General features: G+C 67.9%; 57 protein-coding genes (1 of these 57 cut by a window edge). 22 read left to right on the top strand and 35 right to left on the bottom strand.

Translation table 11 applies throughout. From position 1 onward, the window contains the following. Nucleotides 1–184 precede the first annotated feature (184 nt). Nucleotides 185–1036 carry an amidohydrolase family protein gene (locus ACWGCN_RS29110; protein ID WP_452460411.1) on the top strand — a complete coding sequence of 284 codons (852 nt, stop codon included), beginning with the start codon at nt 185–187 and terminating at the stop codon, nt 1034–1036. On the opposite strand, the gene ACWGCN_RS29115 is transcribed toward ACWGCN_RS29110, so the two are convergent. Beyond that, nucleotides 1037–1519 (bottom strand): DUF456 domain-containing protein, encoded by a 483-nt coding sequence (locus ACWGCN_RS29115; protein ID WP_379314021.1) that lies wholly within the window; start codon nt 1517–1519, stop codon nt 1037–1039. 128 nt (nt 1520–1647) lie between these two features. On the opposite strand from ACWGCN_RS29115, the gene ACWGCN_RS29120 reads away from it, so the two are divergent. Both ACWGCN_RS29120 and ACWGCN_RS29125 read left to right on the top strand, forming a co-directional pair. Beyond that, nucleotides 1648–2745 carry a CaiB/BaiF CoA transferase family protein gene (locus ACWGCN_RS29120; protein ID WP_379314017.1) on the top strand — a complete coding sequence of 366 codons (1098 nt, stop codon included), beginning with the start codon at nt 1648–1650 and terminating at the stop codon, nt 2743–2745. A 77-nt stretch (nt 2746–2822) separates the two neighbouring features. Beyond that, nucleotides 2823–3194, top strand: a complete 372-nt coding sequence (locus ACWGCN_RS29125) for a hypothetical protein (RefSeq protein ID WP_378655860.1) — start codon at nt 2823–2825, stop codon at nt 3192–3194. Here the strand turns inward: ACWGCN_RS29125 and yczR are convergent. Then, nucleotides 3181–4680 carry a MocR-like transcription factor YczR gene (gene yczR, locus ACWGCN_RS29130; RefSeq protein WP_378995908.1) on the bottom strand — a complete coding sequence of 500 codons (1500 nt, stop codon included), beginning with the start codon at nt 4678–4680 and terminating at the stop codon, nt 3181–3183. The two genes, ACWGCN_RS29125 and yczR, sit on opposite strands and share 14 nt — an antisense overlap. 62 nt (nt 4681–4742) lie before the next feature. Here yczR and ACWGCN_RS29135 point away from each other — a divergent pair, with 62 nt between their 5' ends. The 3 genes from ACWGCN_RS29135 to ACWGCN_RS29145 all read left to right on the top strand — a co-directional run bounded on the left by ACWGCN_RS29135 (nt 4743) and on the right by ACWGCN_RS29145 (nt 6604). Continuing rightward, complete coding sequence (locus ACWGCN_RS29135; protein ID WP_452460410.1) at nt 4743–5006, top strand: hypothetical protein; 264 nt, start codon at nt 4743–4745, stop codon at nt 5004–5006. Between the two features lie 37 nt (nt 5007–5043). Beyond that, nucleotides 5044–5607, top strand: a complete 564-nt coding sequence (locus ACWGCN_RS29140; protein ID WP_378995904.1) for a methylated-DNA--[protein]-cysteine S-methyltransferase — start codon at nt 5044–5046, stop codon at nt 5605–5607. A gap of 178 nt (nt 5608–5785) precedes the next feature. Continuing rightward, on the top strand, nt 5786–6604 hold the full coding sequence (locus ACWGCN_RS29145; protein WP_452460409.1) for an alpha/beta fold hydrolase: 819 nt from the start codon (nt 5786–5788) through the stop codon (nt 6602–6604). On the opposite strand, the gene ACWGCN_RS29150 is transcribed toward ACWGCN_RS29145, so the two are convergent. The 3 genes from ACWGCN_RS29150 to ACWGCN_RS29160 all read right to left on the bottom strand — a co-directional run bounded on the left by ACWGCN_RS29150 (nt 6605) and on the right by ACWGCN_RS29160 (nt 9495). Continuing rightward, nucleotides 6605–6898: a hypothetical protein gene (locus ACWGCN_RS29150; protein ID WP_387445469.1), complete on the bottom strand. Its 294-nt coding sequence runs from the start codon at nt 6896–6898 to the stop codon at nt 6605–6607. It lies immediately after the preceding gene. 192 nt (nt 6899–7090) lie between these two features. Further along, entirely contained in the window at nt 7091–7972 is an 882-nt protein-coding gene (locus tag ACWGCN_RS29155; protein WP_452529143.1) for a hypothetical protein, read from the bottom strand. A gap of 233 nt (nt 7973–8205) precedes the next feature. Then, complete coding sequence (locus ACWGCN_RS29160) at nt 8206–9495, bottom strand: adenylosuccinate synthase (protein WP_378633609.1); 1290 nt, start codon at nt 9493–9495, stop codon at nt 8206–8208. A gap of 247 nt (nt 9496–9742) precedes the next feature. Between ACWGCN_RS29160 and ACWGCN_RS29165 the strand changes: the two genes are divergently transcribed. Genes ACWGCN_RS29165 through ACWGCN_RS29175 form a run of 3 tightly spaced genes read left to right on the top strand, consistent with a single transcriptional unit; the run spans nt 9743 to nt 12049 of the window. Beyond that, nucleotides 9743–10372, top strand: coding sequence for a hypothetical protein (locus ACWGCN_RS29165; RefSeq protein ID WP_378633606.1), 630 nt, complete (start codon nt 9743–9745; stop codon nt 10370–10372). Next, a complete protein-coding gene (locus ACWGCN_RS29170) occupies nt 10369–11157 on the top strand; it encodes a site-2 protease family protein (protein ID WP_378655872.1) in 789 nt (262 codons plus the stop codon). The genes ACWGCN_RS29165 and ACWGCN_RS29170 overlap by 4 nt, the downstream gene beginning before the upstream one ends. A gap of 37 nt (nt 11158–11194) precedes the next feature. After that, on the top strand, nt 11195–12049 hold the full coding sequence (locus ACWGCN_RS29175) for a glycosyltransferase family 2 protein (RefSeq protein WP_378995893.1): 855 nt from the start codon (nt 11195–11197) through the stop codon (nt 12047–12049). Nucleotides 12050–12051: 2 nt separating this feature from the next. Here ACWGCN_RS29175 and ACWGCN_RS29180 read toward each other — a convergent pair whose 3' ends face one another. From ACWGCN_RS29180 to ACWGCN_RS29190, 3 genes are all read right to left on the bottom strand, one after another. Then, nucleotides 12052–13218 carry an FUSC family protein gene (locus ACWGCN_RS29180; protein ID WP_378995891.1) on the bottom strand — a complete coding sequence of 389 codons (1167 nt, stop codon included), beginning with the start codon at nt 13216–13218 and terminating at the stop codon, nt 12052–12054. A 25-nt stretch (nt 13219–13243) separates the two neighbouring features. After that, the gene (locus ACWGCN_RS29185; protein ID WP_378633595.1) at nt 13244–13678 is read right to left on the bottom strand and encodes a DUF3151 domain-containing protein; all 435 of its coding nucleotides are present in this window, start codon (nt 13676–13678) and stop codon (nt 13244–13246) included. A gap of 1819 nt (nt 13679–15497) precedes the next feature. Beyond that, entirely contained in the window at nt 15498–15974 is a 477-nt protein-coding gene (locus ACWGCN_RS29190; protein WP_452458329.1) for a hypothetical protein, read from the bottom strand. A gap of 223 nt (nt 15975–16197) precedes the next feature. Between ACWGCN_RS29190 and ACWGCN_RS29195 the strand changes: the two genes are divergently transcribed. Together ACWGCN_RS29195 and ACWGCN_RS29200 are read left to right on the top strand one after the other, a co-directional pair. After that, a complete protein-coding gene (locus tag ACWGCN_RS29195) occupies nt 16198–17472 on the top strand; it encodes an Rv0361 family membrane protein (protein WP_452458328.1) in 1275 nt (424 codons plus the stop codon). Nucleotides 17473–17570: 98 nt separating this feature from the next. Then, the gene (locus ACWGCN_RS29200; RefSeq protein ID WP_387445458.1) at nt 17571–18629 is read left to right on the top strand and encodes a fused (3R)-hydroxyacyl-ACP dehydratase subunits HadA/HadB; all 1059 of its coding nucleotides are present in this window, start codon (nt 17571–17573) and stop codon (nt 18627–18629) included. A gap of 104 nt (nt 18630–18733) precedes the next feature. Here the strand turns inward: ACWGCN_RS29200 and ACWGCN_RS29205 are convergent, their stop codons facing one another. Beyond that, a complete protein-coding gene (locus ACWGCN_RS29205) occupies nt 18734–19411 on the bottom strand; it encodes an alpha/beta fold hydrolase (protein ID WP_452458327.1) in 678 nt (225 codons plus the stop codon). 89 nt (nt 19412–19500) lie between these two features. On the opposite strand from ACWGCN_RS29205, the gene ACWGCN_RS29210 reads away from it, so the two are divergent. Then, nucleotides 19501–20316 (top strand): AraC family transcriptional regulator, encoded by an 816-nt coding sequence (locus ACWGCN_RS29210; RefSeq protein ID WP_387445453.1) that lies wholly within the window; start codon nt 19501–19503, stop codon nt 20314–20316. A 66-nt stretch (nt 20317–20382) separates the two neighbouring features. Here ACWGCN_RS29210 and ACWGCN_RS29215 read toward each other — a convergent pair whose 3' ends face one another. Next, entirely contained in the window at nt 20383–21501 is a 1119-nt protein-coding gene (locus ACWGCN_RS29215) for a BTAD domain-containing putative transcriptional regulator (RefSeq protein WP_378995878.1), read from the bottom strand. 30 nt (nt 21502–21531) lie between these two features. Beyond that, a complete protein-coding gene (gene fbaA, locus ACWGCN_RS29220) occupies nt 21532–22569 on the bottom strand; it encodes a class II fructose-bisphosphate aldolase (protein WP_378633585.1) in 1038 nt (345 codons plus the stop codon). Between the two features lie 212 nt (nt 22570–22781). Between fbaA and ACWGCN_RS29225 the strand changes: the two genes are divergently transcribed. Next, nucleotides 22782–23438 carry a DedA family protein gene (locus ACWGCN_RS29225; protein ID WP_378995918.1) on the top strand — a complete coding sequence of 219 codons (657 nt, stop codon included), beginning with the start codon at nt 22782–22784 and terminating at the stop codon, nt 23436–23438. Between the two features lie 32 nt (nt 23439–23470). Continuing rightward, complete coding sequence (locus tag ACWGCN_RS29230) at nt 23471–24136, top strand: DedA family protein (RefSeq protein ID WP_378995916.1); 666 nt, start codon at nt 23471–23473, stop codon at nt 24134–24136. Between the two features lies 1 nt (nt 24137). On the opposite strand, the gene ACWGCN_RS29235 is transcribed toward ACWGCN_RS29230, so the two are convergent. The 3 genes from ACWGCN_RS29235 to ACWGCN_RS29245 all read right to left on the bottom strand — a co-directional run bounded on the left by ACWGCN_RS29235 (nt 24138) and on the right by ACWGCN_RS29245 (nt 26389). Beyond that, the gene (locus ACWGCN_RS29235; protein ID WP_378995914.1) at nt 24138–25229 is read right to left on the bottom strand and encodes a glycoside hydrolase family 76 protein; all 1092 of its coding nucleotides are present in this window, start codon (nt 25227–25229) and stop codon (nt 24138–24140) included. Between the two features lie 131 nt (nt 25230–25360). Beyond that, nucleotides 25361–26026, bottom strand: a complete 666-nt coding sequence (locus ACWGCN_RS29240; RefSeq protein ID WP_378995876.1) for a TrmH family RNA methyltransferase — start codon at nt 26024–26026, stop codon at nt 25361–25363. A 24-nt stretch (nt 26027–26050) separates the two neighbouring features. After that, nucleotides 26051–26389, bottom strand: a complete 339-nt coding sequence (locus tag ACWGCN_RS29245) for a DUF4190 domain-containing protein (RefSeq protein ID WP_379313161.1) — start codon at nt 26387–26389, stop codon at nt 26051–26053. Between the two features lie 75 nt (nt 26390–26464). Between ACWGCN_RS29245 and ACWGCN_RS29250 the strand changes: the two genes are divergently transcribed. After that, nucleotides 26465–26911, top strand: coding sequence for a hypothetical protein (locus tag ACWGCN_RS29250; RefSeq protein ID WP_379313160.1), 447 nt, complete (start codon nt 26465–26467; stop codon nt 26909–26911). On the opposite strand, the gene ACWGCN_RS29255 is transcribed toward ACWGCN_RS29250, so the two are convergent. The 8 genes from ACWGCN_RS29255 to clpB form a co-directional block, all read right to left on the bottom strand. Next, nucleotides 26895–27893, bottom strand: a complete 999-nt coding sequence (locus ACWGCN_RS29255; protein WP_379313159.1) for an alpha/beta fold hydrolase — start codon at nt 27891–27893, stop codon at nt 26895–26897. The genes ACWGCN_RS29250 and ACWGCN_RS29255 overlap by 17 nt on opposite strands. Before the next feature lie 118 nt (nt 27894–28011). Further along, the gene (locus tag ACWGCN_RS29260) at nt 28012–28707 is read right to left on the bottom strand and encodes a lysoplasmalogenase family protein (RefSeq protein ID WP_452458326.1); all 696 of its coding nucleotides are present in this window, start codon (nt 28705–28707) and stop codon (nt 28012–28014) included. Between the two features lies 1 nt (nt 28708). Further along, the gene (locus tag ACWGCN_RS29265) at nt 28709–29767 is read right to left on the bottom strand and encodes a beta-ketoacyl-ACP synthase 3 (RefSeq protein ID WP_378633570.1); all 1059 of its coding nucleotides are present in this window, start codon (nt 29765–29767) and stop codon (nt 28709–28711) included. A gap of 69 nt (nt 29768–29836) precedes the next feature. Further along, on the bottom strand, nt 29837–30400 hold the full coding sequence (gene pyrE / locus ACWGCN_RS29270) for an orotate phosphoribosyltransferase (RefSeq protein WP_358061648.1): 564 nt from the start codon (nt 30398–30400) through the stop codon (nt 29837–29839). A 5-nt stretch (nt 30401–30405) separates the two neighbouring features. Then, entirely contained in the window at nt 30406–31212 is an 807-nt protein-coding gene (locus tag ACWGCN_RS29275) for an SDR family NAD(P)-dependent oxidoreductase (RefSeq protein ID WP_452458325.1), read from the bottom strand. 53 nt (nt 31213–31265) lie between these two features. Beyond that, nucleotides 31266–32432, bottom strand: coding sequence for a hypothetical protein (locus ACWGCN_RS29280; RefSeq protein WP_452458324.1), 1167 nt, complete (start codon nt 32430–32432; stop codon nt 31266–31268). A gap of 68 nt (nt 32433–32500) precedes the next feature. Continuing rightward, nucleotides 32501–33316, bottom strand: coding sequence for a DUF5666 domain-containing protein (locus ACWGCN_RS29285; RefSeq protein ID WP_378995862.1), 816 nt, complete (start codon nt 33314–33316; stop codon nt 32501–32503). A gap of 63 nt (nt 33317–33379) precedes the next feature. Beyond that, entirely contained in the window at nt 33380–35956 is a 2577-nt protein-coding gene (clpB, locus tag ACWGCN_RS29290; protein WP_452451827.1) for an ATP-dependent chaperone ClpB, read from the bottom strand. A 211-nt stretch (nt 35957–36167) separates the two neighbouring features. Here clpB and ACWGCN_RS29295 point away from each other — a divergent pair, with 211 nt between their 5' ends. After that, complete coding sequence (locus ACWGCN_RS29295; protein ID WP_452458323.1) at nt 36168–37157, top strand: NADP-dependent oxidoreductase; 990 nt, start codon at nt 36168–36170, stop codon at nt 37155–37157. A 104-nt stretch (nt 37158–37261) separates the two neighbouring features. On the opposite strand, the gene ACWGCN_RS29300 is transcribed toward ACWGCN_RS29295, so the two are convergent. The 4 genes from ACWGCN_RS29300 to ACWGCN_RS29315 are packed head-to-tail and all read right to left on the bottom strand — an operon-like array spanning nt 37262 to nt 40270. Next, a complete protein-coding gene (locus ACWGCN_RS29300) occupies nt 37262–38020 on the bottom strand; it encodes an ESX secretion-associated protein EspG (RefSeq protein WP_378995856.1) in 759 nt (252 codons plus the stop codon). Nucleotides 38021–38053: 33 nt separating this feature from the next. Continuing rightward, the gene (locus ACWGCN_RS29305; protein ID WP_452458322.1) at nt 38054–39355 is read right to left on the bottom strand and encodes a hypothetical protein; all 1302 of its coding nucleotides are present in this window, start codon (nt 39353–39355) and stop codon (nt 38054–38056) included. Beyond that, nucleotides 39356–39733, bottom strand: a complete 378-nt coding sequence (locus tag ACWGCN_RS29310) for a hypothetical protein (protein WP_449967917.1) — start codon at nt 39731–39733, stop codon at nt 39356–39358. It abuts the gene before it with no gap. A 9-nt stretch (nt 39734–39742) separates the two neighbouring features. After that, nucleotides 39743–40270 (bottom strand): DUF3558 domain-containing protein, encoded by a 528-nt coding sequence (locus tag ACWGCN_RS29315; RefSeq protein WP_452458321.1) that lies wholly within the window; start codon nt 40268–40270, stop codon nt 39743–39745. Nucleotides 40271–40358: 88 nt separating this feature from the next. Between ACWGCN_RS29315 and ACWGCN_RS29320 the strand changes: the two genes are divergently transcribed. Continuing rightward, nucleotides 40359–40724, top strand: coding sequence for a hypothetical protein (locus tag ACWGCN_RS29320; RefSeq protein ID WP_378995847.1), 366 nt, complete (start codon nt 40359–40361; stop codon nt 40722–40724). A gap of 44 nt (nt 40725–40768) precedes the next feature. On the opposite strand, the gene ACWGCN_RS29325 is transcribed toward ACWGCN_RS29320, so the two are convergent. After that, nucleotides 40769–41347, bottom strand: coding sequence for a DapH/DapD/GlmU-related protein (locus tag ACWGCN_RS29325; protein ID WP_379313340.1), 579 nt, complete (start codon nt 41345–41347; stop codon nt 40769–40771). 226 nt (nt 41348–41573) lie between these two features. On the opposite strand from ACWGCN_RS29325, the gene ACWGCN_RS29330 reads away from it, so the two are divergent. Beyond that, the gene (locus ACWGCN_RS29330) at nt 41574–42731 is read left to right on the top strand and encodes an FAD-binding oxidoreductase (RefSeq protein WP_378995843.1); all 1158 of its coding nucleotides are present in this window, start codon (nt 41574–41576) and stop codon (nt 42729–42731) included. A gap of 29 nt (nt 42732–42760) precedes the next feature. Next, entirely contained in the window at nt 42761–43519 is a 759-nt protein-coding gene (locus ACWGCN_RS29335) for an FAD-binding oxidoreductase (RefSeq protein ID WP_378995840.1), read from the top strand. Nucleotides 43520–43548: 29 nt separating this feature from the next. Here the strand turns inward: ACWGCN_RS29335 and ACWGCN_RS29340 are convergent, their stop codons facing one another. The 6 genes from ACWGCN_RS29340 to ACWGCN_RS29365 form a co-directional block, all read right to left on the bottom strand. Then, complete coding sequence (locus ACWGCN_RS29340; RefSeq protein WP_378995838.1) at nt 43549–44718, bottom strand: FAD-binding oxidoreductase; 1170 nt, start codon at nt 44716–44718, stop codon at nt 43549–43551. Between the two features lie 616 nt (nt 44719–45334). Continuing rightward, on the bottom strand, nt 45335–45736 hold the full coding sequence (locus ACWGCN_RS29345) for a heat shock protein transcriptional repressor HspR (RefSeq protein ID WP_378633530.1): 402 nt from the start codon (nt 45734–45736) through the stop codon (nt 45335–45337). A 2-nt stretch (nt 45737–45738) separates the two neighbouring features. Beyond that, entirely contained in the window at nt 45739–46932 is a 1194-nt protein-coding gene (gene dnaJ / locus ACWGCN_RS29350) for a molecular chaperone DnaJ (protein WP_378995836.1), read from the bottom strand. Nucleotides 46933–46956: 24 nt separating this feature from the next. Beyond that, complete coding sequence (gene grpE, locus ACWGCN_RS29355) at nt 46957–47529, bottom strand: nucleotide exchange factor GrpE (RefSeq protein WP_449967927.1); 573 nt, start codon at nt 47527–47529, stop codon at nt 46957–46959. Further along, nucleotides 47526–49391, bottom strand: coding sequence for a molecular chaperone DnaK (dnaK, locus tag ACWGCN_RS29360; RefSeq protein ID WP_378995832.1), 1866 nt, complete (start codon nt 49389–49391; stop codon nt 47526–47528). Before dnaK ends, grpE begins: the two co-directional genes overlap by 4 nt. A 257-nt stretch (nt 49392–49648) precedes the next feature. Beyond that, the gene (locus tag ACWGCN_RS29365; RefSeq protein ID WP_378995830.1) at nt 49649–50113 is read right to left on the bottom strand and encodes a MarR family winged helix-turn-helix transcriptional regulator; all 465 of its coding nucleotides are present in this window, start codon (nt 50111–50113) and stop codon (nt 49649–49651) included. Between the two features lie 105 nt (nt 50114–50218). Between ACWGCN_RS29365 and ACWGCN_RS29370 the strand changes: the two genes are divergently transcribed. From ACWGCN_RS29370 to ACWGCN_RS29380, 3 genes are all read left to right on the top strand, one after another. Further along, nucleotides 50219–51907 (top strand): MFS transporter, encoded by a 1689-nt coding sequence (locus ACWGCN_RS29370; protein WP_452458320.1) that lies wholly within the window; start codon nt 50219–50221, stop codon nt 51905–51907. A 20-nt stretch (nt 51908–51927) separates the two neighbouring features. Next, entirely contained in the window at nt 51928–52230 is a 303-nt protein-coding gene (locus ACWGCN_RS29375) for a hypothetical protein (RefSeq protein ID WP_387445403.1), read from the top strand. 76 nt (nt 52231–52306) lie between these two features. Beyond that, entirely contained in the window at nt 52307–52582 is a 276-nt protein-coding gene (locus ACWGCN_RS29380; RefSeq protein ID WP_378995824.1) for a hypothetical protein, read from the top strand. A 4-nt stretch (nt 52583–52586) separates the two neighbouring features. Here ACWGCN_RS29380 and ACWGCN_RS29385 read toward each other — a convergent pair whose 3' ends face one another. Together ACWGCN_RS29385 and ACWGCN_RS29390 are read right to left on the bottom strand one after the other, a co-directional pair. Continuing rightward, nucleotides 52587–54155 (bottom strand): dynamin family protein, encoded by a 1569-nt coding sequence (locus tag ACWGCN_RS29385; protein WP_387445401.1) that lies wholly within the window; start codon nt 54153–54155, stop codon nt 52587–52589. After that, on the bottom strand, nt 54152–55492 hold the 3' portion of the coding sequence (locus ACWGCN_RS29390; RefSeq protein ID WP_452451803.1) for a dynamin family protein. It continues 498 nt past the right edge of the window; 1341 of the gene's 1839 nt are visible here — the last part of the coding sequence; the start codon falls outside the window, past its right edge; it ends in the stop codon at nt 54152–54154. Before ACWGCN_RS29390 ends, ACWGCN_RS29385 begins: the two co-directional genes overlap by 4 nt.

The following is a 55492-nucleotide window of genomic DNA, read 5'->3' on the forward strand; positions in this document are numbered from 1 at the left end:
CAACGGCGCCTGATCGGCGGGCCGGCCGCGAATCGGCGGCTTCGCCGCCGATCCCTCCTCGGGGTCGGGATGTGCGGGGGTTGGGTGTGCTGTCATGGCAGAACTCGGGGTTTCAGTGGTCCCGTCCTAGTCGGGGCGCGACGTTGAGCGCGCTCGCGCCGCAGAGATAAGGCATTCTGTACTGGTGTTCGATGCCCACGTCCACATCATCGATCCGCGGTTTCCGCTGATCGAGAACGAAGGCTATCTCCCCGAGCCCTACGTGATCGATGACTATCGAAAGCGTATGGCGCACTTCAATGTTCGCGGCGGTGCTGTCGTCAGCGCGTCTTTCCAAGGCGCTGATCAGACGTACCTGAAGGCAGCACTGGCCGCGCTCGGTCCCGACTGGGTCGGCGTGACCCGGCTCGATCTCGACGCCACCGACGACGAGATCCTCGCGCTGAACCGGGCAGGCGTACGCGCCCTGCGGTTCAACCTCAAGCGCGCCGCCGCCGACATCACCGAGATGACATTGCAGGCGTTGCGCGCCCACGAACTGGCGGGCTGGCACGTGGAGCTCTACATCGACGGTCAGATGCTGGCCTCGCTGCAACCGGTGATCTCGAAGCTGCCCGCGCTCTCGATCGACCATCTCGGCATGTCCGACGAGGGTCTGCCGTACCTGCTCGACCTGGTGGACCGCGGCGCCAGGGTGAAGGCGACCGGGTTCGGCCGGGTCGAGATGGATGTGGCCGAGACGCTGCGACGCATCCACACCGTCAACCCGGGTGCGCTGATGTTCGGCAGCGATCTGCCCGGCACGCGCGCAGGCAGGCCGTTCGAGGAGCGCGATGTGGACCTGATCTCGCAGGTGGTCGGCTCCGATATCCACGCGGTGCTCGAGGACAATGCCCGCGAGTTCTACCGGCTGCCCGCGGTGCGTCGCCCGAAATCCGAGCCGCTACCCCGCACCGAGAATCCGACTATCCCGATTCCGCGCAATCAGCTCCCCGGCGCGGACGACCACACCCGCCCGCTGCCGATCATCGAGTAGTCAGCTGATGATCGCGCCGGTGAGCCACACACCGGACGCGATCAGCGCGCCGAACAACTCGACCAGCATCGACAAGCCGACGCCCTTGAGCGCGTGCACGGTCGCGGGCCAGGCCAGGTCGTTGGTCTTCAAGCGGTACAGCTCGGCCAGGTACACACCGAGCACGAAGCCGATGAACAGGCCGACGATCGGGATCACGAAGAAGCCGGCGATGCCGAGCACCGCACCGGCCAGCAGCGCACGGTTCGACACCCCGGCTTCGCGCATCCGCTTGCCCGGCCAGGTGTACTTCACGATGCCGGAGAGCGCCAGCGCGACGGTGGCGATCGCCAGCACCGTCCAGGCCGTCGTACCGCCGGTCATGAACGCCCACACCGCGATTGCCGCGAAGATGAGGATCACGCCCGGCAGAATCGGTACGATCACGCCGACGATGCCGACCAGAATGACAAGGCCGACAACGACCTCACCCCACACGCCCACTACCGGGTCCTCCCGTTGCCACGCCGAGTCGCGCTCGTGCGAATTCTCGCCCATGCTCTACCCGAGCCGCCACCCCAGCGCTATTGTCGGAGTGTCAATACCGTTCGACGACGAACTGAGGTCACCGCGTGAGCACGGAGTCCACCGCCAAGCAGGGGCCCCTTGCGGGCATCAAGGTCATCGAGTTGGCAGGCATCGGGCCAGGTCCGCACGCCGCGCTGCTGCTGGCCGACCTCGGCGCCGACGTGGTGCGCGTGCAGCGCCCGAACCAGCTGCCCGGCTTCATGGAACGCCCGCAGTGGCGTGGGCGAACGATCGTCGAGGCGAATCTGAAGGACCCCGCCGACGTCGCCAAGATCCTCGACCTGGTCGAGAAGGCCGACGTGCTGCTCGAGGGTTTCCGCCCCGGCGTCACCGAGCGCATGGGCCTCGGGCCAGACGACGCGCTGGCCCGCAATCCGCGCCTGGTGTACGGCCGGATGACAGGCTGGGGCCAGCACGGCCCGCTCGCCGATCGCGCGGGACACGACATCAACTACATCTCGCTCACCGGTGTGCTCAATGCCATCGGACGCAAGGGCGAGCGGCCGGTGCCGCCGCTGAACATGGTCGGCGACTTCGGTGGCGGCTCGATGTTCCTGGTGTTCGGCGTGCTCGCCGCGCTGGTGGAGCGGCAGAATTCCGGCAAGGGCCAGGTGATCGACGCCGCGATGATCGATGGCGCGCTTGCCCTTTCGCACATGATCTGGGGCATGCGCGGGGTCGGCCTGTGGTCCGACGAGCGCGGCACCAACCTGCTCGATACCGGCATGGCCTTCTACGACACCTATGAGACCTCCGACGGCAAGTACATGGCCGTCGGCGCGATCGAGCCGCAGTTCTACGCCGAACTGCTGGCCGGGCTGGAGATCGACCCGGAAGGTCTGCCGATGCAGATCGACCCGAACGGTCAGGAACAGCTGCGCAAGCTGTTCACCGACAAGTTCCTGACGAAGACCCGCGACGAGTGGGCCGCGATCTTCGACGGCACCGATGCCTGCACCACACCGGTGCTGACCTTCACCGAGGCCACCGAGAACCCGCACATCGTGGCCCGTACCGGCCTGATCGACATCGACGGTGTGGTCCAGCACGCGCCCGCACCGCGCTTCTCGCGCACACCGGGCGGCACCCCCACTCCCCCGCCGAACGTCGCGACACCGATCGAAACGGTCTGGGCTGACTGATTTGGCGGCCTGTCGTCGGTAAAGTTTCCACTATCGACGACAGGCCGAGGTTCCGAACCGTCAGAACCCCACCGAAGGTGCTCGCCGCCCTCATCGCGGTCACCACCTTCGGCGCGGCAGTGCTGTGCTTCATCCTGGCCGAGGGATTGTTCGACACCCGTACCGCGCAGATCGCCGAAAACCATTGCCACAGTGCGGCACCGGTGCCGGTGATGGTGAGCGTGCTGAACGGGCTGGCGACCGGGATGCTGCTGGCCGCCGCCGTTTCGCTGCTGTGCCTGCTGGTGCTGCTGTTCCGCTATCCGTCCGAACGCGGCGCCGTCGCGGTGCCGCTGACCGCGGTGGGGTTGGTGGCCTCGGTGCTGTTCATGTTCGGGGCGGGGTACGAAACCGTGCGCCCCGAACCGGCTTCCACCGGGCACAACCCGTGCGCGTTCAGTAGCAGGTGAGTGGCTGGAGCGGATCGGCGGCGCGGGGCGTGAGGGCGTCGTAGGCCGCGGCGATGGATTTGACGGCGATGCGCAGCTCGGCTTCGGGGTGGGTGTACGGCAGCCGGACGAAACGCTCAAACGCGCCCTGGACGCCGAAACGTGGTCCGGCGGCCAGCAATACGCCGTGATTGGGCGCGGTGGCGGCGAGCGCGGTGGAGACCGGGCTCGGCAGCTGGGCCCACACCGACATACCGCCCGCGCCGACCGTGATGTGCCAGCCGGGGAGGTCTTCGGCGACGGCGTCGAGCAGGGCGGTGCGCTGGGCGCGCAGCTGTTCGCGACGACGCTCGAGAATGGGTTCGGCGTTCTCGAGCAGGTGGACGGTGGCCAGCTGATCCATCACCGGGGTGCCGAGGTCGACCGTGGAGCGGATGCCGAGCAGTTTGGTGATCAGCGGCTGACTGGTACGGATCCAGCCGACCCGCAGGCCACCCCAGAACGACTTCGACGCCGAACCGATGGTGACGATCTCCGAGCCCTTCGCGAACGCGGCGACCGGCGGGGGCATGGTCCCGTCCGACAGGTTCAGTTCGCCCATCGACTCGTCGACGACGACGGTCATCCTGGTGTCGCGGGCGATGGCGGCCAGTTCGGCGCGGCCCTCGGCGCCGAGCAGCAGTCCGGTGGGGTTGTTGAAGTCGGGAACCAGATAGGCCAGGGTGGCCGCGGTCTGCCGCGCCGTACTGCGCAGACCTTCGAGATCCCAACCGGCATCGGGGAATTCGGGTCGTAGTGGAATCGGAATGGGGCGGGCGCCGACGTCGCGGATGGCTTCGATGGCGTTCGGGTAGGACGGGTGCTCGATCAGGACCCGGGCGCCGGGCGAGGCGAGCACGTTGAGGAGCAGCCGAAGTCCGTGCTGCGCACCGAGGGTCACCAGGATCTGGTCCGGTTCCGTCGGCAGACCGCGCGCGGTGTAGCGGCGGGCCAGTGCTTCGCGCAGCGCGAGAATGCCGACCGGGTCCATCCCGTGGGTGCCGAGGTAGGACGGGATTCCTTGCAGCGCTGTCGAATACGCGTCGTGGAGTTCGGGGGACGCGGGCATCGCGGCATAGGTCATGTCGATGGTCGGCAGTTCCGGCTGCGCCATCAGAGCCATGATGCCGCGGCTGGGCTTGGCGCCGTCGTGCTGGATCGCGGGCGGCAGCGCGACAGTGCTGCGAGAACCCTGGCGGCTGATCAGGTAGCCGTGTTCGCGCAGCAGCGAATAGGTGGAGGTGATGGTGGTGCGGCTGACGCCGAGAGTCCCCGCCAGATCGCGCTCGCTGGGCAGGGCCACGCCGAGTGGGGCGCGGCCGTCGTGGATCAGCAGGCGGATGGCTTCGGCCAGGGCCAGGTAGGCGGGCCGGTGCGGGCGGCGTTCGGCCTCACCGCCGGTTTCGGGGTCACGCCACCGGCCGAGGTCGCGAGCCAAGCCTGCCGCACCGATCACTCTTGTCGCCATAAAGTCCAGTATTCCCTAAGTGGATATTTCGAAGCAAGGCCAGTGGGTGGATTCTTACTGGCATGACCACTTTCCTAGCCCTCACCGTTGCCGTTGCCTTCGGGTTGGCGGTCTACCACTTTTCGCCCAAGAAGGGCGAACTACCCTTCTGGCCGTTCCAATATCTGCCCCATGACCGGGCATTCGGCACCTACGACGAGCAACGCCTCTACCGGGATCTCGATGCGATGCGTTCCTACGAGATAGGCGACGATGCAGTCCAGTCGCCCGAAACTGGCCTTGAAGTCCAGTCGACAGACACGCAGCGAGGGTCGCTCGCCGCGTGAGTGTGTCTTTGTCGGTGGGTCGGCGCACACTGTGATCATGAGTGACTCGACGCAGACCGAGACGGTGGTCTCGGCACTGTTCGACACCGCTATCGGGCTGTGCGCGATCGCCTGGCACGGTGACGCCGTTGTCCGGTTCCAGCTGCCCGAAGCCAGCGAGGAGGAAACCCTCGCCCGGATCACCCGGCCGTTCGCCGGGTCACCGGTGCCGGAGAGCGCGCCGGGGCCCGTGATCGTCGAGGCGATCGCGGGAATTCGCGCCCACCTCGATGGAGCGGTCGACGCACTGCGCTGGATCGAGGTGGACCTGCGGGGTGCACCGGAATTCCATCGCGCGGTGTACGCGGTGACGCGCGAGATCGACCCGGGTCACACGCTCAGCTACGGCGATATCGCCGGCCGGATCGGGGCTCCCGGCTCCGCGCAGGCCGTCGGACAAGCGTTGGGGCGCAACCCGGTGCCGCTCATCATTCCCTGCCATCGGGTGCTCGCGGCCGATCACGCGCTGCACGGATTCTCGGCGCCGGGCGGGATCGGCACCAAGGCGCGGCTGCTGGAGATCGAACGGACGCCGGGCTTCGGTGAACCGATGCTGTTCTGATCGGCAACCCGTTCGGCAGCGCACCGATGAATTCTCGCGACGCGCCCCGTCTCAACGAACAAGATCGGACTCGCCCGGCTCGTACCAGCTGCCGGGTCCGCGAAACCCACGCGGACCTGCGGTCGAGGTGATCGCGTACCGTCGAGCGAGGCGGCCCGTTATCGAGAGGAATTCCCCCATGCAGACTGTGACGTCGGCCGACGGCACCACGATCGCCTACGACCGGATCGGTGAGGGGACCGCCGGGACCGTCATCCTGATCGGTGGCGCCTTCAGCTACCGCGCGTTCCCCACAATGGTCGAACTCGCGCAGGCGCTGGCCGACGACTACGGGCTCACGGTGCTCAACTACGACCGGCGCGGGCGCGGTGACAGCACCGACTCCCCCGGCGTGTACGACGCGGCCAACGAGATCGCCGATATCGCGGCGCTGGTCGAGGCCGCGGGCGGGAAAGCGGCGCTGTTCGGCTGGTCCTCCGGCGCCGCGCTGGCGCTGCTGGCAGCGCAGTCCGTGCCCGGCGTCAGCGAGGTGGTGGCGTTCGAGCCACCGTTCGTGGTCGACGCGAAAGGCCATGTGCCACCGAAGGATCTGGCAGCCAAGCTGCACCCGATGATCGCGGCGGGCGATCGTGGGAAGACCGTGCGGTACTACATGACCAAGGCGATGGGGATGCCGTTGCTCATGGTGGCGGCGATGCGGGTGACACCCTTCTGGAAGACGCTGACGGCAACGTCGAACTCGACCGCGCACGACTGGGCCGTGATGAAGCCGTACATGCAGGGCAAGAAGCTGGACCCCGCCGACTGGCGAGGAGTCGAGGTGCCGGTGCTCGTACTGGCGGGCGACCGCACCGCACCGCTGCTCATCAAGGGCTCGAAGGCCGCCGCCCAGGTGCTCCCGAACGCGCGATTCGCCGAACTCCCCGGCGTGAGCCACAACCCCAAGATCTCGATCCTCGCCCCCGCCGTCGGCGAATTCCTCACCCGCACACAGTAATCAGGGCGGTGGTGGGTGATCGCGGAAGAACTGGCACGGCTCACCGGTGAGGTAGCCGTCCAGACACGCGAAATAGACCTGGACGCAGCTGTTACTCGTGCAACCGACGGTATAGAGCATCCCGCGAATGCGTTCGTTGCGCTGCTGCGAGGGGGCGAGAGTCTGCGCGGGCGGCGGCGCCGAACTCACCGGGGAGACGCTGGGCGAGGGAGCCGGGTCGTCCGGGGCGGCGCAAGCGGGCAGGACCGCCAGCGCGAGCAGAGCCGCCGCGGCTGACCCACGTCGCAGAGCCATCATCCACCTCCGTCCGAAACCCTTCTCGACGCTACCCCGGCGAGCATTCCGACACCGAAGTGGTCGCCGGGACCGATTCCCACCGAGATCGCAGGACTACGGCCATGCGGTTGGGGACCTATTACGCCGAGCGCCCGGTCCGGCCGGAGTTCCGACCGGACCGGGCGATGGGTGAGCCCGGCCGACAACCGATCAGAGAGTCGCGCCGTAACCGCTGCCGAGCACGCCGCCCGCGACGGCACCCGCCGCGGCTGCGGGGACGCCGAGCACTGCGGCGCCGGTAGCCGCACCCGCCGCGGCGCCGATGGCAGCGCCGGCACCGGTGCTGGCGGCTGCGATCGGCCACGCCAGGGCAAAGCCCGCGGGAATCGCCGCCAGGGCGCTCGCGCCCGCAGTCGGGACCGCGGCCGCGGCACCGAGAATCGCGGCCGCACCCGCGGTGCCCGCGGCGCCCACCGCGAAGCCGACCCCGGCACCGATGCCGGCGCCGATGAGGCCGCCACCGACCGCGCCGACCGCGGCAGCCGGAACACCCGCGATCGCGGCTCCGGCCAGCGCGCCACCGACGGTCGCCGCGGCGATCTTGTCCGAGCGGCTCGGGTTGATGCCGACCGAGCGGCCCTGGGTGGCGATCGCGGCTTCGGCGTCGGCGGCGGTGCCGTTCACGCCATCGAGGACGTCGTTCGGAACCTCGTCCGGGACCGGGCTGGTGAAGTCGCCGATGCGCAGTGTCCGCTCGGGCGGGGCGATCGGGGCCACCGGCTCGACCGGCTCCGGAAGGTGGAGTTCCTCGATGACGATCGCCGGGGCCGGGGTGGTGTACTCCGGCACCGGGCGCGACTCCGGATGCTCAGGCGTGAGATGCCCGAGCGAATCCGGACCGTCGAACTTCGCCAGATCCGAGCGACCGCCTTCGTCGGCAGGCGACTCGGTGGTGACACCCGGCTGCACCGGAGCCACATTCACACCGGGCTGCGGCACCGCGATAGCGACGCCCGCACAGGCGAGGGCCAACGCCATGGGCACCACCCCGATCACCGGCCGAGCGACCCGCCGCACCGTCGAAGAGTTCACATTCACAGACCGACGGATCACGCCGACACCCGCTAACACTCGAGGAGAACGGCACGTCCCCGCGTGCCGCCCCGCGACGATAGCGTTAGCCAGCTGGATGCCACAAATCGATAGCGAGTCCACATAATTCGCGCACACCGCCCTGACCAGCACCGATATTCGGAACCCCGCCCAAAACAAAGGTCCGGTGCCGTAACCGGCACCGGACCTCCGACTGGTTTCGCAGTCTCACATCACGCGAGCACGTCGTGCCGAACGATCGTCTGGTCGCGACCCGGACCCACACCGATGCACGAGATCCGCGCACCCGACAGCTCTTCCAGCCGCAGCACGTACGCCTGGGCGTTGGCGGGCAGCTCCTCGAAGGTGCGGGCGTGGGAGATGTCCTCCCACCAACCCGGCAGCTCCTCGTAGATCGGCTTGGCGTGGTGGAACTCGGTCTGCGTAGTCGGCATCTGCTCGACCCGCTTGCCGTCGATCTCGTACGCCACGCAGATCGGCACGGTATCCAGCCCGGACAGCACGTCCAGTTTGGTGAGGAAGTAATCGGTGACCCCGTTGACGCGCGTGGCGTACCGGCTGATCACCGCGTCGAACCAGCCACAACGCCGCGCACGACCGGTGGTGACACCGACCTCGCCGCCGTTCTTGGCCAGGAACTCACCGAAGTTGTCGAACAGCTCGGTCGGGAACGGCCCGGAGCCGACGCGGGTGGTGTAGCACTTGAGAATGCCGAGCACCGTGTCGATCTTGTTCGGTCCGATACCCGACCCCACCGCCGCGCCACCCGCGGTCGGGTTCGACGAGGTGACGAACGGGTAGGTGCCGTGGTCGACGTCGAGCAGCGTGCCCTGCGAGCCTTCGAGCAGCACGGTGTCGCCGCGCTCGAGCGCCAGGTTCAGCTCGAGCCGGGTGTCGGAGATGCGGTGCTTGAACGATTCGGCCTGCTCGAGCACCTCGTCCACCACCTGCTGCGGGTCGAGCGCGCGGCGGTTGTAGATCTTGACCAGCACCTGGTTCTTGAACTCCAGGGCGGCTTCGACCTTCTGGGTGAGGATCTTCTCGTCGAGCACGTCTGCCACGCGGACGCCGACGCGGGCGACCTTGTCCTGGTAGCAGGGACCGATACCGCGACCGGTGGTGCCGATCTTGCGGTTGCCGAGGAAGCGTTCGGTGACCTTATCGATGGCCACGTGATACGGCATGATCAGGTGCGCGTCAGCGGAGAGCAGCAGGCCGGAGGTGTCGACTCCGCGCTCTTCCAGACCGGCCAGTTCGTCGAGCAGCACGCCCGGGTCGACGACGACACCGTTACCGATGACGTTCTTCACACCGGGGGTGAGGATGCCGGACGGAATCAGGTGCAGCGCGAACTTGTCGCCATTGGGAAGAACCACCGTGTGGCCGGCATTGTTGCCGCCCTGGTATCGGACCACCCACTGCAACCGCTCACCGAGCAGGTCTGTAGCTTTGCCCTTACCCTCGTCGCCCCATTGGGCGCCGATGAGGACGATTGCCGGCATTTCGGAGTCTCCTACAGATCGACGGCAGCACACGCGGCACTGCAGCTACCTGCCGTACTGAGGCGGTGGCCGGAGACACAGTCTAGCCGACGCCTGATCAGGTCCCGTCGACCTGCCCCGCCGGAGCGGTTCGACCCCGCCCTACCGCACCTGCCCTGATCGGTTACGGTTACCAGTCGGCAGTGATTTTGCGTGACCGAGGAGGGTGTACCGCAGTTTGAGTACCCACGTTCTCCGATGCGGTGAAATGCCGGTCCCGATCGCGCTCTCCTCGTTACCCAACACCCAGACCGGGCGTGTCCCCGATGTCGCGGTGATCGACGAGTTGCTTCCGGTGCTGGCCGCCGACAGCCTGCCGCGCCTGATCGTGCTCGGCGCCGATGCCTCGCTCGCGGCCGTGCTCACCCATCTGATGCGCACCGAGCGATTGCACGTCGAAGTCGGTTTCGTCCCGGTCGACACCACCTACGCCTCGCGGGTCTATCAGACCGGAACCGGCAACGGCGCCGCGAAGCGCGCGGTGGAGGGCCGGGCGATCGAGACCCCGCTGATCCGCGACGACACCGGCACCGTGCTGGTCGGCCGCGCGAGCATCACCGGTGTGGACGGCGCGAAGCTCGAGGGCGAAGCCTATGTCGACGACACGCTGCTGTTCACCGGCAAGGTCACCACGATGCTGATCTCGCCCACGATGACCATGCCCGGTGTCCGCGCGCGAGTGCGCAAGGGCCTGCGCAAGCGCACCTGGGTGTCCGGCCGTGCCGCCCAGCTCGGGACGCCGGGGGCGGTCGTCACCCGCGACGGGATCACCGCCGAACGTACCGTCCCCCGCTCGACCTTCTATCGATTCGAACAACCCTGGCTATTGGTGCGATGACCTACTCCTTCCCCTCGGATCGGCGGTCCGGGCACAGCGCGGTCCGGCCGAGCCCGGTTTTCCTGCTGATCGTCCTGATCACCGTGGGCGGCGGTGCGCTCGCCTGGGACGCCGACATCGATTCGGTGCGCGCCAAGGTCGGCGTCTTCGTGCTCGTGGTGTTCGGCTGGATCATCAGCTTGTGCCTGCACGAGTTCTCCCACGCGTACGTGGCGTGGCGGGCAGGCGATCACGAGGTGGAGGTGCGTGGATATCTCACGCTGAATCCGCTGAAGTACAGCCACCCGGTGCTGTCGATCGGTCTGCCGCTGGTGTTCATCGCGCTCGGTGGCATCGGGTTGCCCGGCGGTGCGGTGTATGTGGACACGACACGGTTCAAGACGAGTGTGCAGCGCCTGGTGAGCGCGGTCGGACCCGCGTCGAACGCGCTGTGCGCGGTGGTGCTGCTGATCGTGATCCGGGCTTTCGGCTCGGTCGCCGAGCATCCCGCGTTCTGGTGCGGGCTCAGCTTTCTGGCGTTTCTGCAGATCACGGCGTTTCTGCTGAACATTCTGCCGGTGCCGGGGCTCGACGGCTACGGCATCATCGAGCCGTCGCTGAGTTACCAGACCCGGCGCTCGCTCGATCAGTTCAAGCCCTACGGCATGTTGATCCTGTTCGCTGTCATCTTTTTCACCCCGCTGAGTCAGGTGTTTTTCAACGGTGTTTACGCATTGTTCGAACTGTCCGGGGTACCTGAGGTGTGGGCCGCCTATGGTGGCCAATTGACCCGATTCTGGCGTTAGCCTCGGGTCAGCATCGACCCTGGAACGGAAATTGCGTATGAGCTCCACCGGATCGTCCGCTGTCCTGTCCGTCGTCATCCCGGCGCTCGACGAAGCAGCGGGCATCACCGCATGCCTCGAGCGCCTCGTCGACCAGGACACGATCGATGAGATCGTCGTCGTCGACAACGGCAGCACCGACAACACCCGCGAGATCGTCGCCGAACTCGCCACCCGACATCCCAAGATCGAGCTGATCTGTGAGCCGCAGCCCGGCGTCGCGTTCGCTCGCAACACCGGCTTCGACAAGGCTCGCGGCGATTACCTCGGCCGCATCGACGCCGACACCCTCGTCTCCCCCGAGTGGGGCGCCACCGTGCGCGCCCACCTCGACTCCTATTCGGACACCATGGCGGTGACCGGCATCAGCACCTATCACGACTCCCCGATCGGCATCTTCCTCGCGGCCGCGATCGGCGGCCAGGAACGGCTGGGGATGATCAAGACCCAGCCCGTCGGCAATGTGCACGGCGCCAATATGGCGATCCGGCGCTCGGCGTGGGACCAGGTGCGTGCCGCCACCACCACCCGTCGCGACCTGCACGAAGACCTCGACCTGGCGCTGTGCCTGTCGAAGGCGAAGCTGCGCATCGACCAGCTGCCGACGCTGCGGGCCGAGATCTCCGCGCGCCGTCGCAAGACCCCGCCGGACGTGTGGTGGCAGTACCAATTGCGCGGCCTGCAGACCATCGCCAATCAGGGCTACGCCATCGTGCCGTTCCACCGCGCGGTGATCACCGGCGCCTGGATCATGCACACCTCGCAGTGGCCGATCTACCGGGCGTGGGATTTCGATCGCAAGCGTTTCTCGCTGCGATCGGGGCGCCCACGCGTTTCCCCCGTCGGCAACTGAAGTCACTCCTCGGGCGTCACATACGGATTGGGCACAGTGGGCGGAAGCAGGGCGATCGCCGAGATGCGCTGCATTCCGCACACCACCATCAGATCCACCACGATCGAGCGCAGCTGCGCGAACACGACATGCGCCGACAATCCCGCCCCGACAACGAGTTCGGGGCGGGCAGCCTTGGCGACGCCGCGCAACGAGGTGAGAGCTTCGGCCTGATCGGGTTGCTCGCCCGGATCGGCCAGCATCATCTTGCGGACCACGTCGGTGGCGTGGCCCAGCTGGTCGACCAGGTCGATCAGGCGCGGATCGAGTACCTCGTCGTCGCGGACCAGAGTGAGCGAACGGCGCAGCAGCACGCGGGTATTGCGAACGGCGTTGTCGAGCGGATCGGCCGCGTTGTGGATGCGTTCCAAACGCTTTCGGGAGTTCCAGTACAGCGGTGAGATGCGGCTGATCTCACGGCCGCCCGCGAGCGCGTCGCGCAGGGCGTCGATCTGGGGCTGGGTGTCGCGCACCGCCGACAGCGAGTCGGAGACCTTCGTCGAGTTCTGTTCGAGCAGGCCCTCGGCGCAGGTGATCATCGATTTGCTCATCACCGACAGCACGCCGGCAGCGTGTTCGCGGGCGCGGCGCACCGGGTGCAGGGGGATCAGCGCGACCATCACCACACCGACGAGTCCGCCGATCAAGGCGTCGATCATGCGGTTCGGACCCGCGCCGGGCGCCTGATTCAAGGTCGAGACCAGCACGGCCGAACCCGCCGCCTGCATGGTCATGAGCGCGCCGCTGCCGAGAAAGACCGACACCGACATGGCGCCGCCGACCACCAGGGCCACCTGCCAGACGCCGGTCCCGACCTGCGCGATGAACAGGTCGCCGATGCCGATGCCGACCGCGACACCCACCACCAGTTCTACCGACCGGCGCACTCGCGCACCGAACGAGATACCGATGGAGACCACCGCGGCGGTCGGGGCGAAGAACGGTTCGATGTGGCCGACGAGGTTGTGGGCGATGAACCACGCCAGCCCGGCGCCGAGCGCGCACTGGATGATCGGAATCGCCGAGAGCCGCAGGCGCTCGATCGACGCCCGGTACCGACCGACGGTGCTGACCTTGGCGGCCGCGACAACCGGAGTGGCGACAGCGACGAAAGGCTTGTGTTCGCTCACCTACGACTCGGACCCGGCCACTGGCTCAGTCCAGGCCGAGTTCGTTCGCCGCGCGCGGGTCGCAGTCTTCGAGCAGGTCGAGGCAGCGCGCGTACTCCTCGGTCTCGCCGATCGTCTTCGCGGCGCTCGCCAGCGCGCCGACGCTGCGCAGGAAGCCCTGGTTGGGTTCGTGACTCCACGGGACGGGGCCGAAACCCTTCCAGCCGTTGCGCCGCAGCAGGTCGAGGCCGCGGTGGTAGCCGGTGCGGGCGAAGGCGTATGCCGCGACGGTGTCGTGGTTCACCTCGCCGCCGGCGCGTTGCAGAGCGGCTTCCGCCAGCTGGGCCCACGCGATCGACGCGGCCGGGAACTGCGCGGCGACATCGACCGGGTCGGTGCCCGCGGCAATGGCGTCCTCGGCGTCGATCAGTTCGGGAAGGAGGACCGGCTGCGGTCCGAGCAGGTCACCGAAGGAGGTCATGGGTTCATTGTGCACCGAGGCTGTGGCAGTCGCCGACCGGCCCGCCGCTCAGCGACCGGCGGTCTCGCCCGCGCAGCGCCCGTCACGCATGCCTTCACCTTCGCTCGGGCTGTGCGCGGCACGCCCGGAACCCGGCCCTGCGACGTCGGCTGTCGCCCTTCGCTCCGATCGCGCGCGCAAGCTCGCGACCACTCGGCGGTCGCACCTCGGGAGCCTGCCTGTCTCTTCGCCGCCGCCGTGCGCGCGAGACTTGGGACCGCTTCGCCGCTGTGCCTATTAGGCTGAGCGCAGAGTGCAACGTTCGAGCCTGAGCGAGGGGTACAGAGGTGTCCGACCCGACCGACGAGAACAACCCGGCAGCAGAGTCCGCCGGTCCCGGCGCGCCCGGCCAGCGTGACGATTCGTCCGCGTCCCCTCCCGGCGCACCGGAGTCGGTCACCGAGCCGGACCGGGCGACGAGACCGCCGGTGGGTCCCGATGAGACCGTGGTGATCCGGCGAGGAGATCTGCCGGGTCGACCCGATGACGGTGCGCGCGTGCAGGACGCACGTTCCGGTGGGACGCAGCCCGCCGCGGGGCAGGGCGATCAGCCCGGAGGTGCTCAGCGCCCGGGTGGTCCCGATACACCTGGTGGTGCTCAGCGCCCGAGTGGTCCCGATGCACCCGGTGCTCCTCAGCGCCCGGGTGGGCCCGTGGCTTCCGGTGGATCGCGGGCGCAGAGTGGATCTGCACAAGAAGGACCTCGCGCACCGCAGGGTAACGCCGCTGGTGGGCGGCCGGACAGCACTGCGCCCGGCGCCGGACAGGGTTCCGCGCGACAAGGCACTGTGCCTGGCGGGCAACAGTCTTCGGGACCGGGTGCACAGCAGTCGTGGGGCCGCCCGGGGTTCACGCCCGGTGGGGCGCGGCCGGGAGCGGGACAGCCGGGCAATGTTGCTGGTACTCAACAACCTTCAGGCCGCCCGGGCAATACGCCCGGTGCACAACCGTATTCGGGCCAGAACGGGCCGCGTGCCACGGGCCCGGCCGGCGGACCCGGTTCGCCGCAGGGCGGCGGACCACACGTGGGACGCGGGCCGAGTGGTGGACCCCAGGCGGGTTTCGGGCCGAGCGGTCGTCCCGGTTCGCAGCAGCCAAGTGGACAACCAGCGGGACGCGGGCCGAGCGGCCCGGGTTCGCAGCAAGCGGGTGGACCGCAGGCGGGACGCGGACCGAGCGGCGGGCCCAGTTCAGCGCAAGCGGGTGGACCGCCCGCGGGCCGTGGGCCGGGTGGCCCGGGATCGCCGCAAGCGGGGCGCGGGCTCAGCCCTCAAGGTGGTGGACCGAATCCGGGGTACGGACCGGGCGGTGGCCCCGGTTCGCAGCAGGCCGGTGGACCTCGCGTCGAGGGTGGAAACGCCGGTGCGCCCGGCGCTCGGCAGGCGGGCGCACCGGGCAATGTGAGCGGTGGATCGCAGCCCGCCGGACCGGGTGGCGAGTCGCGAGTCGGCAGGCCCGGTGGTGGCTCGCCTTCCGCCGGGCGGCAGGGGAACGCGCCCTCGGGATCGAATGGCCGATCAGCGGACCAAGGGGTGGAACAGGATTCAGCTGACGGCGGCTCGCCGTTGGCCGGATTGTCGAAGGGGTTGCCCGGCGGGAGCCGGGACGACCGAGCGAAGGTTTCGGGCCCAGCGGCTCGGGACGAGCAGGGTTCCGACATCGCCGGACCGGACGCGCCGACGACCGCGATGCCGATTCCCGGGCGGAACCCGTCGGTGGGGCGCGGGGGTTCGGCAGATGACCGCACGGTGAAAATGGGTGGCTCCCAGGCGAAATCGGCTCAGGCCGATGTGCCGACTGCCGCGATGAACAGGGCCGATCTCGCGGCGGCGTCGGATGCGGAGTACGGCGACGAACCCACACCGAATGACACCACCGCACGTGGCGCGGTGGTGGGAGCAGCGGCGGCAGGCGCCGTCGCCGCAGGTGCCGCGGCGACGGCGAGCGGCGGATCCGACGAGACGTCGGATGCGCGAGGCTCGACGTCGAACGCCGAGGACAGCTTCGACACACGGGCCCAGGACGGCGACAGCTCCGCGGAAGGGACCGCAGCCGAAGCTGATTCGAATGCGTCCGCCACCGCAGAGCAGAAGGACGACCCGACCGCCGCGGCGAAGACGAACACCGAAGCCGACTCGGTCACGACCACCGGGTCCACAGCTTCACGGCCCGCGAGCACCGCGCCCTCACCTGCCGAGCGGGCGGCGGACGCCGAGGCAACAGGCGCACGGTCCGCGGCGACAGGGTCCGCAGCCACAGGGTCCGGGGCAGCAGGATCCACGGCCGCAGGATCCACGGCCGCACGGTCCGCGGCGGCAGGGTCCGTAGCCACAGGGTCCGCAGCCACAGGGTCCGCGGCCACAGGGTCCGCGGCCACAGGGTCCGCAGCCGCCGGGTCCGCAGCCGCCGGGTCCGCAGCCGCCGGGTCCGCAGCCGCCGGGTCCGGGGCCACAGGGTCCGGGGCAGCAGGGTCCGGGGCCGTGCAGTCCGGTGCTGTTGCGGGACAGGGTGACTCGCGGGGCGACAAGCCGGTTGATGTCGACGCGACCGAGAAGTTCCAGACCAGTGGGCCCTCGGACGCGGGCTCCGGGTCCGAGGATCGGACCGTGGCGATGCGTACGGTGAGTGCGGCGGATGCGCCGACCACCGCGATGCCGGTGCAGCGGGCGAAGACCGCCGGGCCGGGCGGAACCGACCGGGTGGTGCCACCCGCCGGTGGGCGGCCCGCGATGACGCCGCCGCCGAATACGCCCCGCGGTCCCGCAGGTCCCCGACAGGCCGGACAGCCCGGGCTCGGCGGTCCTACCGGCCCCGGACAGCACCCCGCGGGTCCGGGACAGCAGGGACCGTCGGGTCCCGGCCAATACGGGCAGGGATCGCAGGGACCCGCACGCGGCCAGCAAGGGCCTGCCGGCTCGCGGCCCGGCGGACCCGGGCCTGTCGGTCCAGGACAACAGGGCCGAAGCCAGCACGGGCCCGCCGGTCAGCAGGGCCCGGCGGCTACCGGCGAGCGAGGACCCGCCGGTCCCCAGCAGTTCGGGCCCGCTGCGGCCGGTCTGTCAGGACTCGCGGCTGCGGGCAACCAGTCCCCCGGTGGCACCGCCGCGGCCGATTCGGACCAGCAGGGAGTCGAGGAGACTCAGCCGTCGCCGCCTCGCGGCCCGGGTGCGCCGCAGCGGACAGGTGGATCGGCGCCTTCGCCCGCGGATATCCAGCCGACTCGACCCGCCCAGCAGTTGGCCGAGGGTCAGCGGCAGGTGGCGCCGCCGCAGCGGATCGGGGTCGCGCAGGGCGAGGAGGCCGGTGCGCCCGGCGCCGAGCGGTCCAAGAAGTGGCTGCTGGCTGCCGGTGGCGCCGCGGTGCTGGTCGTCGCCTTGATCGCGACGGTCGTGGCACTGATGGGCGGTGCGGACGATTCGCCCGAGGGACAGGTGAAAGCGGTGATCGGGGACTACACCGACGCGCTGCGCAGCGGTGACCTGGAGGACCTGCGGGCGAGCACGTGTGGCGAGCTGCACACGTTCTATCAGGGCATCAGTCCCGAGCAGTTCAAGGGCGTGCACGACGTCTCGACCGAGCGCGGTTCCATTCCGGTCGTCGACAGCGTGGACGCGGTCCGGATCACCGGTGACACCGCCCTGGCCCAGGCCACGGTGTACACCACGGCGGATCCGTCGAAACGGACCGCGCGGACGTTCGACCTGCAGCGCACCGACGGTAGCTGGAAGGTGTGTGATCCCGCGGGCACTCCCTGATCGTGCGTAGACCCGTCGTAGTGGGCAGTTCTGCCTGCTATGACGGGTCACACATAACTGGTGATCCAGATGGGTGAACAAGTAAAGTTTTCCGGATCATGAGCAGGGAACAGACAGTGGAGCAGCCGGACATCGATGCTGTGGTCCCGGATGCGACGCTGGTCGGTCAGCGCTTCGCGTTCCGCGATCACTACGAAGTCGGCCGCGAGAAGATCCGGGAATTCGCTCGCGCGGTGCAGAATCTGCACCCCGCCCATCAGCAGGAAGTCGACGCGCGCAAGCTCGGCTACGACGGGGTGATCGCCCCGCCGACCTTCGCGTCGGTGATCGGCATGACCGCCACCCGCGCCCTGCTCGACAGCGTGCTCACCGAGTACGACCTGTCGCAGGTGCTGCAGACCGACCAGGTCTTCGAGCTGTTCCACCCGATGCTGGCGGGCGACCGGATCAGCACCGAGATCGAGATCGAGTCGATCCGCCAGTTCGGCGACAACGACTTCATCAACGTCGGCTTCAAGCTGCGCAACCAGCACGACCAGGTCGCCGTGCAGGGCACCACCACGATCGTGGCCCGCCGCGGCATCGAGGTCGACCCCAATATCGTCGAGGCCGTCGAGAACATCAGCATGCACCCGCGCCCCGACACCATCGGCGGCGTCGGCGCGGGTGATCTCCTGATCCGCCACACCGGCCCTGCCCCCGCACTCCCCGCGCGCGAAACCGTCGCGGTCAACACCACCCCCGAATTCGACTCTCTGACAAAGGGAACCGAACTTCCCCCCGCCACCGCCCGCCTGACTCGCGGCGACCTGGCCAACTACGCCGGCGTCTCCGGCGACCCCAACCCGATCCACTTCAGCGACCGCGCCGCCGAACTGGCCGGGCTCCCCACCGTGGTCGCGCACGGCCTACTCACCATGGGCCTGGCCGCGCAGTACCTGACCGACTGGCTGGGCGACCCGACCGCCATCGAGAAACTGAGCGTCCGCTTCTCGGGATTCGTTCCGGTTCCCCCCGCCGAGGCAGGCGTCATCGAATTCTCCGGAAAGATCAAGTCGATCGACAGCGATCGCCGCGCGGCAACCGTCCTGCTGAGCGGAATCTCGGAGGGCCGCAAGCTCTTCGGCCGAGCGGCAGCCGAAATCCGCCTGACGTAACCCACCACCCGGCCCGCTCCCACGACTCCTGGGTGCACGCAGCCCCACCGGCCGCTCGGACCTTCTGCGGTCGGCGGGCTGTTGCGGTGCGGCACGCCCACTCTTCACCTCAGCAGTAGGTCGGCGACGGCACCTGGGGCCTCGCGCATCGCGTTGTGGCCGGATGGGATGTCGTGGACGTGCCAGCCGGGCGCGGCTCGGAGCCGGGCGCGGAGTCCGGCGAAGGGAGTGTCGTCTTCCCACCCGGAGCAATAGATGAAGTCGCGCCGGGGGATGCGATCGACGGCGCCGGTGAGTCGGATTCTCTGGACAAGGGAGGCCAGTGGGTGGGGGCGGCGGCGAGGTTCGCCGCCGTGCGGGGCCCGAAACGGTGGGCGCACGGCGTAACCCGTGTCTGCCGCGCCATCGACGAACGACTGCCGGTAGGCCTCGGTGGTCAAGGACCAACACGATTCGCCGTCGCGCGGAACGTAGGCGTCGAGATGAACCAGACGCGAGATGCGGCCCGCGGCGCGGTCGGCCGCGGCTGAGATCACCATCCCGCCATAGCTGTGTCCGACGAGCGTCGCGGCGGTGATCTGCGCGGTCTCCAGCAGGCGCACGACGTCATCGGCGTGTGTGTCGAGGTTGGCGCGTGCCACAGTCAGGTCATCCTCGTCGGGCCGCAGTCCCGTCAGGGTCAGGGCGTGGACGGTGTGCCCGGCGGCCTCCAGCAGCGGAGTCACCGCCTCGAACGTCCAGGAGCCGTGCCACGCGCCGGGGACGAGGATGAACGTTGCCATGGCAGATCTCCCTTTTTGGATCACTCACGAAGGACCAGACCAGATCACCACTTCCGCAGGCCGGCGCGCCACCGATAAACTGCCTCCTGATGCCCGTTCCTCGCCAACCGACCGATCCCACGGGCGTGACCTCGCTTGTGTGGCCGTCCGGCGGACGACACCTGTGGCTGTCGGGCGGCTCCAGCTCCGTGCAGTCGCACGCACGCGGGCACCTGGTCTACGCTGCCACCGGCGTTCTGACCGTCCACACCGACCACGGCATCTCCATCGTTCCCGCCGACCGGATTGCGTGGACACCCGCTGGAATCACCCACCGGCACAGCGCCCACGGCAACACGGACATGCGGATCGTCTTCGTCTCGGCGTCCCTGGCCAGGCGCATACCGGACCGGCCTGCGGTGTTCTCGGCCACCGACCTCGCGCGTGAGCTCCTGCTCGCCCTGACCGGGCCGCACATATACGGCGACGCCGCGCCGGGCTATAGCCCTTCGGCGCGCACCCGTCTCCTTCGGGTCCTCGTCGACGAACTCAGAGAGACGCAGGAGCAGCCCCTCTACCTGCCGGAACCACGGGACGACCGCCTGCGGGCCCTCGCGCGAAAACTGTCCGACAACCCGGCGGACAACAGCTCGATGGCCGAGCTCGGCAGGGCGATCGGTGCCAGCGCCCGCACCCTCAGCCGGCTGTTACACAACGAGTTCGGCATGACCTTCTACGAGTGGCGCACCCAGCTACGCATCTACCACGCCCTCGTGCTTCTCGCCGATGGATACGACATCACTCGAACCGCCTACGCCTGCGGATGGGCCAACCCCAGCGGCTTCATCACCGCCTTCACGAACATCATCGGCAGTACTCCTGGCCGCTACCGAGCCAACCGACAGAGCGCGGTGACCAGCCCCTGATCCCGAGTGGCAATCAATCGAGCTGCGCCGCACCCGACCGTCGACCCAGGCCGAGCGGACCCACCCCTACTTCACCGCGATGAACACCAGAACCGTTCCGCCGATACGGATTACGTCCCCGTCGGCCAGCAGTGCCCCGTTGTCGATCGGCACCTCGTTGACATAAACCCCGTTGGCCGAGTGCAGATCCTTGATCAGCAGCCCGGCACGGCTGGGCATGATGTGCGCGTGATACCGGCTCGCTTTCGGATCATCGAGAACGAGTTCGTTATCCGTCATCCGGCCGATCCTGATCCCCCCGTGGGGAATCGGCAGCGTCCGCCCATCGGCGAACCGCAGATTGCCGTTGCGAATCGACTGCGGCACCTCGGTGACGGTCTCGGTCATCGCCGCGGCCACCTGGTCAGATCGCCTGGACGCCAGCACATTCAACGGCTCCTGGCGCAGCACCTGCCGCTCCAGCTCGATCAGCGCGGCCCCCGGGTCGATTCCCAGCTCCTCGGCCAGCACGTTGCGCACCCGCCGGCACGCCTCCAGCGCGTCCGCCTGCCGCCCGGACAGATACAGCGCGGTGATCAACTGCCCCCACAGCGGCTCGCGCAGCGGATGCTCGTTGGTCATCGACACCAACTCGCCGATCACCGAAGACGCCCGGCCACAGGCGATTTCCGCATCGACGCGCGCGGAGACGGCGAGTAGTCGCTCCTCGTTCATCGCGGTGGCGAACCCGTCGGCGAATTGCAATCCGGCCAGGTCGGCCAGCGCCCGCCCGGTCCATTCCCGCAGCGCCGCACCGAAAAGGTTGGCGGCACCTGGGTGGTCACCGACGTCCAAACACCGCGAGCCCGCTTCGCGCGCACTCTCGAAACGTCCGAGATCGCACGCGGTATCGGGGATTTCGAGCCGATAACCCGCACCCTCGGTCCGCAGCACCTGCGCGGAGTCGATCCCGGCGTTGCGCAGCGCTTTACGGATGTTCGACACGAACACCTGCAGGCTGGCCGCGTAGGAATCCGGCGGGTCCTCGTTCCAGACCATCTCGGCGAGCACAGCAGAAGACACCGCGCGCCGCCGATTGACGGTGAGCGCGGCAAGGAGGGCGCGCGGCTTGGGCCCGCCGACCGCTACCGGCTCGCCGCCGACGAGCAGTCGGACGGGCCCGAGCACACGGACATCAAGACTCATGAGCTCGGGCCCCGTTGGTTGGTACGAAAATCAGAAACTGCTCACGGAGCGTCCGGCCGACTTCAGGTCGTTGCAGGCCTCGGTCACGCGCGCGGCCATCGAGGTCTCGGCCTTCTTCAGGTAGCTGCGCGGATCGTAGACCTTCTTGTTGCCGACCTCGCCGTCGATCTTCAGCACACCGTCGTAGTTGGCGAGCATGTGACCGGCGACCGGGCGGGTGAAGGCGTACTGGGTGTCGGTGTCGACGTTCATCTTCACCACGCCGTAGCGCAGCGAGTCCTCGATCTCGGACTTCAGCGAGCCCGAACCACCGTGGAACACGAAGTCGAACGGCTGCGCACCGGACTCGAGGCCCAGCTTCTCGGCCGCGACGCGCTGCCCCTCGGCCAGCACCTCGGGCTTGAGCACCACGTTGCCCGGCTTGTACACACCGTGCACGTTGCCGAAGGTGGCGGCCAGCAGGTACTGCCCGTTCTCGCCCGCGCCGAGCGCGGCGATGGTCTTCTCGAAGTCCTCGGGCGAGGTGTAGAGCTTGTCGTTGATCTCGGCCTCGACGCCGTCTTCCTCGCCGCCGACCACACCGATCTCGACCTCGAGGATGATGTTGGCCGACTTACAGGCCTTCAGCAGCTCCTGGGCGATCTCGAGGTTCTCGTCGATCGGGATGGCCGAGCCGTCCCACATGTGCGACTGGAACAGCGGGTTCAGACCGGCGTTCACGCGGTCCTGCGAGATCGCGATCAGCGGACGCACATAGGTGTCCAGCTTGTCCTTGGGGCAGTGGTCGGTGTGCAGCGCGATCGTCACGTCGTACTTCGCGGCGACGATGTGCGCGAACTCGGCCAGTGCCACCGCGCCGGTGACCATGTCCTTCACGCCCAGACCGGAGCCGAACTCGGCACCACCGGTGGAGAACTGGATGATGCCGTCACTGCCCGCGTCGGCGAAGCCCTTGATGGCGGCGTTGATCGTCTCCGACGACGTGCAGTTGATAGCCGGGAACGCGAACGAGTGCGCCTTGGCCCGGCCGAGCATCTCGGCGTAGACCTCCGGGGTCGCGATAGGCACAGCAGTGACCTCCGTCTTGTGGGGAGCAAAAACCAATTCTGTCAGGCCACACCCTAAATTAGGAAGGCGAACGCGAGATCACCCGGTGGGCTGAGGTTCACCCGCAGGGCACTCATGTCACAGATCGGACCGGTACTGTGGGGGCCGTGACTTTGCTGGCGGTATCCGATGCGGTGACGACCAACCTTGCGTTGACCCAGTTGCTGGACCCGATGTATCTACTCCAGGAGACCTGGCTCGCGAACGCGGTGCTGCCCGCCATCCTGGCGATTGTCTTCATCGAGACCGGTCTGCTGTTCCCGTTGCTGCCAGGTGACTCGCTGCTGTTCACCGGCGGCATGCTCGCCGCGCAACCGGGCTCGACCCTCTCGATCTGGGTCCTCGTGCCGTTGGTGATTCTCACAGCCTTCCTAGGCGACCAGTGTGCGTATTGGATCGGCCGAAAGATCGGTCCGGCCATCTTCAAGAAGGAAGACAGCCGCTTCTTCAAGAAGCACTACGTCACCGAGACACACGAGTTCTTCGAGAAGCACGGCCCCAAGACCATCATCCTGGCCAGGTTCGTGCCGATCGTGCGTACGTTCATGCCGGTGCTGGCCGGTGTGTCGCAGATGAGCTACCGCAAGTACGTGGCGTTCGACATCGTCGGCGCGGTCCTGTGGGGTGGCGGCGTCACGATCCTCGGCTACTTCCTCGGCAATGTGCCGTTCATCCGCGACCACATCGAGGGAATCTTCCTGCTGATCGTGTTCGTCTCGATCCTGCCCGCGATCATCACGGTCGGTAAGAAGGTGCTCGAGCGCCGCAACGCACCGGGCGCGTCGGCGCAGAGCGGCGAGCTGGCTGCTTCGACGAACGAGACGCACTGATCCCTGTGACCGCAGTACCGTCGACCCTCGCTATGGGCAGCTTCGATCCGCTGATCTCAGCAGGCCCCGCTGTGGTCTGCACGGTGGTGCTAGTTTTCGTCTTTCTCGAATGCGCGTTCATCATCGGGCTGTTCCTGCCCGGTGATTCCATGCTGATCACCGCGGGCATCGTGCTCGCCTCGCACGCCAATGGCGAAGCGCAGGTCTGGGCGTTGTCGGTGGGCACCATGCTCGCCGCGATCGCGGGTAATCAGGTGGGTTATGTCGTCGGGGCGCGAACCGGGCACCGCCTGGTCGCGCGCAAGAACGGCCGATATATCAACACCAAGAATCTGGCCAAGGTCACCGATCTGCTCGAACGGCACGGGTTCCTCGCGGTACTGGTGGCCCGCTGGATTCCGTGGGTGCGCACGCTGTGCCCGATGGTGGCGGGTGCGGCCGGGATGGATCATCGGCGCTACACCGTCGCCAGCACGCTCGGCGCGGTTATCTGGGCGCCGGTGCTGTTGCTGATCGGGTACTACGCGGGCGAGTTCCTCGAACAGGTTCCGTGGCTGATGCCCGCGGTGATCGGCACGCTGGTCGTCGGTCTGATCGTCGGCACCGTCCTCGGTATCCGGCACTATCGCCAGGAGATGGCGCGGCCGGTCGAGGATTACGACCTCGAGCCGAGCGTCGCGGTCGAGTCCGAGCGCTGAGCTACAGCCCGGCCGCGGTGACCTGGTAGGCCGCTTCCATCAACATCCAGCCGGCCAGCTGCACGGACAGGTCGCGTTCGGGCACCGCCGAGGCCGTCACCGAACCGCCCGCGGTGAATTTGCCCGCGCCTGCGGTGCCACCTGGCAGCCTGGCCGGCTTGCTCCAGTCGAATCCGAACAGCGGCTCGCCTTCGAACTCGAGCCGATTGGCCCAGGCGGCGGTGGCCGAGGCTTTGACAATGGCCGCGGCGGTGCGCCGATCGGTTTCGGCCTGCTTGCCCTCGCCGGGCAACATCAGGGCGACCACCGCGAGGTAGCGCGCCAATACGCCGTTGAACAGCCCACCGTCACCGCCGCCGCCACCGTTGATCACCAGGCGGGTGGTCATGTGTTCTTCCACCGCGGCCAGCAAGCCGCTGACTCGTTCGATGTGACGTTCGTCGTCGTCGGTGTGCACGGCCAGCTCGGTTTCCAGACCGAGCACGACTCCCTGGCAGTAGCTGAACACCGGGCGTTCGACCTCGCCCGAGGGTAGGTGGATCCCGTCGAGGATCAGGCCGGATTCGGGGTCGCGGAGGGTGGCGTCGAGCCAGTCGGCCACCTCTCGGGCGCGCTCCACCCGGCCGAGGCGTAAGAGCGCGATGCCCGCTGGGCCGTTGGCGGGGGCGTTGAAGAAGTCCGATTTGATCCGCCACGGAATACCGCCGCCGACCTCCGGTTCCCAGGCGCCGTAGAGCTTCTGTTCGAGGGCGAGCAGGCCGCTGCGCGCCGAGGTGAGTTCCTGGGTGCGCTCGGCGCGTTCCAGGGCAATGGCCAGCCAGGCCATGTCGTCGTAGTAGCGATTGGTCCAGCCGGTGATGTTGCGTAGCCGGATGCCGCGGGCGATCGCGCCGATGCGCCTGCGGCGGGCGGGGGTGGGGACACGATTGGCGGCGTCGACCGCGACGTCGAGCAGGTGGGCCTGCCACCAGTAGTGCCAGCCCGCGAACGCTCGTTCGCGACGAGTCGCCGGCCAGCCGACAACACCCAATTCCGTTCCGGGACAACCCCACAGCGTCCGCAGATGCCGCGAGACAATCGCGGACTCGGCCATGTCGGCACGCTCGGACCACAGCGCCGGGGTGGGCACGGATCCGGCGCGATCAGAGGGCTGGGGGCGCCGGCCGCTGCGCGAGGTCATGGCTCCATGGTGCCAGGTGGTACCGACATTCCGTGCCCATTCCGTTACCAGGCCGCAGACAGGTCGGCGTGTTGACGGATCCAGGCGTGCATGGCGATGCCCGCGGCGACACCGGCGTTGATGCTGCGGGTCGAGCCGAACTGGGCGATCGAAACGGTCAGGGCCGCTGCGTTTTTCGCGTCGTCGCTGACGCCGGGACCCTCCTGGCCGAACAGCAGCAGGCACTCGCGTGGCAGTTCGGCGGTCTCGAGTGGGACCGCGCCGGGCACATTGTCGACGGCAACCACCGTCAAGCCCTCGCGCGCGGCGAACTCACGCAGTTCGGCGAGGTCGCTGTGGTGGACGAGGTGCTGGTAGCGGTCGGTGACCATGGCACCACGCCGGTTCCAGCGCCGTCTGCCGACGATGTGCACCGCGGCGGCGGCGAAGGCGTTGGCGGTACGAACCACGGTGCCGATGTTGGCGTCGTGGCCGAAGTTCTCGATGGCCACGTGGAAGGGGAAACGGCGGGCGTCGATGTCGGCGACGATCGCCTCGCGGGTCCAGTAGCGGTAGGTGTCGACGACGTTGCGGCGGTCGCCCTCGGCCAGCAGAACAGGGTCATAGCGCGCGTCGGTGGGGACGGGGGTGTCGTATTCCTGCTCCCACGGACCGAGGCCGTGCGGGTGCTCGCCCCACTCGGTCGGGCCCGCGACCTCTGCTTCATTCACCCGGCAATGCTAGGCGGGGCCTCGCTACGACGAGGAATCGGCCATCGCGCCGACGATCATCAGCACCAGGGCGACGCCGAAGATCAAGACGGTGAAGGCCAGCAAGCACGTACCGACGATGCCGAGGATGTAGCCGGCGTACACCTGCGTGCGACCACCGATCTGCCCACCGGAGCCATCGATTTCAGCGAGCACGCCGCGACCCTTGAGCCAGGCGAACGGAGCGCACAACCCACACAGCGACATGCCGAGCACACCGAGGACGAGGACCGTGGTGGCCTGCGGATGCTCGGGCGGCGGGCCGTAGTAGCCCTGGGGATAGCCCTGCGGGTAGCCCTGGGGCCCGTTGTCCGGGTAACTCATGACCGAAGCGTAATCGCGACCGCCCCGAATCGCCGTTTATCCTGGAGGGACAGAGTCTTTTCGGTGGTGAGCGTGATGGATCATGCGCGAGTTTCGCGGGCGCTGATCGGCGTCGTGGCGGGGTATCTGATCGCGCTCGCGGTGTGGTTGGGGTGGTTGGCTCCGCACGCGCCGCCGGGCACCGCACCGTTTCAGGTGATGATCATGGTCGGGCTGTTCGGTTCGGCGTGCGGGATCGCGATGACGTGGGCTTCGATGCCGACGCGGGCGGATCGGCGATTGCTCAGGCACGGGCTCGAGGGGTGGGCGCGCATCGACGGGGTGCACCCGTTGAGCCGGACCGATCACGCGAGTGAGCTCACCGAGTTCGAGGTGGAGCTCACGGTGCCCGGGTCCGAGAGCTACCACGGGACGATCGTGGTAGACGTGATGCCGGTGCACAAGCCCAGAATGGTTGTCGGACAGACAGTTCCGATTCGGGTGGACCCGCAGGACCGGGATCGGATCATCCTGGCGCTGTGAGCGGGGCGTGTCCGTTCGTCCGCGCGGGGTCGACAGCGGGCTCCGGGTTGTTCGACGGCGCGGGTGACGGGAGACCGACGATCGGGCGACCGCGGCGGAGGGTGCGCTGCCAGCGCAGGGGGTCGAAGACGGCCGGGTCGGTCTCCTCGATGAACGAGCGGATCAGCGCGACGAAGCGGTCGGGGTCGAAATGATGCGGGAAATGACCTGCGCCCGCGAAGATTTCGATGCGACTGCCCGGGAAGGCGCGGTGCGCGCGATCCGCGTGACCCGACGGGATGACGGTGTCGCGGGTGCCGCCGACGACCAGCGTGGGCAAGTGGGCGGCGAGATAGCCGCGGTCGAGCATGGTGATCGTCTGGCCGCGGCGGTCGGCGGCCGCGCGGATGGTGCGCAGGAAGGCGTTGCGAGCGCCGGAGTCGGAGAGGTGACCGTAGAGGCGGAGCACGTATTCGGCGTCGGGACCGAGGCCGAGGCCACCCAGTGCGGTGACGATCGGCACCGCGGCCGTCACCGCGGTGCGCACCGGCCAGCTGGTGATCGCCATCAGCGCCGGGCCTGCGCCCGCCAGTGTCGCGAGCCGGAACGCGGGGTGCACCCCCGCACCCATTCCCGCCGGGCACACCAGTGCGATCCGCTCCACCTTCTCGGGAAACTGGTAGGCGAACTGCATCGCGACACCGCCGCCGAGCGAGTGCCCGACGACGGTGATCCGCTCGATGCCGAGGATGCTGAGCAGATCGCGCATGCCGTTGGCGTAGGCCGCCACGGCGTAGTCACCGCGCGGTTTGTCCGATTCGCCGTGGCCCAGCAGGTCAGGTGCGATCACGGTGTAATGCTCGGCGAGCGCGTCGAAGACCGGCGCCCACGTCCCCGAGCTGTCGGTGATGCCGTGGATGAGCAGCAGCGGCGGACCGGTTCCGGCCATCCGGAACGCCCGGCGATACCCGTGCACCTCGATGAACTGCGCTTCCCCACTCATCTAGGAAGCGTGCGCGCGAGGTGTTGCGGCCCGGCGACACCTGAGTTAGCGCCGTGTGACACCGAGTATCACGAACTCACCGGCGAGCGGGAACGCGAGACGCTACCGGTGCGAGATCCTACGTTCGGCCCCGATCACGGGGAGGCGGGACAGTGAGCAGGTATTGCGCGCAGGCGTAGGTCGCCAGGATGACGCCCTCGGCGATCCGGCGGGTGCGGTCGTCGCGGGCGAAGAGGCGGCGCACGACGATCAGCGCATCCGAGATCGTGAACAGCAGGGCCCCGACGCCGTAGCGACTGCGCGGGTCGGAGTTCGGAATGTTCAGGCCCGCGATGTCTTTCGCATCCGGGGCGAGAGCCGGGTCCGAAGCGAGGGTCGCGGCCGTTCCCAATGTCGCGCCGTAGGCGGTGAGCGGCAGAACGAGGTTCGGGGCTTTGGCGCGCAGCAAGCCCGCCGCGCCGACCCAGGCCACCACGCGCGGGAGGGCGATCTCGGGGCGCGGCCGGGCACCGCGCTTCCACCACAGCAGGGAGTAGCCGGTTTGCATGACCGCGAACGACGATGCGCCCGCGATGAGGCGGCGGTCGTCGTCGGGGTCGAGCAGCAGCACATCGCCGACCGTCGCGGCGGCCAGCGAGCCGAGCAGCAGCCGGCGTTCGGCCGGATCGAGATCGACGCCGCCGGCCACCGTGTCGGCGGCGAGCAGCGGCATCAGCAGTGGCTTGGCGACCCATTGCAGGCGGTCGCGGCCGGTGACGGCACCGAACACGGTGACCGCCGCCGCCCCTAGATAAGCGGCGCGCAGCCCTCGCATGTCAGAAGCTCGGTTCCTTCGGGGCGGGCGGCAGCGTCACTACCTGGCCCGCGTAACTCAGACCCGCGCCGAAGCCGAGCAGCAGCGCGAGCTGACCGCCCTTCGCCTTGCCCGTGACCAGCATTTCCTCGATCGCCAGTGGCACGGAGGCGGCGGAGGTGTTGCCGGTGTTCTCGATGTCGTTGGCGATCGGGACACTCTCGGCCAGGCCGAGGTTCTTCTTCATCAGCTCGTTGATCCGGGCGTTGGCCTGGTGCGGGACGAACACCTCGATGTCCTCCTTGGCCACGCCGGAGGTCTCGAGCGCCGCGGAGAGCGCGCGCGGCAACGTGACCGCGGCCCACCGGAAGACCTTGGGGCCCTCCATGTGCAGCGACATCCGGCCGACGGCCTCGACCGCCGGATCGGTGCCCTGCAGGGCCTGCGCCTTGTTCATGTACTCCAGGAAATCGACGTCCTGGGCGATCGCTTCGGCGTTCTCACCGTCACTGCCCCAGACTGTCGGGGAGATGCCGTTGTCCTCGGCCGGACCGACGACCACAGCGCCCGCGCCGTCACCGAAGATCATCGCGGTGCCGCGGTCGGTGGGGTCGAGGCCGACGGTCATCGTCTCGGCGCCGATCACCAGCACATAGTCGAACGAGCCTGCGCGGATGAGGTCGGCGGCCACACCGAGCCCGTAACAGAAGCCACCGCAGCCGGACGTTAAATCGAAGGCGGCAACCCCGTTGAGCCCGAGGTCGAAGGCCACCGAAGGGGCGCCGTGCGGGGTGAGCTTGAGCCAGCTCGACGTGCACAGGACGACCGCGCCGATCTTGGATCGATCGATCGGGGTGTTGTTCAGCGCGCGCTCACCGGCGGCCGCGGCGATCGACCGGATCGTCTCGTCGCCACTGATCCAGCGCCGGTTGTGGATACCGGTGCGCTCGAAGATCCAGTCGGGCGTCGAGTCGAGGGTCTCGCACACTTCGGCGTTGGTGACGATGCGCTGCGGACGGTAGGCACCGATCCCGAGCATCGCAACGTTGTCGCGACCTTTGTTTACTGCAATGCTCACCACAGGTGACTCACACGTCCTTCAGACTTTCCGGACAGACCACGTCGTCATCCGGGTTCGGCGTTGTTCAGGCTATCCCAGGGCGAGATCGTCGAGACCGAGGATGGATCGATATTCCAGCCCCTCCTCGGCGATCACCTGGTCAGCACCGGTTTCCCGGTCGACAACGGTGGCAACGCCGACCACGATCGCGCCCGCGTCGCGCAACGCGCGCACCGCGGTGAGCGGCGAGTTGCCGGTGGTGGTGGTGTCCTCGACGACGAGCACGCGCTTGCCGACGATATTGGGGCCCTCGATCTGGCGCTGCATGCCGTGCGCCTTGGCGGCCTTACGGACCACGAAGGCGTCGATCGGACGGCCCGGCGCGTGCATCACGGCCATCGCGACCGGATCGGCGCCCATGGTGAGCCCGCCGACAGCGTCGAAGTCCCAGTCGGCGACGAGCTCACGCAGCAGCGTCCCGATCAGCGGCGCCGCCTGGTGATGCAGGGTCGCGCGGCGCAGGTCGACGTAGTAGTCGGCTTCCTTGCCCGAGGACAGCGTCACCTTGCCGTGCACGACCGCGAGCTCGCGCACGAGGGCGGCCAGCTGGTCGCGATCGGCCTTCGTGAGCGCCTGACGTGCTTGGTCGATCATCTAAGTCATGTCCTTCCGCGTGCGTTGAAGAGTCCGCGATTCATGCGGGCCACCAGGGTGCGCGGGATGAAGCCCGCTACCGCGGTAAGCACCTTGTACTGCACGCCGGGCACGCTGATCACCCGGCCGGAGTCCAGATCCTGCAGGCACCCGTCGACGACCTGGTCGACGTCGAGCCACAGGCGCTCGGGCAGCGAATTCATCTCGATGCCCGCGCGCTCGTGGAACTCGGTGTGCACGAATCCGGGGCACAGCGCTTGGATGCGGACACCGGTGCCCACCAATCCACCCGCTAAACCCTCCGTGAAGGATACGACGTAGGCCTTGGAGGCCGAGTAGGTCGACCCCCGTCCGGGGATCAACCCGGCCACGCTCGCCACATTCACGATCGAACCCGCGCCCGCCGCGACCATCGGCGGCAGGGCCGCCCTGGTGAGTTGCAGGACCGAGGTGACGTTGACGTCGAGCTGGGCCTGCAGCTCCGCGGGCTCGAGGGTCCAGAACTCACCCGAATGCGCGAAACCCGCGTTGTTCACGAGGAATTCGATGCCCTGGGCGGCTCTGGCCGCGACGCGAGCGCGATCGTCGTCATCGGCCAGGTCGGCGACGACGACTTCGGCCGACGTGGCGAAACGGCGGGCCACATCGTCGGCGAGTGCGCGCAGGCGTTCCTCGTTCCTGGCGACGAGGACCAGGTCGTAGCCGAGGGCGGCGAGACGGTGGGCGAAACCCTGCCCGATGCCGGACGTCGGTCCGGTGATCATCGCGACGGGGCGGTGCACGCCGGGCAGACGTGAAGGACTATCAGACATCGCTGGTCGATTCCGGTCGACGGGGTGCCGCGACGACTACCGCGGCAGGTGGATCACTTCGGAACAGGGCCCTGGTAGGGGCGGAAACCGGGGTGGAACGGTCCGCCCGGCTGACCCGATTCCGCGTCGTCGAGCGGTGGCTCGGGGCGGGGACGCGGCTCGGGGACGACGGCCAGCGACGGGCGCTTCGGCGGTTCGCCGAGCGGGCGGCGGCCGGGGGCGGGCTGGTCTTCGAACTCGGGGTCGTCGAGATCGGGATCGTAGTCGGCGGGCAGAGCGGGGGCGCGGCCGCCGATCGGTGCGCGATCGTCCACGTCGCGGGTCGCGGAGCCACGCGGCGCGGAGGGCGCGTCGACTTCGGGGAAGCGGGCGCCACGGTAGGGCTCGTCGTCATCGGGCAGGCGGGCCGCGGAACCACGGGGGGCGAAGGGCTCGTCATCGGAGTCGAGTTCGTCGGGGCCGGGGAAACGGGCGCGGCCACGTTCTTCCACATCGGCGTATTCCGCACGACCCACGGCGAATTCGCGATCGTCGTCTTCGTCGTCGTACTCGGGTCGGAAACCGGGTGCGAGATTGGCACTCGACCGCGGCCGGGTGAACTCGTTCGGCTCGGCCACCGGGGGCAGCACGTGCAGCAGGCCGGATAGGCGGAGCACCACGTCGATGGCGGTCTCCCAGTCCTTGGATCCGCTGCCGACGGGGAGCATGCCGAGGGTCCAGTTGCCCTCACTCCACAGCATCTGCACGGTGTCGGACAGCGACTCGATGAAGCCGACCATCCGCTGATCCACCGCGTGGCGCGCGATCTCGGGGTCGGTGGCGAACACGACCCGGTCGCCGATGGCGCCGAGCAGTTCCAGATCGTGGTCCTTCGGCGGCGCGGCGGTCTTGAGCCGCATGTCGACATCGATCTCGGAGCCGATCTGGCGTCGCACGGCCACCAGGGTCGCGGCGTCCTCCAGGTCGAAGAGCACGAACTTCTCGCCCTTGCGAATACCGGAGACCACGTCGACCGCCGAGAGATAGCCGAGCTTGGCCAGCGCGCCACGGCGCCACGTCGAGGCGAGCGCGGGCTCCACCGACACGTAGGTGTAGCCCTGGGACTTCGCCCACACCTGTCTCGCGTGTCCGGTGCGCTGCCGCTGGACCCGATCGAAATACAGCAGGACGACCGCACCCACGAGTGCGATCGCTGCTAACCCGAACCACATAGCCGTCATCGTCGCCTAGCCTATCCAGCCGTCGCCGTGATTGCCCGGTAGCACCGGGGATTCGACGCGCGGGTCGCTCATCGGGGGCCGCCCGGCAACGCCGTACTGATAATGATCTTGGCGTGGATCGACCCGTCTGGGTTCTTGTCGCCCTGCACCATAACCATGTCGCCCACGGGAAGCTCGCTCGCCTTCGTGCTGGTCAGCGAGATCACCTGGGTGGCATCGTCGATCAGCACTCGCACATCGGATCCACCGAGGGTGCTCATGGTGATCTCGGTGCCGGTATTGGCGGTGATACTGCCCATGGTGGCGCCGAGATCTTCGCCGCCGCCGAGACCGGGCAAGCCGGGGAGCCCGCTCGTGCTCGGCGGAGAACCCGGCGTGGTTTGTTTCGGTGTCGGCGGGACGAGCAGCTGGCTCGTCGTCGGTGCCGAAGCGGTGTTGCCGCCCGAGTCGTTACCGCTCAGCACGAGACCGGCGAGCACCCCGCCGACCGCGATCAACGCCAGCACGCCCAAGCCGAGCGCGATCCACAAACCGATGTGACGTTTGGGAGGTTCCTCCTGGTCACCGTCCTGCGGCCGCGGTGGATACCCCGGCGGCGGCGCGGCGGGATAGCCCTGGCCGTAACCGGGTGGCGGCGCCTGGTAACCCTGGTCGTACCCCGGCGGCGCCTGCTGCGGCGGTGGTTGAGCTGCCGGATAACCACTTTCGTAGTCACCCCATTGCGCGTCGTGCGGCGGCAACGCCTGCGTCGGGTTCGACGGTTGCCCCCACTCGTCGAACGAATTGCCTCCGTACGGCGTGGTCGAGTCGGTGCCCGGCGAACCCAGCCGTTCGGTCGGCGAATCCTCCGGGCGTTGCCCCCACGGATCGTTCGGGTTCGTCATGGGCTCCAGGGTAGGACAGCCCGGTGCGTTTGGGAGGTCCCTACGCACCGGGCTGTAGATAAATCACGAGCTGTGGACAACTTCGCCTTCGACGACGAGCTTGTCGGTGGCGTCGTCCACACTCACCTTCACCGTGTCACCGTCGGCGACCGAACCGGAGAGCAGTTCCTTGGCCAGGCTGTCGCCGATGGCCTGCTGGATCAGCCTGCGCAGCGGTCGCGCACCGTAGGCCGGGTCGTAGCCGCGCACGGCCAGCCACTGCTTGGCCTCCTCGGTGACATCGAGGGTCAGCCTGCGCTGCGAGAGCCGTTTCTGCAGCTGACGCAGGTTGATGTCGACGATCGACTCCAGTTGCTTCGCGTCGAGCGCGTGGAACATCACCACGTCGTCGAGCCGGTTGATGAACTCCGGCTTGAACGCGCGCCGCACCGCCTCCATCACCTGATCGCGGTCGCCACCGGCGCCGAGATTGGAGGTGAGAATGAGGATCGTATTGCGGAAGTCGACCGTGCGACCCTGGCTGTCGGTGAGCCTGCCCTCGTCGAGAACTTGCAACAAAATGTCGAAGACGTCCGGGTGCGCCTTCTCGATCTCGTCGAACAGCACCACCGAATACGGTCGCCTGCGCACCGCTTCGGTGAGCTGGCCACCCTGGTCGTAGCCGACATATCCGGGCGGCGCGCCGACGAGGCGAGCCACCGAGTGCTTCTCGCTGTACTCGCTCATGTCGATACGCACCATGGCGCGTTCGTCGGCGAACAGGAAGTCGGCGAGCGATTTCGCCAGCTCCGTCTTGCCGACACCGGTCGGGCCGACGAACAGGAACGAGCCCGTCGGACGGTTCGGATCGGCCACACCGGCGCGCGCCCTGCGGACCGCGTCGGACACGGCCTGCACCGCTTCTTCCTGCCCGACGACGCGGCCCGCGACCTCGGTTTCCATCCGCAGCAGCTTGGCGGTCTCGCCTTCGAGCATCCGGCCGACCGGCACCCCGGTCCACGCCGAGACAACATCGGCGATGTCGTCGGGAGTCACCTCCTCGTTGAGCATCACGTCACCGTCGGACGCCCCGGCACTGGCCTTCTCGGCGTCGGCGAGTTCCTTCTCCAAGTCGGGAATGCGCTTGTAGCGCAGCTCGGCGACCTTGCCGAGATCGCCGTCGCGCTCTGCCCGCTCGGACTCGCCGCGCATGGCCTCCAGTCGCTCCTTGAGCCCGCGCGCCGAATCGAGCGCGTTCTTCTCGTTCTGCCAGCGGGTGGTGAGCTGGCTGAGCTTCTCGCGGTCGTCGGCCAATTCCTGGCGCAGCTTCTCCAGCCGCTGCTTGGACGCGGCGTCGGTCTCCTTCTCGAGCGCCACCTCTTCGATCTCGAGGCGCCGCACCGCCCGCTCGATCTCGTCGATCTCGACGGGCCGCGAGTCGATTTCCATCCGCAGCCGCGAAGCCGACTCGTCGATCAGGTCGATCGCCTTGTCGGGCAGAAATCGCGAGGTGATGTAGCGGTCCGAGAGCGTCGCCGCCGCCACCAGCGCGGAATCGGTGATCCGCACGCCGTGGTGCACCTCGTAGCGCTCCTTGATGCCGCGCAGGATGCCGATGGTGTCGGCCACCGACGGCTCGCCGACCAGCACCTGCTGGAATCGCCGTTCGAGCGCGGCGTCCTTCTCGATGTACTTGCGGTACTCGTCGAGGGTGGTCGCGCCGACCAGCCGCAGCTCACCGCGGGCCAGCAGCGGCTTGATCATGTTGCCCGCGTCCATCGCCGAGTCGCCGGTGCCGCCCGCGCCGACGATGGTGTGCAGCTCGTCGATGAAGGTGATGATCTCGCCCGCGCTGTTCTTGATGTCGTCGAGCACGGCCTTGAGCCGCTCCTCGAATTCACCGCGATATTTCGCGCCCGCCACCATCGCGCCGAGGTCGAGCGAGACAACCTTCTTGTTGCGCAACGACTCCGGCACATCGCCTTCGATGATGCGCCGCGCCAGCCCTTCGACGATGGCGGTCTTGCCGACGCCGGGTTCGCCGATGAGGACGGGATTGTTCTTGGTGCGCCTGCTCAGTACCTGCACCACGCGCCGGATCTCGGTGTCGCGCCCGATCACCGGGTCGAGTTTGCCCGCGCGCGCCAGCTCGGTGAGGTCTGTGGAGTACTTCTCGAGCGCCTGGTAGCTGGCTTCCGGATCGGCACTGGTGACCCGGCCACTGCCGCCGCGGACCGCGGTGAACGCGTCGCGCAGGGCCTCCGGGGTTGCGCCGTGCTTGCGCAGCAACTGAGCGACATCCGAATCACCTTCAGCCAACCCGACCAGCAGGTTTTCGGTGGAGACGAACTCGTCGCCGAGCTCGGTGGCGAGCTGCTGGGCGGCGGTCATCGCGGCGAGGACCTCACGGCCCAGTTGCGGTTTGGTGGTGGCGCCGGTGGCACGCGGCAGGCGGTCGACGAGGGCACCTGCCTCACGTTCGACTGTCGCCGGATCGACCCCGATGGCCTTGAGCAACGGTGCGGCGATGCCGTCGGTTTGATCCAGCAACGCCACCAGCAAGTGTGCCGGACGGATCTCCGGATTGCCCGCCGCCGCGGCGGCCTGAAGGGCGGTGTTGAATGCCGCCTGCGTCTTGGTGGTGGGATTGAACGAGTCCACGAATCTCCCTTGTGTGTGTCCGGTATCGACTTGTTCAACGCTCACAAAGTTGAGTCTGTTCCGCTCAACTACAAAAAATTTCACCGACTGCGAATCCGCGCTTCACGGTACGCCGCGACACCACCGAAGACGACCAATCACCGCATGTCGAACGGCTATCCGCCTAGGATTGCGATGCCCGGCTCACCCCCGATGCGAGGAGTTCACCCCCATGCGCGCGATCGTGGTTCAGAAGTTCGGCGCCACACCCGAGCTCGCCGATGTCCCGGTACCCGACGCGGGTCCCGGCGAGGTGCAAGTGGCGCTCGACGCGGCCGGGGTCAACCCGTTCGACCTGAAAATGGCCGACGGCATCCTGGAGGGCAAGATGCCCACCGACTTCCCGATGATCCTCGGCGTCGACGGCGCGGGCACCGTCTCGGCGATCGGCACGGGCGTCACCAAGTTCAAGGTCGGCGACAAGGTGGTCGGCAAATTCCTGACCGCGCCTGCGGGACACGGCAGTTGGGCGCAGTACGCCACGGTCCCCGAGGACGCGACCCTCGTCCCCATCCCCGACGGCGTCACCACGGTGGCCGCGGCGGCGCTGCCGGTCGCCGGCGTGACGGCCCAGGATCTGGTGGACGCCGCGCATATCCAGCCCGGCCAGACAGTGCTGATCGTCGGCGCGACCGGCGGTGTGGGTTCCTTCCTCGTCCAGCTGGCCAATATCGCCGGCGGCCATGTGATCGCGACCGCCCGCGGCGACGCCACCGACCAGGTCGCGCGCCTCGGCGCCGCCGAGACTGTCGACTACACCCAGATCCGCCCCGCCGACCCGAATGTCGACGATCCGGACCCGGCCACCCGCCAGGACTCGAGCATCACCGACGCCGTGCGCTTCACCCACCCCGACGGCATCGACGTCCTGTTCGACCTGGTCAGCTCAGCAGGCGATTTCGCCTCGCACGCCACGCTCGTCCGGCGCGGCGGACACGCCTACTCGACGATCTGGTCAGCCGACGAAGCCAAATTGCGCGACCGCGACATCACTGGCGGAAACTTCGAATCCAAAGGCCGCTCACCAGAATTGAGCCGCCTGCTGTCCCGGGTATCCGCCGGTGATGTGGTGGTGCCGGTGCAGATGACGGTCCCACTGGAGGCCGCTCCCGCCGTCCTCGGCCAGGGCAGCGCACGCGGAAAAACCGTCCTCGCCATCTGATCCACGGGCGGCCGACAGCTTCCTGGCGTTTGGTAGTGCGGCCATATCCAACGCGCACTTCGCGAAGCGACGGCGGCGATGCGACCCGGTCGGCGCTGACCGGCTCAGCGGGGGAGGTACGTGCCGGTGCGGGCCTTGGTGGCCGTGGTGGTGAGGATGGTGGCGAGGGTGGACTGGATTCGGGTGGGGGTGGTGGGTTTGGCGATGAAGGTGGTTTCGCCGTAGAAGACGTAGCGGCCGTCGCCGGGGATGTCGTGGAGTTGGAAGTCGTCGCGGCCTTCGGTGTGGCGGTTGTCGACGCTGCCGTGGGCGTAGACGCCGATGTGGGTGAGGGTGGTGGTGGGTTTGGCCAGGAAAGATTCGAGTTGTTCCCGGGGGGTGGGGTTCCAGCGGTCGCGGACGTGCGGGCGAGGGGCCGCGAGTTCCGCTGCGGTGACGCGGATTTCGCGGCCCTTGCCGGGGGCGACTTTGGGGAGAGTGGACAGGACGGCGGCGGCCAGGGCGTCCGGGTCGAAAAGGTGGAGGGTGATGTCGCCGGGGTTGGTCTCGTCGCCGGGGGCTTGGACGGCGAGGGAAGCGTAGGTATCTCGGGCGCCGCCGTGGGCCCGGATCGTTTTGACGCCCTTGGACGCTCCCGCCACTTCGACGCGGGCGTGCGGGGCGAGCAGGGCGGCCATGGCACGGTCGAGATCACTGTCGAACTCGGCCATCAGGTTCTCCGCGGCCTTGCTGCGCAGGCGCAGGACCTCGGCGTGGGTTTCGACGTCGGTATGGCGATGATGCAGTGGGTACGGGAGGACGTCGCGGCCCGCGGCTTCCCACAGGGTGCGGAAATCTAACGCGGTGAAATGCCAGGTACGCACGGGAGATCTACTCTGTTCCATCAGGATCGGCGACTAGTCGGCGCCGATGACCGGCGGGACCATCTTGGGCAGGGTGTCCAGACCGGTGAGTTCGTCACCGTTCTCCTGAGTGATGAGGTAGTCGGGGATTCCCTTGGTCGATTCGTCGTCCTTGCCGCCACCCTTGCCCGCGCCGGGGCTCATCATGCCGGGTGTACCGGAACGGCCCGCTGTGCCCGCGCCGGTGCCACGGCCCCCGGCGCCGCCGGTAGACGTGGGGCTTCCGGCCACCGCACCACCCGGCGTTCCCGCGCCCGGCGTGCCCGAACCCGGCGACCCACCGCCGGGCGAGCCTGCGCCGCTCGGTGATCCGGACGGCGAGCCCGAACCGGGGACGGTCGAGCTCGGGGTGGTCGAGGCGGGGGTGGTCGAGCCCGGCTCCGTCGACTCGGGAGTGGTCGATTCGGGGGTGGTCGAATCGTCGGTCGAGTCGTCGGTGTCGTCCGGGTCGGTGGTGGGAGTGGTCGACGCCGGGGTGGTGGGCTGCGTCGTCGTCGCCTGGGTAGTGGGCTGCGTCGTGGAACCCTGAGTGGTGGATTGTGTTGTGCTGCTCTTTTTTTCAGGCTCGCCGCCGCCGTCTTCGACGGTCTTCGGGATGGGGATCACCGGGACTTTGTTGTCGGACTCGTAAATGACCGGGGCGTAGACGGTTTGGAGGATGCGCACGGCTTCGACTCGCGCGTTCTCCTGCGCGACATCATCATTGCGCCACCCACGCCCGGTGAGCAGGGCTCCGACATTGTCGAGACCGCTGCGGTGCTCGGGCTCGTGGGGGACGAGGCGTTTTGTCGGTTCGAGGCCGGTGCGGAGTTCGTCCAGTTTGGTGCTGGTGAGCGCGGCGGCGGTGGTGACCTTTTTTCCCGTAGCGTCATATGCCGCAACAGTTTGCGCTGCCGCGTTCGCTGCGGAACCTGCCCAGACGTCGGGGGACATGCCCCGTGCTATTTGCTTGCCGAACTCGTCCAGGGAAGTGCTGTTGCGCGTGGAGATTTCGTTCCAGGCGCCGATCAGGTCGTTGACAGCGTTGAGATCGATCTTGTCGACCTTGGCGCGCAGCTCCTCGACGGTGCCGGGGAACAGGTCGTTCCTCGTCACCACAGTCGGGCGGTAGTCACCGTCGAAACCGAGATCGCCGGCCTTCTGGCGGTTGCGATCACGCTGGGTGTTGTACTGGTTCTGGATATCAGCGATTTCGGAGCTGTCGAGTTCTCCGTCGTCGCCCGAGAACGGGGACATGACGAAGTTTCGGAGGTTGCCGAGTAGGTCGACGCCGCTGATGCTCTGCATGCCGGTCATTCAGCTCACCTGCCCAGTGACGTAGTCGAGAGCGTTGGCGTTCTCGATGTCTTTGCCCGCAATGCGTTTGAAGGAGATGGAGAAGACCTCGCGCAACTGCTTCACCGCCTCGATGTCCTGGAGAATGACCTCGTAGATCGAGTTCGGCTCGCCGACTGCTTGAGCGCGGAATTTGGCCTCGAGCTGCCTGGCAATGTCGAAATCACCGAACCCGGTGACGTTCTGCACGCGCTGGGTGACACCGATCAGCTTCTGGAGGTCGGCTAGTCGCGTATCGCAGGCCTTGAACATGTGGAATGCGGCAGCCTCGTCGTTCAGGTAGACCTCACCGGCCCTCGCCTGACCGACCAACTGGCTGTATGGGGTATCGCCCGCCATTCCCAGCCCCTACTTCGGGAACGTCGGCACTAGCAGGGCGCCGGCGCGCTGGAGGTAGACACATGGGTCCTCCAACGGTCCGTCGGCGATTGCCGAATTACCAACCGCGAGCTGAACGACACCCTGTTCGGACGGGAAGACAACATCGCACCATAGGTTTCGAGTGTCACCCTGTACCCGAAATTGGCGCCCCTGCCGATTCGCGATGGTGACGTCGGCGAAGTTGATGTTCCCCGGCTTCTGCTCGAAATAGCTGACCGGCTTGTCTGTCGTATAGACGGTCAGGGCGTAGCTGGAACCTTCCCATCCACAGATCTCCCACCCCGACTGCGGAACCCCCGCGACACCCTTCTCCTCCGTAGCCGGATCAACCCCAGCCTCACTCAACGCAGCATCCGAAATCTCCGTGCACGGATTCCACAACACCGGCTTGGCCGTGGTCGTCGCCCCCTTCGACGTCGACTCCCCCGAGTCGCACCCGACCAGCCCGACAACCGCCAAACCGGCAACCACCATCGCCGTACCTGCGCGTTTCATCCCCACCCCTTCCGGCCGAGTACTGCCTTGACCAGGCACATTAGCACGGTCAACCGACCAGAGCCGGGGCCGCGTAAGTTGTCGGAGCATGAGCGAACTTCGACTTTCGGCGCCGTTCGACGGGCGCAATCCCGAGGGCAAACCGGTGGTGAACCGGTCGGCGGTGGACTCCGATATCCAGGATCAGGTGCTGTCCTACCTCGAGCACGCGCCGGTGATTCTGAGCGCCCGCGGCCACGACGCCGACGAGTTCGACCCCACCCAGCGCGACGTGCCGTTGAACTTCCACACCGACGGCGCGTTCGTCTGGCCGGGCGCTGTTCCCTACTACCTGCGCAAGTACGGGCTGCCGCCGGAGGCCGCGCTGGTCCAGCACATCGTGGGCAAGGGGTTCGAGATCGGGGAGGTCGACGAAGGGGCACGGCAGGCGGCGGTGCAGAAGGTCACCGGCTGACGCGGTGTCAGCGCAGGCGTTCCGTGGGCAACACGACGGCCGAACTACCAGCGTCGACGCACAGCCGCCTTGGAACCGGCCACCAAGCTGTTCGCCGGGACGTCGTCCGCGACGACCGCACCCGCGGCGATCACCGCGTCGCGACCGATGCTGACGCCGGGCAGAATCATCGCGCCCGCGCCGATCCACACGTTGTCCGCCACGTCGATCGGCGCACCGGTGAGGAATCGGCGCCGTTCCTCCGGATCGACGGGATGGCCCATGGTGATGAAGGTGGCCTTCGGGCCGACCATCACGCCCCGGCCCAACCGGATTCCGGCGTAGTCGAGGAACGTGCAGCCCTGATTGATGAACACGCGCTCGGCCAGGTCCAGGTTCAGACCGTGATCGGTATAGAACGGCGGGTAGATCGTGAGACCCGCGGGGAGCGGACGGCCGAGGATCTCCCCCAGCAGCGCCGCCTTTCCGGTCTCGTCGTCGAAGGGCAGACCGTTGAGACGGGACGTCAACGCGCTGACCTGCAGAACTCGCTCGTGCATCGCCGTGAACTCGGCCCCGAGAACCCGTTCACCCCTGGCCAGAAGTTCGGGATCGTGAATCTCCATGAAGTTGTCGCTCGCCATCCCTCGATTCTCACGCACCTTCGCGCGTGACCCGCAAGATCACCGACGCGTATCGATGATGGGGAGATCGTGCTGATCGCAGACGGGGGGTTTACGATCCGTGCGGCTGGGAACGGGCGTGACGAGCATCCCTGCACCGAGACGACGGTTTCGGGGGATACTGGGGACGGCGGCACCGACGGGTGAGCCACATTGCGGCAATTGCAGAGAAATGGAGCTTGACGACGTGGATGCGCGTTCGCTTGCGCTGGTCCGCGCCGATTTCCGCGGGGTGTCGGAGACACCCGGTGGGTCCGAGCGGCTGATCAGCGCTTTCTACGGTCACCTGTTCGCGCAGGATCCGAGGTTGCGTGAGCTGTTTCCGCCTGCCATGGACATGCAGGCCAAGCGGATCACGACGGCGGTGCAGTTCGTCCTCGACCATCTCGAGGACTTCGAACGCGCCCAGCGCTTCCTCGAGCAACTCGCCCGCGACCATCGCAAGTACGGGGTCGAGGCCGACCACTACGACCTGGCCGGACGCGCGCTGCTCGCGGCGCTGCGAACCTTCCACGGCAATCGCTGGACCAGAGAACTCGATGAGGGCTGGCGTGACATCACGCTGCTGATCTCGGCGTCGATGGCGATCGGCGCCAACGAGGACACCTCGCAGCCGTACTGGGACGCGACCGTGGTGGGTCACCGGCGAGTGCTCGACGATCTGGCGATCGTGCGATTACAGGCCGATGGGCCCATTCCGTTCAAGGCCGGACAGTATGTGCCGGTCGCGGTGCCGCAGCGGCCGAATATGTGGCGCTACTTCTCCCCCGCCATCCCCGCGAACCCGTATGGCGAGATCGAATTCCATGTGCGGCGGATCAGTGGCGGCTGGGTGAGCCCGGCGATCGTCAACGACACCAAGGTCGGGGACCGGTGGAAGATCGCCGGGCCGCTCGGTGGGTTGCACGTGGACCGGGAGTCGGGCCGCGATGTGCTGATGATCGGCTCCGGCACGGGCATCGCGCCGTTGCGGGCGCAGCTGATCGAGATGAGCCAGCGCGGGATCAATCCGCGCGTGCACTTCTTCATCGGCGGGCGCTATCCCGGCGACCTCTACGACGTGGACAACATGTGGCAGCTCTCGCAGTCCAATCCGTGGCTGACCGTGGTGCCGGTGTGCGAGGAACACACCAATCCCTGGTGGTATCCCCAGGATTCGGGTGCGACGCCGATGGGCATGCCGCGTCGCCTGGTCGGTAATCTGGGAGCGGTGGTGACCAGCTTCGGCGCGTGGTCGGATCGTCAGATCCAGATCGCGGGATCGCCGTCGATGATCGCCAACACCCGTTACGCGCTCCAGCGGGCCGGTACACCGCTCGAGATCATCGCCGCCGACCCCGTCTGAACCCGCCCGCGACATCGCGAAAGAGGCTGATGAGCAACGCTTTTCCTGACCCCGCCTGGACGGCGACCGTCGTCGGCCACCACCGCTTGCGCCACGACCTCGCCGTGATCCGGCTGATCGGCGATTTCGTGCCGTTCGAGGCGGGCGGTTCGGTGGAGGTCGAGGTGCCGCAGCATCCGGGCGTGCGGCGGCGGTTCTCCCCCGCGCTGCCGCCCTCGCTGGACGGCAAGCTCGAGTTCCATGTGCGCACGGTGCCCGGCGGGTGGTGTTCGAGTTCCATCGTCGCCGACACCAAACCCGGTGATCAGTGGCGAATCAACGCCCCCCACGGGGTTTTCGCGGTCGATCCCGACGCTGTCGAGGTGGTGATGATCGCCGGCGGTACCGGGCTGGCGCCGATGCGCGCCCAGATCCTGGACCTGGCCCGCCGCGACACTCCGCCGCGCACCTATCTGTTCTTCGGTGGCCGCTCACCCCGCGACCTCTACGCCAACGACATGCTGTTCCTGCTGTCGGGCGAATTGCCGTGGCTTTCGGTCATTCCGGTTGTCGAAAGCCCGGAAGATCCTGCGGTGCGCGATGAATGGCACGAGCAGACCCGCTCCGACGTGGGCTTCGGACTCGAGGAAATGCTCCACGGCACCCTCGCTGACGTCGCCGCAGCCCACGGCCCGTTCACCAAACACCAGGTCCTGGTCTGCGGTTCGCCCGCGATGGTCCGCACCACCGTCGACCGTCTGATCGAAGCGGGAACTCCCCCGGCCAACATCATCTCCGAAGGCGCCTGAGGACCACGGGCTCGCGGCAAGCCCGCGGGTCAGAACAAGGGGTCGTGGCGGATCGACTGGGCTTGGGTGCCGGCCGCCATCAGGCGGAACTTGGTGGTCTGGACCATCGAGGGGGAGCCGACGATTTGGACGTCGCGGTCTGCCCAGGGGCCGTAGCTGGCGACGACTTTGCCGATTTGGCCGGTCATGCGGGGTTCCAGGCCGGGTAGATCCGGCTGGGGGTCGCCGGAGTCGTAGTACCACCAGGGGTTTTCGTCACTCTCGGTGACGGGGGTGACGGTGAGCCATTTGTTGGCGATGGCGAGTTGGCTCAGGACCTGGAGGTCGTAGAGATCGCAGGGGTGGTGGCCGCCGACGAACAGGTGCACCTTCGGGTTGACCCGGCGCTGGGCCATCGCCATGATCTGCGCGCGCAGGGGGGCGATGCCGGTGCCACAACCGACCATCAGCATCTTGCGTTTGGTGTTGCGCGGTACGCCGAGACCGCCGAGCGGCGAGCCGAGCGCCCACTGATCACCGACGGCGGTGTGCGCGACCATGGCGGGGCTGACCCAGCCGCCGAGCACGCCGCGAACGTGGAACTCGATCTCGCCGTTGGGATTGGCCGGGTTCGCGGGCGAGAGATAACGCCACATCCGTGGCCGCGAGGGGATCTGCACGCTGAGGTACTGACCGGCGGCGTACTGCATCGGCACGTCGAGCTGGACCCGGACGATCGAGAGATTGCGCAGCACCTCGCGATGTTCGACGACGGTGCCCGTCCAGGTAGCCGGGGTGGTCTCCTTGTCGGCGGCGCTGATCATCGCGCCGCTGATGGTGGCCAGACCTTCGTCCCACGCGCTGGCGACCTCGTCGGTCCACATCTCCGCACCGGCGAACAAGCGCATGGCGGATTTCAGCGAGTTGGCCACGGCCACATAGTGCGCCGGTTGCACGCCGTATTTGCGATGGTCGCGACCGAGCTGGGCCAGGAACGGCAGCAGCTTGTCGGGCTCCTCCAGCCGGTCGAGGGCGTAGGAGATCGCCGTGACGAGCCGGTCGCGCTGGGAATCCATGGCAGCCGGGAAGTAGTCGCGGACACCGGGGTAGTCCGTGAAGAGGATCGAGTAGAACGACCTCGACAGCTTCTCGGGTCCACCTTCTTCCGCAGCAACCGCCTTGAACGTAGTACGGATCAAAGCGACAGTCCGCGAATCCATATGTGTCACAACCTCGTTTCGCCATCGAACGCTAGCCGCGCCGGCGAGTGACGGGCTGGGAGGACACTCGTCAGCAGCCGATGCGAGAAGTCTAGGCGAGGTTTGCCAGCTTAGGAATCGTACTCTTAAACATCACGCATGTAATTCGCGAAATACCAGGCGGTTCCCAGTAGTTTCTCATGAAAACATACCTCAAGCCCGTTAATTGCGGATGAACAGCCGCTCACGATTCTCGAAACCACCAGGAATATCAGGCAATTGGTGACCAATGGCCCTGGTAGAGCGACCCTTCCGCAACGTCGACCGCATGCGGCAAACCGGCGCGCCGAGCCATGACACGCATGGTAGGCGCACCGGAGTGGCTGGTCGCCGGGAGCGAATTGCCTTCCGATTGGTCCGAATTCAGCATCCGGACAGCAAACTTTTGGACGTCCACGGTGATAAATCCCCACCTCAGCGCGCCGCGACGCGACTTCCGATCAGCAAGATCACGAATAAGTGAGTTGCTGGAGAGTCACCAGCCGGTCGCCGGGGGTTGACCGGAGACGAACGAGCCCCCGGCTCGCCTCCACCACAGCGGATGGGCGAACCGGAGGCTCGTCGAATCGAAGACGACTCAGCGCCGATGCCGTGGCTGCCACACCACGAGCGCGGTACTGCGCGCGGGCGGCGACAGATCGGGCCGGTAGCCCGCCCGCAACCGCTCCATCTCCGCGCTCATCTCCTCGACGCGCTGCTGCAACGCCTCCACCTGATTGGTGAGCTCGATGATGCGCTTGATGCCGGCGAGATTGACGCCCTCGTCCTGCGACAGGCGCTGCACCTCGCGCAGCACCTCGACGTCGCGGGCCGAATAACGGCGTCCGCCACCCGAGGTCCGTTGCGGGGTGACCAAACCCAGCCGATCGTAGGTACGCAACGTCTGCGCGTGCATCCCCGCCAGCTGAGCCGCCACCGAGATCATGAAGAACTCGGCACGCGCGGTAGCACCCGAAACGGACTTCGGATCATCGGACATCATCAAGCACCCGCCCATCCTGCACGCGGTTCGAAGCCACTGGCCTTCTCCGCCTCCTGATAGCGCTTGAGCGCATCGGTGGCGTCGGAGTCGAGCGATTGCGGCACCGCGACCTTCACCGTGACCAGCAGGTCACCGGCGCCGCCCGCCGCGCCGCGCTTGGGCACGCCACGACCGCGAACTCGCAGGATACGCCCGTCGGCGGTGCCCGGGGGCACCTTCACGCCGACCCGGCCGTCCAGCGTCGGTACGGAAACTGTTGTCCCCAGTACCAATTCGCTGTAGCTCACCGGGAGCACCAGGGTGAGGTCGTCGCCCTGGCGGCCGAAGACCTTGTCCTGGCTGACGTGCACGGTGACATACAGGTCGCCCGAAGGCGCACCGCGCAGACCCGCCTCGCCCTGACCGGCCAGCCGGATCTTCTGACCGTCACTGACGCCCGGAGGAATCCGGACGGTGATGGTGCGGGTGCGGTTCTGGATACCGGTGCCCGAGCAGTCGGTGCACGGGTCGTCGATGATCGACCCGGTGCCGCGGCAGTCGTCGCAGGGCTCGCTGAAACCGAACGCGCCCTGATTCCGGCTGACCACGCCCGCACCGTTGCAGTGCGGGCACACGCGCGGGCTGGTGCCCGGCTTGGCACCGCTGCCGTGACAGGTGGTGCACGGCGAGGGACTCGTCATCCGCAGCGGAACGGTGACACCCTGGGCCGCCTCACGGAAACCCAGGGTCGTCTCGGTCTCCACGTCGGAGCCGCGGCGCGGACGAGCTGCCGCCCGGCCACCGCCGCCACCCCGGTTGAACAGCCCGCCCAGCAGATCGCCGAGCCCGCCGTCGCCCGCGGCGCCGGTACCACCGGCCTGACCGAAGATGTCACCGATGTTGAAGTCCTGCGAGAAGCCGCCGCCGGCACCGGGATTGAACCCGCCGCCGTAGGCTCGTCCGCCACCGCCACCGCCCGCGAACATGCGGCGCGTCTCGTCGTACTCCTTGCGCTTGGCAGGATCCGACAGCACCGCATTGGCTTCGCTCACGGACTTGAACCGCTCCTCGGCCTTGGTGTCACCCGGGTTGGAGTCCGGGTGCAGGTCGCGGGCGAGCTTGCGGTAGGCCTTCTTGATCTCGTCCTGCGAGGCGCCGGAGGAGACACCCAGCTCCTTGTAGAAGTCCTTTTCGATCCACTCCCGTTGGCTCACCGGGCATCTCCTCCTTTCGCGTTCTTATTGACTGTCGCCGGCATCCGGATCCGATGCCCCCGCGGCCTCGGCATCGGTTACCCCGACCAGCGCGTGCCGAAGCACCCGGTCGCCGAACCGATAGCCCTTGCGCATGACGATGCCGATCACCGGGTCGGCGCCCGAACCCTCGTGCTGCACTGCCTCGTGCAGCGTGGGGTCGAACGGGTCACCGGCGGAACCGAATTCGACCAGACCCTGCTTGGTGAGCGCGGTCTCGAGCTTGTCGGCGACGGACTTCAGCGGGCCGGAATCGAGGTCGCCGTGCGCCCTCGCCCGATCCAGATCGTCCAGCACCGCGAGCAATTCGGTGACCACCGAGGCCTTGGCGGCATCGATGTTGGCCTGCCGGTCACGCTCGACCCGGCGGCGGTAGTTCGCGTATTCCGCGGTCAACCGCTGCAGGTCGGCCGTGCGCTCGGCCAGCTCGTCGTGCTCCGGTTCGACGACTTCGGCGTCGAGGGCGGAGTCCGCCGGGGCGGCCTCCGCGTTCTCGTCCGCAGTGTCGTCCAGGATTTCCTCGACCAACTCCTGCTCCGAGGAGTTCGCCTCGGTCACTTCTTGTCCGTGTCGACCGGCTCGTCCACGACCTCCGCGTCGACGACCTGATCGTCATCGGCCTGGCTGGGGCCCGCGCCGTTGCCGGACTGCGCGTCGGCGGCGGCACTGGCCTCGTAGATCGCCTGGCCCAGGGCCTGCGACTCGGTGGCCAGCTTCTCCACGGCCGACTTCACCGCGGAGATGTCGGTGCCCTCGAGCGCCTGCTTGGCCTCGGCGACCGCGTTCTCCACCTTCGCCAGCTGATCGGCGGAGACCTGTGCGCCACCCTCGCTCAGCTTCTGCTCGTTGATGAACTTCTCGGTCTGGTGCACCAGCGACTCGGCCTGGTTGCGGGTCTCGGCCTCTTCACGGCGCGCCTTGTCGTCGGCGGCGTGCGCCTCGGCATCGGCGACCATGCGGTCGATCTCTTCCTTGGACAGACCGGAGCCGTCCTGGATCTTGATCTTGTTTTCCTTGCCGGTGCCCTTGTCCTTCGCGGTGACGTGCACGATGCCGTTGGCGTCGATGTCGAAGGTGACCTCGATCTGCGGCACGCCGCGCGGGGCCGGGGGCAGACCGGTGAGCTCGAAGGAGCCCAGCAGCTTGTTGTGCGAGGCGATCTCGCGCTCACCCTGGAACACCTGGATCTGCACCGAAGGCTGGTTGTCGTCAGCGGTGGTGAAGGTTTCCGAGCGCTTGGTGGGGATGGTGGTGTTGCGCTCGATGAGCTTGGTCATCACGCCGCCCTTGGTCTCGATGCCCAGCGACAGCGGGGTGACATCGAGCAGCAGAACGTCCTTGACCTCGCCCTTGAGCACGCCGGCCTGCAGTGCGGCGCCGACGGCGACGACCTCGTCCGGGTTCACGCCCTTGTTCGGCTCACGGCCGCCGGTCAGCTCCTTGACCAGCTCGGAGACGGCGGGCATGCGGGTGGAGCCACCGACGAGCACGACGTGGTCGATATCGGCCACGTTCAGGCCCGAGTCCTTGATCACGGACTGGAACGGCGCGCGGGTGCGATCCAGCAGATCGGAGGTGATCTTCTGGAACTCCGAGCGGGTGAGCTGCTCGTCGAGGAACAGCGGGTTCTTGTCCGCGTCGACGGTGATGTAGGGCAGGTTGATCGAGGTGCTCTGGCCCGAGGACAGTTCGATCTTGGCCTTCTCGGCAGCCTCGCGCAGACGCTGCATGGCCATCTTGTCCTTGGTCAGGTCGATGCCCGAGGACGCCTTGAACTTGTCGACCAGCCAGGACACGACGCGCTCGTCCCAGTCGTCGCCACCGAGGTGGTTGTCACCGGAGGTCGCGCGGACCTCGACGACGCCCTCGCCGATTTCCAGCAGCGAGACGTCGAAGGTGCCGCCACCGAGGTCGAAGACCAGGATGGTCTGCTCTTTGTCGCCCTTGTCCAGGCCGTACGCGAGCGCGGCCGCGGTGGGCTCGTTGACGATGCGCAGCACGTTGAGACCGGCGATCTGGCCGGCTTCCTTGGTGGCCTGACGCTGGGCGTCTTCGAAGTAGGCCGGGACGGTGATCACGGCGTCGGTGATCTCCTCGCCCAGGTAGGCCTCGGCGTCGCGCTTCAGCTTCATCAGCGTGCGCGCGGAGATCTCCTGCGGCGTGTACTTCTTGTCGTCGATCTCGACGTTCCAGTCGGTGCCGATGTGGCGCTTGACCGAGCGGATGGTGCGGTCGACGTTGGTGACCGCCTGGTTCTTCGCGGGCTGACCGACGAGAACCTCGCCGTTCTTCGCGAAGGCGACGATCGAGGGGGTGGTGCGCGAGCCTTCCGAGTTCGCGACGACGACCGGCTCGCCGCCTTCGAGCACGGCGACGACGGAGTTCGTGGTCCCGAGGTCGATTCCGACCGCACGAGCCATAGTGGTTTCCTCCTGTTTGACGTTCGGTTATTGCAACGCTGAGCGCAGTGGGCTCAATCCTGCCTTCGAGATCCACCGTGAGTCAACCCGAAGTTGAGTCAGGTCCGCTCATGTTGTTGATCAGCACAACCAGTAGCTGCGGCGATTCATTCCCGCCACCCGAAAAAATTTCCCGGCCCCCGAGCCATTCTTGCCACGAGTGCGCTCAACTGCAGCCCTCGATGCGCGATCGTGACGGTCCGGAGACCATCGGCGGGCTATCGGGTGAGGCCGGGATGGATGCCGGGACGAAGGCCGTTGCCCTCGGCGGTTCGGCGCAGGAGATCGAGGAAGAGCGCGCGGTCCTCGGGAGACAGGGGCGACAGGAGTTCGGCGTCCAGCTCGGCTACCCGCTGCTCGGCTCGGGCCAGGAGGGCATGAGCGGCGGGCAGGAGGTGGAGCGCGTAAGCGCGCCGATCACTGGGGTGACGGCGGCGTTCCACGAGGTTGCGTTTCTCCAGGTCGTCCACCAGGCCGACCATGACATTGCGGTGGATCTCCAGCGCCTCGCCGAGTTCCTGCTGCGTGCGGCCGTCGTGGGCGCTCAGGAGTTTCAGCATGCCGAAGTGGCGGGGCTTGATGCCCAGCGGCGCCAGTAGATCGCTGAAGCGGTAGGCGGTATGGAAGCCCAGTTGGCCGAGGAGGAATCCGGCGTGGGTCGACAGCTGCGTCGGGTCGGTCACACCCCTACGATACGCCGATTAACGCACCATTCATGATTGCCCTATTGATTGATAATCACTCGAGGTGCATAGTTTGAGAGGTCCCCTACTCGAAGAGAGACTCTCGTGACTACCTCCCCCACTCCCCCCGCCCCGGATCCGCGGCGCTGGATCGCGTTCGCGGTGGTGCTGGCCGCCGGCTTCATGGATCTACTCGACGTGACGATCGTCAATGTGGCCGTGCCGAGCATCCGGAACGACCTGCACGCCGAGTACTCGCAGCTCGAATGGATCATCGCGGCTTACGTTCTCGCCTTCGCCGCCGTGCTGATCACCGGCGGCCGACTCGGCGACATCTACGGTCGCAAACGCGTGTTCCTCACCGGCATGGCCGGTTTCACGATCGCCTCGGCGGCGTGCGGGCTGGCCACCGATCCCACCGTGCTCATCGGCTCCCGCTTCGCGCAGGGTGCGATGGGAGCGTTGATGGTGCCCCAGATCCTGGCCATCATCCAGACGACATTCCCGAAGGAGGAGCGAGCCAAAGCGATTGCCCTCTACAGCGGTGTCGGCGGGTCGGCCTCCGCGGTCGGTCTCGCGCTCGGCGGCGTGCTGGTGCAGGCCGACCTGTTCGGGCTGGCTTGGCGGCCGATCTTCTTGGTGAACATTCCCGTCGGCATCGCGGGGTTCATCGCGGCATGGTTCGTGATGAGCGATTCGAAGTCGGCCAGACCACCCCGGCTCGACCCGGTCGGCATGGCGCTGTCGGTATCCGCCGTACTGCTGCTGGTCTACCCGTTGACCGAAGGACGTCGACTCGACTGGCCCGCATGGACTTTCGTGATGATGGGTGCGGCTCTCGCGGTGTTCGCCGGGTTCCTGTTCTACGAGCGCGGCCTTGCGCGGAAGGGGCGTTCGCCGCTGGTCGACCTCGGACTGTTCCGGTCGCGGCCGTTCGCGATCGGGCTGGGGACCTGGCTGCTCTTCTGGATCGCCATGGGTGGGTTCTTCCTGGTGTGGACGTTGTTCATGCAGGGTGGACTCGGGTGGTCGCCGTTGCGAGCCGGGCTCACCTCGGCGCTGTTCGCGGTGGGTGCCGGGGTGGGAGCGGGGCTTTCGGTCGGCGTGCTGGCCGCCAGGTACGGACGGCGGGTGTTGATGGCCGGGGCGCTGGTGAATGCGACGGGGTTCGCGCTCTACGGCGCGATGGGTGTGCGATACGGGAGCGAGTTCACTTCCTGGCAGATGGCGCTGCCGTTGGTGATCACCGGTGCGGGGTTCGGGATGGTGGTGGCGCCGACGCTGGACCTGCTGCTCGGTCAAGTGCCGGTACGGGAGGCGGGATCGGCTTCCGGGCTGCTGAACACGGGACAGCAGTTGGGAACCGCGCTGGGCGTCGCGTTGGTCGGCGTGCTGTTCTTCACCGCGCTGGACCGGGATTCCGATCTCGGGGTGGCCGCAGTGACGCCCGAGATCCGGGCCGAGCTGGCCCTCGAGGGAATGCCGGTACAGCTCCAGGATCAGATCGTGGCCGGGTTCTCGGCATGCGTGCACGACCGGTCGGCGGAAGAGGACCCGGCCGTGACACCCCCTAGTTGTCAGTCGAATCCTGTTGGCGACGCGGCGGTTTCGCGCGTACTCGCGGAAGCGGGCACCGAGGCCAACGCAGCGAACTTCGCTCAGACGTTCCGGTACACGCTGTTCTACGGCGCCGGAATGCTGCTGCTGGTGTGTCTCGGATTCTTCGCACTGCCGAAGGAGGCAAAGCTGGAACAGCGCGTGCTCGATGATGAGCCGGAAATCGTCACAGTATGAAACATGAAGGGTGGAAGCACATGTACACAGTTGATCTGCTGACCGTCGGGCGCGGGCGCGAAGTTGTCGATGCCGCGCTCGGCTATGTGGGCGGGCTCGGATATCGCGTCCTCGGGTCGACCACCGACGACGAGGCGCTCGCGATCCTCGAGCGTGAGCAGGTTCGCCTGCTGGTGATCGGAGGTGGGGTGGAAGCCGAGTCCCGGAAGGAATTGACGGCTGCGGCTCAGGAGCACGGCGCCACCGTGATCCAGGCGCAGCGCGCCGGGCGCGGGATCGAGCAGTACCTCGCGGAGGAGGTAGTGCCGGCACTGGGTGAGTGATCAGCGCTCGTTGCCCCGATTATTCGGGGCAACGATAGGGCTGCGAACAGTCTTGCCGGACACTAGTTTCGGAAGCATGCGTGCATCGATGGGCAAGGTTCAGTGGAAGCGGGCGTTCGGCGGGGTGGCCGTGATCGCCGCCCTGACCGGCGGGGGGATGGTCGCCTCCGCCGGGAGCGCCGTAGCCGACAGCGGCGTCGCCGTGGCCGATGACGGGTGCACGTTCTCGTCGGTCGGGGGATCGTGCAGTGACCCGGGGCCGGTGGGGAACGCGTTGATCGCGATTCGGGAGTTCGCGAAGAGCCTGGGGTACGGGACCGGAAGCTCCTCGGGAACCGCCTACTTCCTCTGACCGGCTAGGTGGTCCGCGACTGAGGGAGCTCGGCCAGAATTCCCTCGGCGCTGCGGGCCGCGGCGCGGCAGGCAGTGGCGGTCGATCGGTCGGCCAGCGGGTGGGCCGCTCGGGCACGCCAGGTGCGGACGGCGGAGAACGCCGTGGCACGCAACGAATTCGGGTCGGCCTCCGCAGGCAGCCCGAGGCGTAGATGCGCCGCCACGCCGGCGCCGCCCAGCATGCGGTACAGGTCGGCGAGTACCGGTGGCGGCAACGGCAATTCGTCGGTGCGCAGGCGCCCGAGCAGCCGGAGTTCGGTGAAACCGTGCACATCGGCGAGCCGAGCACGCACGCGCGGCCGCAGGCGATCGGCTTCGGTACCGGGGTAGGCGGCCAGGATCCGGTCCAGCGTGCTCAGCGCCGAGTGCGCCTTCAATTCCTCAGCGCGCTGGCCGAATTGGACCTCCAAGACCGAGCGCAGTTCCTCGATGCCGCTGCGAGCCGCCAATTCCGCCGCCAGCGCGGAAGAATCGCGGGCGCCGAGCCGAATCAGCATGGTGGCCATGCGAATTCCGAACAGGCCGAAGCGATCGACCAGCTGCGCACGCAGTTCCGGATCGACCGGCAGCGCGACATCGGCGCGAGCGAATCGATCCGCCGAGAGCAACGCGATCCCGAGATCCTCCGCGGGCACCGTGGACAGCGCCTCGAACGCCGCGAACTCCGGCTGTCGCAGGGTCGCCGCGGCGAACGCGAGCAGCCCGGCCACCGGAATCACCGCCTGGCACAGGCCGGTTCGCTCCAGCTCGTCGGCGAACCGGGCGGCGACATCGCGGGCCGAATGCAGCGCGTCGATACGACCGGAGCCGATCTCGTCGGCGCGCGACACCACCCCGATCACACCGAGCGGCCCCGCACCACCGGCGCCCGCACCGATCTGCTCGAGAAAACGCACGTCGGCGGCATCGAGACGGCGCAACAGATAGACAACGGCGTCGGCGCCGGACACCGACAGCGGCGCGGCCCGCGAATCATCCTCGACATCGGCGGGAGTGAGCAGTCGTGCGGTGCGCAGCGACACCTCACGCGACAGCGACGACGTGCCAGGGGTGTCGATGATCGTGGTCTGCGACAACGCGGCCGACGGCCACCCGACCTCGAGATGGTCCACGGCCCGGGGACCGCGCGCATCCCAGCTCAGACCGTTCAGGTCGAAGGTCAGTCCGTGCGCGCCGCTGCCGCGCCGCACGATCACATTCGCGCGCGAGCCGTCGACCGCGTGCGCGGTGACCGTGGGGGTAGCGGCGTCGCGGTACCAGGTGACGACGCGGGTGCACTCGGTGGCGTCGGTCGGGGCGACGGCCTGGCCCACCAGCGCGTTCAGCAACGTCGACTTGCCCGCCTTGATCGAACCGGCCAGCGCGACCCGCAGCGGCTCACGCAAGCGGTATTCGCAGTCGGCCAGCAGCGCGCGCACGTACTCGTCGCGGCCGAACGCCCGCGCCGCCGCGCCGATCAGCTCGTGCGCTTCGGCCAGGATCCTCGGTGTGGTCCGGTCGCCGGGCGCGGCGGTGTCGAAACGGTGGGTCACCCAGATACCGTACCGTCGGCCCGTCTCAGTTCGATCTGCATCGATTCCGCGTAGCGGCGCAACTCGGCCACCGCGTGCAGTTGGCGTTCCAGCACGACGGTGCGCTCGGCGCGGTGTGTGGCGGCCATCGCCGCCGCCTCCTGTGCGGCCCGCAGGGAAGCGTCGATCGACCGCAGGCTGCGCTCGGCCACCCCGGCGAAGTGGTCGCGCAGCGCACGGTGGATGCGGTGCAGCCGGTCCTTGGTGTCCTTGGCTGCCTGGAACGCCACGTCGTCGAGGAACCGGCGCACCTCACCGTTGGCCTCGACGCGGCGGCGCGCCAGCCGGGCCGACTTGTCGTCGCGATAGGCCTTGCCGCCCACGATCAGGCCCGCGCCGAGCGAGATCGGGTTCAGCATGGCCAGGCCGGCGAAGGTCGTGGCGAGCCCGATCATCAGCACGCCGCCGTAGGAGCCGCGCATACCGACCAGCACCTTGCTCGTGAAGCCGATATCCGGCTCGAGATCGGCCAGGGAACCCGAACTGGCCAGGCCGCTCTCGTCGTCCATCCCGGAGTGCACCTCCGGCAGATCGACCGCGCCGACCTCGGCGAAATGGCCCGCGATCCGTTCGGCGAGCAGCTCGGCTCGGCGGTGGGTCAGCAGAAGGTTGTCGCCGAGGGCGGTATCGACGGAACCGGTCAGCCATTCCGTGATCGCGCCCCAATGCCTGCCCGGGTCGTTCTCGTCGATCCACTCCTGGCCCGTGCGGGCGATACCGCGCAGACGATCGCGCAGGTCGTGATCGACGTCGCCCACGAGGTCGGTGATGCCATCGGTGAGGGTCTGCTGCCAGCTCGCGGTGCGCCGCTGCAACTCCTCGGCGGCCGCACGCGCCGACTGCAACTCGTTGACCGCCGCCGCGCCACCGGCCGGATCGCGCAGCGCCACCAGCTCGCTGCCCAGCGCCAGCGCCAGATGCTCTGCGGCCGAATGTAATTCCCGAGCCACGGCCTGCCGCGTGACCGCCTGATCACGGGCGACGACCCGATCGCGCAGGAAACCGAACAGCACGCCGAAACCGGACTCCAGGCCCAGCTGCGCGTCCTGCAAGCGCAGGGCGTGCGCACGCAGCAGCGCCGATACCGGGATCAGGGCGACATCGGTTTCCGCGCGCGTCAGATGGGCTCGGTCGGCCTCCAGCACCTGCCGCCAGTGCGGGTAGAGGTCGGTCTTGGTGAGCAGAACGGCGACCACGGGACACATTTCGCGGATCTGCCGGACGAAGGTGAGTTCGGGTTCGGTGAGCTCGGTGGAGGCATCCGAGAGCACAAGCACGGCGTCGGCGGCCGCGGCCAG

It is taken from the genome of Nocardia sp. NPDC055050 (genome assembly GCF_053608345.1).

What these genes read in the sequence shown, in the direction of transcription:
- yczR (WP_378995908.1), bottom strand. Translation starts at nt 4,680, where the DNA reads ATGGCGACAAGAGTGATCGGTGCGGCAGGCTTGGCTCGCGACCTCGGC.
- ACWGCN_RS29135 (WP_452460410.1), top strand. Translation starts at nt 4,743, where the DNA reads ATGACCACTTTCCTAGCCCTCACCGTTGCCGTTGCCTTCGGGTTGGCG.
- ACWGCN_RS29140 (WP_378995904.1), top strand. Translation starts at nt 5,044, where the DNA reads ATGAGTGACTCGACGCAGACCGAGACGGTGGTCTCGGCACTGTTCGAC.
- ACWGCN_RS29145 (WP_452460409.1), top strand. Translation starts at nt 5,786, where the DNA reads ATGCAGACTGTGACGTCGGCCGACGGCACCACGATCGCCTACGACCGG.
- ACWGCN_RS29150 (WP_387445469.1), bottom strand. Translation starts at nt 6,898, where the DNA reads ATGGCTCTGCGACGTGGGTCAGCCGCGGCGGCTCTGCTCGCGCTGGCG.
- ACWGCN_RS29160 (WP_378633609.1), bottom strand. Translation starts at nt 9,495, where the DNA reads ATGCCGGCAATCGTCCTCATCGGCGCCCAATGGGGCGACGAGGGTAAG.
- ACWGCN_RS29165 (WP_378633606.1), top strand. Translation starts at nt 9,743, where the DNA reads ATGCCGGTCCCGATCGCGCTCTCCTCGTTACCCAACACCCAGACCGGG.
- ACWGCN_RS29170 (WP_378655872.1), top strand. Translation starts at nt 10,369, where the DNA reads ATGACCTACTCCTTCCCCTCGGATCGGCGGTCCGGGCACAGCGCGGTC.
- ACWGCN_RS29175 (WP_378995893.1), top strand. Translation starts at nt 11,195, where the DNA reads ATGAGCTCCACCGGATCGTCCGCTGTCCTGTCCGTCGTCATCCCGGCG.
- ACWGCN_RS29185 (WP_378633595.1), bottom strand. Translation starts at nt 13,678, where the DNA reads ATGACCTCCTTCGGTGACCTGCTCGGACCGCAGCCGGTCCTCCTTCCC.
- ACWGCN_RS29200 (WP_387445458.1), top strand. Translation starts at nt 17,571, where the DNA reads ATGAGCAGGGAACAGACAGTGGAGCAGCCGGACATCGATGCTGTGGTC.
- ACWGCN_RS29205 (WP_452458327.1), bottom strand. Translation starts at nt 19,411, where the DNA reads ATGGCAACGTTCATCCTCGTCCCCGGCGCGTGGCACGGCTCCTGGACG.
- ACWGCN_RS29210 (WP_387445453.1), top strand. Translation starts at nt 19,501, where the DNA reads ATGCCCGTTCCTCGCCAACCGACCGATCCCACGGGCGTGACCTCGCTT.
- ACWGCN_RS29215 (WP_378995878.1), bottom strand. Translation starts at nt 21,501, where the DNA reads ATGAGTCTTGATGTCCGTGTGCTCGGGCCCGTCCGACTGCTCGTCGGC.
- ACWGCN_RS29225 (WP_378995918.1), top strand. Translation starts at nt 22,782, where the DNA reads ATGTATCTACTCCAGGAGACCTGGCTCGCGAACGCGGTGCTGCCCGCC.
- ACWGCN_RS29230 (WP_378995916.1), top strand. Translation starts at nt 23,471, where the DNA reads ATGGGCAGCTTCGATCCGCTGATCTCAGCAGGCCCCGCTGTGGTCTGC.
- ACWGCN_RS29235 (WP_378995914.1), bottom strand. Translation starts at nt 25,229, where the DNA reads ATGGCCGAGTCCGCGATTGTCTCGCGGCATCTGCGGACGCTGTGGGGT.
- ACWGCN_RS29245 (WP_379313161.1), bottom strand. Translation starts at nt 26,389, where the DNA reads ATGAGTTACCCGGACAACGGGCCCCAGGGCTACCCGCAGGGCTATCCC.
- ACWGCN_RS29250 (WP_379313160.1), top strand. Translation starts at nt 26,465, where the DNA reads ATGGATCATGCGCGAGTTTCGCGGGCGCTGATCGGCGTCGTGGCGGGG.
- ACWGCN_RS29255 (WP_379313159.1), bottom strand. Translation starts at nt 27,893, where the DNA reads ATGAGTGGGGAAGCGCAGTTCATCGAGGTGCACGGGTATCGCCGGGCG.
- ACWGCN_RS29260 (WP_452458326.1), bottom strand. Translation starts at nt 28,707, where the DNA reads ATGCGAGGGCTGCGCGCCGCTTATCTAGGGGCGGCGGCGGTCACCGTG.
- pyrE (WP_358061648.1), bottom strand. Translation starts at nt 30,400, where the DNA reads ATGATCGACCAAGCACGTCAGGCGCTCACGAAGGCCGATCGCGACCAG.
- ACWGCN_RS29275 (WP_452458325.1), bottom strand. Translation starts at nt 31,212, where the DNA reads ATGTCTGATAGTCCTTCACGTCTGCCCGGCGTGCACCGCCCCGTCGCG.
- ACWGCN_RS29280 (WP_452458324.1), bottom strand. Translation starts at nt 32,432, where the DNA reads ATGACGGCTATGTGGTTCGGGTTAGCAGCGATCGCACTCGTGGGTGCG.
- ACWGCN_RS29285 (WP_378995862.1), bottom strand. Translation starts at nt 33,316, where the DNA reads ATGACGAACCCGAACGATCCGTGGGGGCAACGCCCGGAGGATTCGCCG.
- ACWGCN_RS29295 (WP_452458323.1), top strand. Translation starts at nt 36,168, where the DNA reads ATGCGCGCGATCGTGGTTCAGAAGTTCGGCGCCACACCCGAGCTCGCC.
- ACWGCN_RS29305 (WP_452458322.1), bottom strand. Translation starts at nt 39,355, where the DNA reads ATGACCGGCATGCAGAGCATCAGCGGCGTCGACCTACTCGGCAACCTC.
- ACWGCN_RS29310 (WP_449967917.1), bottom strand. Translation starts at nt 39,733, where the DNA reads ATGGCGGGCGATACCCCATACAGCCAGTTGGTCGGTCAGGCGAGGGCC.
- ACWGCN_RS29315 (WP_452458321.1), bottom strand. Translation starts at nt 40,270, where the DNA reads ATGAAACGCGCAGGTACGGCGATGGTGGTTGCCGGTTTGGCGGTTGTC.
- ACWGCN_RS29320 (WP_378995847.1), top strand. Translation starts at nt 40,359, where the DNA reads ATGAGCGAACTTCGACTTTCGGCGCCGTTCGACGGGCGCAATCCCGAG.
- ACWGCN_RS29325 (WP_379313340.1), bottom strand. Translation starts at nt 41,347, where the DNA reads ATGGCGAGCGACAACTTCATGGAGATTCACGATCCCGAACTTCTGGCC.
- ACWGCN_RS29335 (WP_378995840.1), top strand. Translation starts at nt 42,761, where the DNA reads ATGAGCAACGCTTTTCCTGACCCCGCCTGGACGGCGACCGTCGTCGGC.
- ACWGCN_RS29340 (WP_378995838.1), bottom strand. Translation starts at nt 44,718, where the DNA reads ATGGATTCGCGGACTGTCGCTTTGATCCGTACTACGTTCAAGGCGGTT.
- ACWGCN_RS29345 (WP_378633530.1), bottom strand. Translation starts at nt 45,736, where the DNA reads ATGTCCGATGATCCGAAGTCCGTTTCGGGTGCTACCGCGCGTGCCGAG.
- dnaK (WP_378995832.1), bottom strand. Translation starts at nt 49,391, where the DNA reads ATGGCTCGTGCGGTCGGAATCGACCTCGGGACCACGAACTCCGTCGTC.
- ACWGCN_RS29375 (WP_387445403.1), top strand. Translation starts at nt 51,928, where the DNA reads ATGTACACAGTTGATCTGCTGACCGTCGGGCGCGGGCGCGAAGTTGTC.
- ACWGCN_RS29380 (WP_378995824.1), top strand. Translation starts at nt 52,307, where the DNA reads ATGCGTGCATCGATGGGCAAGGTTCAGTGGAAGCGGGCGTTCGGCGGG.